Here is a 57,671-nt window from a genome sequence, read left to right as displayed (position 1 = left end):
GGCTGATGTTTGGCCTGGCCAGCTGGTATAATGCGGCTACGACGGCGGGGTTACTCAATGTATTCTTTCTCAACCCCGTGATCTCGGTGCTGCCGCGGCTGATCATCGCCCCGGTCACCTGGGCGGTATACCGGGGGATGTGCAAGCTGTTTAAAAAAGGGCGCCAGGTGCTGCCCATCGCGGTAAGCGCGGTGGTGGGCACGCTGACCAATACGGTAGGCGTGCTGGGGCTGCTTTATGTGGTCTACGCGCAGGATATCGTCACGCGTTTTGCCGCCTTGGCGGGGGAGAATGCGGCCGCAGGCGCGGCAGTGGCCCAGTATGGCATGCTGCAAGACCCCTTTCAGGGCGTGGCGCTGTTTTTGTGGGCCACGGTGGTGACCAACGCCATCCCTGAATGCGCGGTGGCGGTGATCGCAGCCATCCCCGTCATCCTGGCCGTGCGCAAGCTGGATCGGACGCCAACGGCGTTGATGCGCCGCCAGGCCCGATAGAAAAGCCTTACGAAAGAGGAGTATGCGATGTTTTTAGTGGTGGATGTGGGCAATACCAATATCAAATCCGGCCTTTTTGAGGGCAAAAAGCTGGTGGACTCCTGGCGCATTGCCACCCACCGGACCAAGACCTCGGATGAGTACGGCATCGATTTTATGAACCTTTTCCATATGAAGGGGCAGAGCATGAAGGATGTGGACGGGGTGATCTTCTCCTCGGTGGTGCCCTCCATCAACTATACCTTGGAGCATATGCTGCGCTATTTTTTCCATGTGGATCCCCTGATCGTAGGCCCCGGCATTAAAACGGGGCTCAACATCAAGTATGAAAACGCAAAGGAATTGGGGTCGGACCGTATCGTCAACGCCGTGGCGGCGTACGAGATTTACGGCGGCCCCTGCATTACCATCGATTTTGGTACGGCGACCACCTTCGGCGTGGTGTCGGAGGAGGGCGCCTTTGTGGGCGGGGCCATCTGCCCGGGCATCAAGATGTCCATGGAGGCGTTGGTGCAAAACACCTCCCGCCTGCCTAAGATCGAGCTGATCCGTCCGGAGAGCGTGATCAACCGCAACACCATCAGCAACATGCAGGCCGGTATCTTTTACGGCTTTGTAGGCCTGGTGGATTATATTGTAGGCAAGATGAAAGAGGAGATCGGCGCGGAGAAGATCCCGGTAGTGGCTACCGGGGGGATGAGCAACATCATCGCTGCGGAGTCCACCACGATCGATACCATCGATCCGGAACTGACGCTGCAAGGGCTGCGCATCCTCTACGAGCGCAATCAAAATTAATGGCATAAAAATTAGGCGCGGGAGTGATCCCGCGCTTATTTTTTACGCATAAAAGCAGGATTTAAAGCGGCAGCTAAAAGACGGGTTTCGCCGCTCTAAATGTACATTTCAAGCGCTTTTAATACCATTTCACATAGATGTTGTTGTTTGCGCGCACGGGCGCATGCTATAATCAAGCAACGTAGGCAATAGGGGCTACCCCCAAAGCGTTGCATTTTTTTGAAGGAGGCGGCTATGCAGTTTATTATCGAACACCTTTCCAAGCGCTTTGATAAAAAAGAGGTGCTTAAAGACATCTCCTTTACCTTTGACAGCGGCAAAATTTATGGCCTGCTGGGCCGCAATGGCGCGGGCAAGACCACGCTTTTCAACTGCGTCAACCGGGATATCAAGGTGGATGGCGGCAGCTTTCTGCTGGATGAGGCGGGGCAAAAACGCGAGGTAAAGGCCGAGGATATTGGGTACGTACTTTCCACCCCCACGGTACCGGAGTTTTTGACCGGACGCGAATTTCTCAAGTTTTTTATCGAGATCAACGAAAAAAGCATTGGCGAGCGCCGTGAGATCGACGAATATTTTGAAATGATGAATATCGCCCCAGAGGATCGGGACCGGCTGCTGAAGGACTATTCCCACGGCATGAAAAACAAAATGCAGATGCTGATCAATATCATCGCCCAACCCAACCTGCTTTTACTAGACGAACCGCTCACCTCCCTGGATGTGGTGGTGGCCGAGGAGATGAAGCAGCTGCTGCGCAAACTCAAGCAGGGGCGCATCATCATCTTTTCCACCCATATTATGGAGCTGGCGCTGGACCTCTGCGACGAGATCGTGATCCTGAACCACGGCACTTTAGAGGTGGTGGACAAGGCAAACCTGGATAACCAGGATTTTAAGGACAAGATCATTGCGGCCCTGAAGGAGGAGGACCATGTTTAACGCCTTTCGCATATCCTTTTCCCTCAAGAATACCTATCGGGTCAACAGCATTTTATATGCCATCAAACAGCTGCCGCTGATCAAAAGGCTGCTGCCCAATTCGCTCTATGCCAGCCGGGGGCTAAAGACCTTTGCAAACGTGCTTTCGGCTATCTGGGAGGTGATCTCTACCTTTTTGGGGAAGGGGATCTATCTACTGGCGATGGTTTTTGGCCTGGGGCTGCTATATCAAGATGTTCCCCAGGGCGACTTGTTTGGGCATATGCTGCTGTTTTTGACCGCGATCGGCGCGTATATGAACACCTACATGTTCAACCCCACAAACGATAAGTATTACGCCATGGTGCTGATGCGGATGGATGCCCGGGCCTATACGCTGTCCAACTATACGTATGCCATGCTCAAGGTGGTCATAGGCTTTTTGCCGCTGGCGCTTTGGGTGGGGATGATGCAGGGGGCGCCGCTTTGGGTGTGCCTGTTGATCCCGTTTTTTGTAGCCGGCGCCAAGCTGATCGCCGCATGGCTGTTTCTGCTGCGCTATGCGCGTACCGGGGAGGCGGTAAACGAGAACCTGCCGCCCAAAATCGCCTGGCCGTTGGCGGGCGTGCTGCTGCTGGCGGCCTATGGACTGCCGCTTCTAGGCATCGTGATCCCGGCGGCCGTATTTGGCGGGGTCGCCATTGCCATAGTGTTGGCAGGGGTTTATGCGGCTATAAAGATCGCGCGATTTAAAGAGTACCGCGCCATGTATCAGCTGATCCTGGCGGATAAAAAGACGGGGCTGGACTATAAAAAAACAGTGCAGCAGGCTACCCAGGAGGCCAGCCGCAAGTCTATCAGCGCGGATATCCATATCACCAGCCATAAAAAAGGCTTTGAGTACTTTAACGAGCTGTTCGTCAAGCGTCACCGCAAGGTGCTGTGGCGGCCGGCCAAGCGGGTGGCGGCTATCGCGCTGGCCTGCGTGGCCGGGCTGCTGTTGGCCTTTAAATTGAACCCTGAGATCAGTCAAAAGACGAACGAGCTGCTCATGAGCTTTTTACCGTACTTCGCGTTTATCATGTATATGATCAACCGCGGTACCTCCTTTACCCAGGCCCTGTTTATGAATTGCGACCACAGCATGCTTTCCTACGCATTTTATAAAAGGCCGGATTTCATTTTAAAGCTGTTCCGCATCCGGCTGCGAGAGATCATCAAGGTCAACTTGCTGCCGGCCGCCGTCATAGGGTTTGGGCTGGGGCTGCTGCTCTTTGCTTCAGGCGGTACGGCCAACCCCGTTCATTACCTGATCATACCACTTTCCATCCTGGCGATGAGCGTCTTTTTCTCGGTGCATTATCTCACGTGCTATTATCTGTTGCAGCCCTATAACGCCAATACCGAGATCAAGAGCGCCACTTACCCGGTGGTTACCTGGATCACCTATATGGTTTGCTTTGTTTTGATGCAGGTGCGCATGGATACGCTGGTATTCGGCGTCATGGCCAGCGCATTTTGTATCCTTTATTGCGTCGTGGCCTGCATATTGGTATATAAGCTGGCTTATAAAACCTTCAGGCTGCGCAGTTAGACGGGCGTTAAAATTAACAAAACCGCCTATGAAAAAGGGCGGAAAAAGTGTATACTGTTATATAAGTCAATAGATAAACGGCGGCGCTGTTAGCCCGCTGAGAAGTGGGGGTAATTTATGCTGCAGGCAAAGCTTTCGGTATCCAGAGAAGAGGCGATCTCTTCCATCGACGAGCGGCTGTATGGCTCTTTTGTAGAGCATCTGGGCCGGGCCGTCTATGGCGGCATTTATGAGCCGGGGCATCCGCTCTCGGATGAGCACGGCTTTCGAAAAGATGTTTTGGATATGGTGCGGGAGGCTCGCGTGCCCATCGTGCGCTACCCGGGCGGCAACTTTGTATCCGGCTACAACTGGCGCGATGGGATCGGCCCGAAGCAGGACCGGCCCAGACGGTTGGAGTTGGCCTGGGCGGCCATCGAGACCAACCAGTTTGGCATCGACGAGTTTGCGGACTGGTGCCGTGCCGCGGACACCCAGGGAATGATCGCCGTTAACCTAGGCACGGGTACGCCTAAGGAAGCGGCGGAGCTTTTGGAATACTGCAACCACCCGGGCGGCACGGCGCTCAGCGACCTGCGCAGGGCCAACGGCCACGCGCAGCCGCATAATTTTCGCGTCTGGTGCCTGGGCAATGAGATGGACGGGCCCTGGCAGATCTGCGGGCTGACGGCGGATGAATATGGGCGCAAAGCACATGAGACTGCTAAGATGATGCGCTGGGTCGACCCCGATATCCAGCTTGTGGCCTGCGGCAGCTCGGCCATGGAGCTGCCCACCTTCCCGGTTTGGGACCGCAAGGTTTTGGAATATACCTATGAGGATGTGGATTATCTCTCCCTGCACCGCTATTATAAGTACAAGGGAGATGCAAAGGAGCTGATCACCTCCTTTGCGGATATGGACCGGTTTATCGATACCTTGAGCGCCACGATCGATTATGTCAAAGCGCTTAAGCGCACGCGCAAGCAGGTCAAGCTGTCCTTTGACGAGTGGAACGTGTGGGACAGCGAGATGCCCCTGCCCGGCCGCTGGCTGGAAGGGCCGGAATCCCATCAGCAGTATTACACGTTGCTGGACGCGCTGGCGGTGGGCGGCATGCTGTGCACCTTAATCAACCACTCCGACCGGGTGCGGATGGCCTGCCTGGCGCAGCTGGTCAACGCCCTTTCGCCGGTGCTGACGAAAAACGGCGGCGGAATGGTCAAGATGCCAACGTATTATCCCTTCATGCAGGTATCCACCCTGGGGCGCGGGCAGGCGTTGGCCGTGCGGGTGCAGGCCCCGATGGTAGAGACCGAGCACTCGGGCGATGTGCGCACGCTGCAAAGCGCCGCGGTGTACGATGAGCAGGCGCGCGAAGTGCGGGTATTTGCGCTGAACTGTAATGAGGAAGATATGCTATTGAACCTGCGCCTGGAGGCATTTGAGGGCGAACTGCGCATGGTGGAGCATACCGTGCTGGACGGGGAGGACCTGATGGCGGTGAACGATTTTGACGCGCCTGAGCGGGTCAAGCCTCACGCGGCGCCCTGCACCCCTGTTGCGGGAGAACGCGCGCAGATCCGTCTGCCCGCCCAATCCTGGAACGTGATGCGCTTCCAGGTATAAATAGGATAACAAGGGCTTTACGCCCATGGATTGCAACTTTGGAAGGAGGCCGCTATGCGGGTAGTTAAAGTAGGGTTTTTAGGGTTTGGTAACATCGGTTCGGGTGTTTATCAGGTTTTGCGGGATAATGCCGACCTGATCGAGCATCGGGATGGGCTGCGCTTCGAGGTCAAGCGCATGCTGGTACGGGATGTGAATAAGAACCGCAAGTTCATGGTGGGCACCAAGCTGACCACGGATGTGGCCGATATCGCCGGCGACCCGGAGATCGAGTTCGTCTGCGAATTTATGGGGGGCATTCACCCCGCCCGGGAGTATATCCTGGAGGTATTGAAAGCGGGCAAGACCGTGATCACAGCCAACAAGCAGGTGCTAGCCAACTGCTGGCCGGAATTGCAGGCCGCAGCGCAGGAAAGCGGCGCCGGGCTGTATTTTGAGGCCAGTGTGGCCGGCGGCATCCCCATCATCCGCACCATGTGGGATTCTATCCAGGCCAACCATATCGATTCGATCATGGGCATCATCAATGGCACCACCAACTACATCCTCACCCGCATGACGGAGGAGGGCCTAAGCTACGAAGAAGTGCTGGAAAGCGCGCAGAAGCTGGGCCTGGCTGAGCCCGACCCCACCAGCGATGTGGAGGGGTATGACGCGATGTACAAGCTCTCGATCCTGGGATCGATGGGCTTCCATACCCGGCTGCCTATCGATGTGATCTATCACGAGGGCATCACCAAGGTGACCAAAGAGGACATCGCCTACGGCAAGGAGATGGGCTATACCCTCAAGCTGCTGGCCATCGGTAAAAAGCGGGGCAACGAGGTGGAGGCGCGGGTACACCCGGCCTTTATTCCCAATACCCATCCGTTGGCATCGATCCGCGGCGCCTTTAACGCCGTGTTTATGCATGGCGATGCGGTGGGGGATCTGATGCTGTACGGGCGCGGCGCGGGTGACCTGCCTACGGCCAGCGCCATCATTTCGGATCTGGTCTACGCCTGCCATCAGGATAAACACCGGTACATGACCTTTAAGAACCAACCATTCCTGGACCCGGGAACGACCATTTTAGAGGATTGGGAGAGCGAGTACTATCTGCACGTCAAAGTGGTGGATAAGCCCGGCGTGCTGGCCAAGATGACCCAGATCTTTGCCGACCATGAGGTCTCCGTTGCCTCGGTGTTCCAAAAGAATACCTCGGCCAAGGAGGGATCGGCCTCGGTGGTGTTCGTCACGCACAAGACCAGGGAGCTGGCGATGAAGTCCGTTTTGAAGGACCTGGAGGCCGAGGCGGATGTGCTGGAGATTAAAAACTGCATCCGCGTGGAAGAGGGAGAGCAGGACGCTTAAGTTTGCTTAAGGCTTACAAATAGAAAGGATGAGGCAAAATGCTGTTTAAACCGGAACAACTGGACAACGAACTGCGCCATGAGGTGCGCGGCGGCAAGGGCGACGTGCGCTTTATCACCCTGCCCAAGGATCAGCTGCCCAATAAGACCCGCTTGTTTGGCACCATTGTGATCCCGGAGGGCTGCTCGCTGGGCGTGCATGACCATGTAAACGAGACGGAGTTCTATTACATCATCAGCGGTACCGGCATCGGCGACGATAACGGCAAGCAGGTGCAGTTCGCCCCTGGCGACATCATGACCTGCGGCAATGGCGCTACCCACAATATTGAGAACAACGGCAAGGGAGATTTGGTACTGATCGCCTGCGTTGTACTGGATTAAATGTAACGCAAATAAGCCAGAAAAGAGTAAAGTCCGCTGCTTTTACGCGCACTGCGCCGACGAGCCACGGGCTTTTTCTTAAAAAAGTGAGAGGTGTGCGGTGGCGTTTCAGATTTGCCAAATGTAAGGTTTTGCTGTAATCGGCAAAGAAGGTTCGACGCGGGATGGTGAAGGAGTTATTCAGCGTTTGTGGGCGCAAACCAACCGGGATTTTGACCAGATCGAGCCGTTGGCGCTGCGCAAAGGGGAAGAACTGGTTGGATTCTGGGGGTTGATGAGCGATTTTTCCCGCAGCTTTGCGCCCTGGACAGAAGATTTTACGCAAGGGATTTATCTGGCGGGCGTACAGGTGCCGTTGGAGGCGCAGCCGCCGGAGGGATGGGTCAAGTGGACTGTACCGGCTTTTGGCTATGCGTACACGGCAGTAGAGGGGAACTATCAGAAAGTCTTCCGGGCGGGACTGGCGTATTTGCGGGATAATGGGCTGCGACTCGTGGGCGCAGTACAGGAATATAATCGCCCACAGGATGAACAAATGTATTTATATTTCCCCATTGCGCGGCTGTAGCAAGGGTGCGAAAAGGCAGCTTGCGTGAAAACCGCCGGGGAGGCAAGGTTTAGGCGCTGCGAAGGTCGAAGTGATCCATGAGGGCGAAGAAAATACAACAAAGCGGCAGAGAAATTCTCTCTGCCGCTTGAATTATTACGGGCTTATTTCTTTTTCTTATCTTTGTCCCGCAGGTGATTGCGCCGGATCTTACCGGAAATGGTCTTGGGCAGCTCCTCCACAAACTCCACCACGCGGGGGTATTTGTAAGGGGCGGTGTTCTTCTTTACATGGGTCTGCAATTCCTTTGCCAAATCATCGCTGGCCTCATACCCGGCGGCCAGCACGATGGTGGCCTTGACCAGCTGACCGCGCACCGGGTCCGGCACGCCGGTGATGGCGCATTCCAACACCGCCGGGTGCTGCATGAGCACGCTCTCTACCTCAAAGGGCCCAATACGGTAACCGGAGGATTTGATGATGTCATCCGCCCGGCCGACAAACCAGAAATAGCCGTCCTCATCCCGCCAGGCCAGGTCGCCCGTATGGTACACGCCGCCCGACCAGCAGCTTTGCGTCAGCTCCTCGGCCCGGTAATACCCCTGGAAAAGGCCCACGGGCTTGCCGTCGCCGGTGTAGATCACCAGCTCGCCCTCTTCGCCCACATCGCAGGGACGGCCCTGTTCGTCGATCAGGTCCACATGGAAGGCGGGGGAGGGCTTGCCGCCCGAGCCGGGTTTAGCCTCCAGCATGGTAAACGTGCCCAGGATGGGGGTGGACTCGCTCTGCCCAAAGGCCTCTTTAATGGTGATGCCGGTGGCCTCGCGGAACTGATTGAATACCTCGGGGTTCAGGGCCTCACCGGCGGTGGAGGCGTATTTCAGCGCGGAGAAATCGTACTTGGACAGATCCTCCTTGATGATAAAGCGATAGATCGTAGGCGGCGCGCAGAAGGTGGTCACCTTGTATTTGGTGATGACTTCCAGCAGATCCTTTGGCACAAACTTGTCAAAGTCGTAGATGAACTGGGCCGTGCCCGCGATCCACTGTCCGTAGATCTTGCCCCAGCCGGCCTTGGCCCAGCCGGTATCGGCCACGGAAATGTGCAGCCCGTCGTCCACCACGTTGTGCCAGTATTTAGCGGTGATGATATGCCCCAGGGGATAGGTGTAATCGTGCGCCACCATCTTAGGCATGCCGGTGGTGCCGCTGGTAAAGTACATTAGCATGGTATCGCCATTATGGGGCAGATCCTCATCTGCGGGCTTTTGGAAGGTGACCGACTCATCCGCCAGGGCTGCGTCCGCATCCACCCAGCCCTCACGCTGGCCGCCCACCAACAGCTTGTTCTCAAGGCTGGGGCAGATGGCGCTTGCCGCGTCCACCGCGGAAACCAGCGGCTCTTCATCCCAGGCAATGATGGTGGTGATATCCGCCGCGTCGCACCGGTAGACGATATCCTTGGCCGTGAGCAGATGGGTCGCCGGGATGGCGATGGCGCCCAGCTTATGCAGGGCATAGATGTAAAACCAGAACTCATACCGGCGCTTTAACACCAGCATGACCGCATCGCCCTTTTTTACGCCCAAACGGCGCAGCAGGTTGGCGGCCTGGTTGCTCTTTTCCATGATGTCCTTAAAGGTAAATTCCGCTTCGTTCCCCTGCACATCGCACCAGACGATGGCGCGCTTGTCGGGGTACTCCCGGCCGTAGCGATCCACAATGTCGTAGGCAAAATTGAAGCGCTCAGGCACCTTTAGGATGTAGTTGCGCGCAAAGTCCTCGTAGTCGGTAAATTCCGTCTTCACCAAGTAGTCTTTTAAAAAGTTGGCCATGAAAGTTATGCTCCTATTCTAGTGGGAAGCCTCCTGCAGCACGACGATGGCGATGAACTTGACAGGCTTGTCGTCCAGCGCCTGCATGCCGTGGGAATAGCCGGAATCATAAATAATGGAATCGCCCTCGTTTAGGATCAATTCCTTATCGTGCAGCGTCAACTTCATGCGCCCCTCGATGATATAATCGAACTCCTGCCCCGCGTGGTTGTGGGGCACCGGGGGCATATCTGGGTCAATCTCCACGTACAGCGGCTCGACCGCCCGGTTGCTGAAGTTAAAAGCCAGATCCTGAAAACGGTATTCCCGGTGGCGGTTCACCGGCACGCCCTTGCCCTTGCGTACCAGGCAATAGGTATGCAGCTTGGCGTCGTCGCCCGTTAGCAGTACATTTAGCTCCACGTTAAAAATGTTGGATAGTTTGTAAAGCACGCCGATGGGAATATCGGTAGTGCCCTGTTCATACTGCTCATACTGCTCGACCGGAATGGCGAGCAAATTGGCGACCCGCTCGACAGATAAGTCCGACAACTCTCGCATTTCCTTGATCCTGCGGATCATCTCCATAATCTGTTCGGACATCATTTAGACCCCCTTTGGTGAAAGTTCGCATCACTTCTTATTAAAATCATTGTCTTATTATAGACGCCGCTGGAACAAATTGCAAGTGATTTAAAGTGTGATTGCAGCCGATCGCAGGTAGCAATTTTGCGCTGGGGCAATTCGCGTAAAAAACGGCTTTCAAAGGCATTGGCGGATATGATATACTACTGTTAAAAGCCGAAGAAATGGGGCGCAGGGCTGGGCGCGCCATCGCCAAAGATGAAGGAGGGCCTTTTAAAATGATCAAACACGTGGTTTGCTACAAGTTAAAGGATAACAGCGAGGAGAATAAGCAGCGGGTGATCAAACGCATGATGATGGGGATGAAGGACCGCATTCCGGGTCTTTTGTCCATCGAAATGGGGTCAGATTTTATGGGCTCGGAGCGCTCGTATGACCTGGTGCTGATCGAGACCTTTGCTACCCGCAGGGATATGGACGGGTACCTGGCCCACCCGGCACACCAGAACGTGCGCCGTTTTATGAAGGAAGTGCGCACGGATTCCGTGGCGGTGGACTTTTACTTCTAAGATCGATGAGATGCGCCGCGCACCCGGTGGGCTTTAAAGGGTGCGCGGCTTTTACCGTTTAACGCATTTTTTTCGGGTTGATTTTTTGCCTGAGGTGGACTATAATATTCGATAAATAGCGATGATGGAGTTTCGCACAGGTGCGCGAGGGGCAGCGGCAGAGAGGGAGATCCACCGGCTGTAAGGTTTCCCGCCCTGGCATCGTGGCGCGGTTTCGCTCCGGAGCTCGGCGGCTCAAACCGGGTATTTCCCCGGCGGTAGGCCGGCGCGGGAAGGACCGTTATATCCGAAGCTGATGAAGGCCGCGCCTATTAGGGCCAGCGGCGAAGTTGGGTGGTAACGCGGAGCATGCCTTCGCCCCATGTAAGAGGGGCGGAGGCTTTTTTATTGCGTTAAAATGGATGCCGCATACGGTGCGGATAAAAGTGGAAGGAGCAAGGATGATGCAGGAAAAACTGGCGGCAATTGAGGCGGCTGCGCTCAAAGAGCTGGAAAGCGCCGCGGCGAGTGCTGATGTGGAAGCGCTGCGCGTACGCGTGCTGGGCAAAAAGGGAGAGCTGACGGGGCTGATGCGCGGCATGAGGGAATTGAGCCCGGAGGAGCGGCCGGCCTTTGGACAGATGGTAAACGAGACCCGCGCCAAGATTGAAAGCGCAATGGCGTGTAAGGCGCAGGAATTGGCCCAGGCCGAAAAGGAGGCGCGGCTGGCGGCGGAGGCCATCGACGTGACCCTGCCGGGCAAGAGCGCGCCCCGGGGCAAGCTGCACCCGCTCACCCTGGTGCTGCGGGAGCTGGAGGAGATTTTTACCGGTATGGGCTTTACGGTTTCCGAAGGGCCGGAAGTAGAGCTGGATCACTACAATTTTGAATTGCTCAATATCCCCAAGGATCACCCGGCCCGGGATATGCAGGACAGCTTTTATTTTACCGAAAATATGCTGCTGCGTACCCATACCTCGCCCATGCAGGCCCGGTATATGGAGAACCATAAGCCGCCCATCCGCATCATCTGCCCGGGCAAGGTTTACCGGGTGGACGAGGTAGACGCCACCCATTCTCCGGTGTTCCACCAGATGGAAGGCCTGGTGGTGGACAAGAATATCCGCATGAGCGACCTGTACGGCGTGCTGGACGTGTTCGCCAAGAGCCTGTTTGGGCCCGAAACGCGCACCAAATTCCGGCCGTCTTACTTCCCCTTTACCGAGCCCAGCGCAGAGGTAGACGTAAGCTGCGCGGTGTGCGGCGGCAAGGGCTGCAGGCTGTGCAAAGGCACGGGCTGGATCGAGATTTTGGGCTGCGGCATGGTCAACCCCAATGTGCTGGCTGGCTGCGGCATTGACCCAGACGAGTACAGCGGCTTTGCCTTCGGGTTTGGGCTGGACCGGATCGCCATGATCAAATACGGCATCTCGGATATCCGCCTGTTCCTGGAGAGCGACCTGCGGTTCCTGAAACAGTTCTAAGGGAGGGAAGAAAAATATGCTGGTACCCATGAAGTGGTTAAATGAATATGTAAAGATGGCGCTCCCCGTGGCGGACTATGCCGCGCGGATGATCATGTCCGGCTCCGAGGTAGAGGGCTGGACCGAGCAGGGCGAGGGACTGACCGGCGTGGTCGTGGGCCTGGTCGAGCAGATGGAGGATCATCCGGACAGCGACCATCTGCATATCCTGCAGGTGAATACGGGAGATGAAAAGCTGCAGATCGTCTGCGGCGCCCCCAACGTTTTTGCCGGGGCGCGCGTGCCGGTGGCCAAGATCGGCGCGGTGCTGCCCGGGGATTTTAAGATCAAGCGCAGCAAGATCCGGGGTGTAGAGTCCTTTGGCATGTGTTGTTCTGGCCAGGAGCTGGGCATGACCGAGGCCGATATTGCCGGGGCCGAGGTGGACGGGCTGCTGATCTTGCCTGAAGGCACGCCTTTGGGCCAGGATATCCGCAAGGTCGTGGGCTGGGACGATGTGGTGGTGGAGTTTAAGTCCCTGGCCAACCGGCCGGATTGCATGAGCGTGATCGGCATGGCGCGAGAGACCGCCGTGACATTGGGCGAAGAATTGAAACTGCCGGAGATCTCGGTGCAGGAGAATGGCGAGGATATCCACGATTATGTCACGGCCAGCGTGGAGGATGCGGACCTGTGCCCGCGTTACATGCTGCGGATGGTGAAAAACGTCAAAGTCGGCCCTTCGCCGGATTGGATGCAAAAGGCGCTTTCCGCCAGCGGCGTACGGCCCATCAACAATATCGTGGATGTGACCAACTACGTGATGCTGGAGATGGGCCAGCCCCTGCACGCCTATGACATGGCCTATGTGGCCGGCCCCAAGATCATCGTGCGCCGGGCAAAAGCAGGCGAGACGATCCGCACGCTGGACGGCAAGGATCATGCGCTTAAAGAGAACATGCTGATGATCTGTGATGGGGACGGCCCCACGGGCGTAGCGGGCATCATGGGCGGTGAGCACAGCGAGATCGTAGACGGCACGCAAAATGTGCTGCTGGAGGCCGCGTATTTCAGCGGCTTTAACATCCGCCATACAGCGCGGGAGCTGGGCATCCGCACGGAGGCCTCCACCCGCTTTGAAAAGGGATTGGATATTTATAATACCGAAAAGGCGCTGGACCGCGCGGCCCAGCTGATCGCCCAGATGGGCGCGGGCGAGATCGTGGGCGGAAAGATCGACCTGCGCGGCGAGCTGCCCGCCGCCAAGACGGTTTTGGCCCCCTGTGCGCGCATCCGCGCGCTGACGGGGGTGGACATCCCCTCGGGCGAAATGGTGCGCATCTTAAACGAGCTGGAGATCGCAACCACGCTGGATGAGCGCAGCGATACCCTGCACTGCACCGTGCCCACCCACCGCGGGGATATCGACCATATGGCGGATATCGCCGAAGAGGTGCTGCGCATCTACGGCTATGACAAGATACCTGCGACCCTGATGGACGGCGCCCTGATGCGGGGCGGGCTGACCCGGGAGCAGCAGCTGGGCGATAAGGTGCGGGATGTGCTGGTGGGCTTGAACCTTTACGAGGCGATGAGCTATTCCTTCATCAGCCCGGACTGGATCGAAAAGCTGGGCGTACCTCAGGGCCACGCCGCGCGGCACCTGCTGCGCATCTCCAACCCCTTGGGCGAGGACATGAGCGTGATGCGCACCACCATGGCGCCCAGCCTGCTGAACCTGGTCGCTTTGAACCAGCGCCAGCGCGCGGGTGAGATCCGCATGTTTGAGATGGGCAAGGTCTATCTGCCCACGCAGGAAAATCCGCTGGAGGGCCAGCCGGATGAGCGGCCCACGCTGGGCATGGTTCTGCTCTCTGCCCAGGATGACTTTTTCACCCTTAAGGGCATTATCGAGCAGATGGCGCAGGACTTTGGCATTGGAGATTTGAGCTTTAAAGCGCAGGGCGAGTGCTGGTACCATCCTGGCCGCAAGGCGACGGTCAGCGCCGGGGGCAAGGTCTTGGGCCAGCTGGGGCAGGTACATCCGGATGTGTGCGAGGCCTTCGGCGTCAAGGGCGAGGTGCTGCTGGCGGAGATCGACCTGCAAAGCTGGTATGCGGCGGCCTCTGAGGCGCGCAGCTTTGAGGCGCTGCCCCGCTTCCCGGGCGTGAGCCGGGACCTGGCCGTGGTGGTGGATAGCATCCAGCCGGTAGGCCCCATGATGGAGAGCATCCGCAAAGGCGGCAAGCCCTTGCTGGCCGAGCTTCAGTTGTTTGACGTATACCAGGGGGCGCAGCTGCCCGAGGGCAAAAAGAGCGTGGCATTCTCGCTGCTCTTCCGCTCCAGCGAGCGCACGCTGGTGGACGAAGAAGTCAATAAAGCCTTTAAAAAGATCGTCTCCCGTCTGGAGCACGAGTATGGCGCGGAACTGCGCGCTTAATTGGAACGAAGTGAAAAGCAGCCGAGCGGTGTGTCCGCTCGGCTGCTTTTTCGCGGGGTCATGCTCGCCTAGCGGGATGGGGTATGATATAATATAAAGGCTGTCATATATTAGGGGAGACGCCGGGAAGGGGAAGTGAACATTGGGACAGGAACTGTGGATGGTACTGTGTGCGGTATTGGGCATCCTGCTGGTTATTGCGGTGGGGATGCTGCTGTTTACCCGCCGGCCGGATAAGCAGATGGGTCGCGCGCTCAAAGAAGAGGGGGCGCTGCTGCGCAGTGAGACTGGGCGGGCGCTGGCGGAAAACCGCCAGGAGATCGCCGCCGCCATCCGCGGGATGAACGACTCGACCGTTCACGCCCTGTCCGAGATCACCCGCACAAACGACGCGGCCTTTGCCCGCCTGCGCCAGGGGATGGAGGGGCGGATAGCCGCCATGGCGCAGGATAATGCGCGGCAGTTAGAACAGATGCGCCAGGTGGTAGACGAGCGGCTGCAGCAAACGTTGGAGCGGCGGCTGGGCGAGTCTTTCCAAACGGTGAGCCAGCGCTTAGAGCAGGTGCACCGGGGCCTTGGCGAAATGCAGGTGCTGGCCGCGGACGTGGGCGACCTGCGCAAGGTGTTGACAAACGTGAAGGCCCGGGGCACCTGGGGAGAGGTGCAGCTGGGCGCTATTTTGGGGGATATCCTCACGCCGGACCAGTACGCCACCAATGTCAGCGTGGTGCCGGGCAGCGCAGAGCGGGTGGAGTTTGCCGTGAAGCTCCCCGGCGCGGGAGGCGAGGGGACGGTCTACCTGCCCATTGACGCCAAGTTCCCGCAGGAGGATTACCTGCGGCTGCTAGAGGCGCAGGAGAACGGGGCCGCCCAGGCGGCGGCCGAAGCCGCCAAGCAGCTGGAAAGCCGCATCCGCCTGGAGGCCAAGCGCATCGCGCAAAAGTATATCTGCCCGCCCCATACGGTGGATTTTGCGATCATGTACCTGCCGACAGAGGGGCTGTACGCCTATGTATTGCAGTGCCCGGGGCTGGCCGAGCGCCTGCAGCGGGAGCACCGGGTGGTGCTGGGCGGCCCTACGACGCTGGCCGCGCTGCTAAACAGCTTGCAGATGGGCTTTCGTACCCTGGCCATTGAAAAGCGCTCCAGCGAGGTATGGGCGCTGCTGGGGCAGGTGCGCACGGAGTTTGAGCGGTTTGCATCGCTGCTTGAAAAGACGCAGAAAAAGCTGCAGGAGGCCAGTAATGTGATCGACGACGCCTCCCGGCGCACGCGGGTGATCCAGCGCAAGCTGGGCAGCGTGCAGGGCGAGGCGCACGAAACGGAACAGGAATAGGGAGAGAGGGAAAACCATGCGCGTATTGTTTTTATCGGTGACCGCGGGGCAGGGGCATAACTCCACCGCGCGGGCGGTGATGAGCTATCTGCTGGACCAGGGCGTGGAGTGCACCATGCTGGATACCTTCCGGTATATCAACCGGGTGCTCAGCCATTCCATCGACCGGGGTTATGTGAATATGACCCGTTTTACCCCGGAGATGTGGGGCAAAATATACGATGCGATGGACGAGGCGGAGGATTCCAAAAATCTGAACACCATCAATACCCTGATCAGCACCCTGCTCTCCAAAAAGATGATTACCTTCATCCAGCATTATCGCCCGGATGTGGTGGTCTGCAGCCATGTCTTCCCGGCGCTGATCCTAAACGCCTTAAAGCGGCAAAACGCGCTGGACTTTAACTTTAAATCCATCGGGATCGTCACGGATTTTACCATCCACCCCTTTTGGGAAAAGACGGGGCTGGACTACTTTGTTACCGCCTCAGAGATGCTGGAGTATCTGCTGACCAAAAAGGGGATCGGGCGCGAGCAGATTCTGCCCTTTGGGATCCCGGTCCATCCCAAATTCAGCGCCCAGCCTTTGAGCAAGGCAGAGGCGCGCAAGGCGCTGGATATCGCGGATAAGCGCACCTTTTTGATGATGGGCGGCTCCATGGGCTTTGGCAATGCGGTAGATGTGCTCAAAGAGCTGGATGAGCTGGAGGAGGATTTCCAGATTCTGATGGTGTGCGGCAGCAATAAAAGGCTGCTCAGCCGCGTGCTTAAATTGAGCACCACCACCCGGCATACCATATTGCCCTATGGTTTTACCGACCAGGTGGAGGTGATGATGGATGCCTCGGACATCCTGCTGACCAAGCCGGGCGGGCTGACCACCTCCGAGGCGCTATGCAAGGGCATCCCCATGGTGCTGCTGGAGCCCATTCCGGGGCTGGAGGACCGCAACCTCATCTTTTTGACCAACATGGGCCTTGCGGTGCGCATTTCCGAGCGTGCGCCGGCAGACGAGGTGGTGGCACAGCTGCTGTTTAACGAGATGCGCCTGGGGATGATGCGCTATGCCCAGCAGCAGTTCGGCAAGCGGGATGCGGCCCGGCGCCTGGGCGAGTTTATTCTGGGCTTGGAAAAGAGCAGGGAAGAGGCGAAATTCCCCTTTGCCGATTAAGCGCCCCATGCCCGGCTTGACCGGGGTTTGAGGCATGACCTATAATGAAGATGAATGGGCGGACCGCAAAAATGCCCGCGCAGGGCGCGATAGATCCCAGCGCGTTTGCCCGAATGTGAGGGAGGCAACCAACTTTATGCAGATCTATAACACCCAGACCCGTAAAAAAGAGGAATTCGTTCCGCTGGTTCCCGGCAAAGTGGGCATCTATGTCTGCGGCCCTACGGTATATGATTTTATCCATATCGGCAACGCCCGGCCCACCATTGTGTTTGATACCCTGCGGCGTTACCTAGAGTATCGGGGTTATGATGTAAAGTACGTGCAGAACCTGACGGATATCGATGATAAGATGATCGCCCGCGCCAATCAGGAGGGGATCACGGTAAAAGAGTTGGGGGAGCGGTTCATTGCCGAATACTTTAAGGATGCCGATTCGCTAAACGTGCGGCGGGCGGACGTACATCCACGCGCCACCGACCATATCGGCCTGATCATTGGGATGATCAAAAAACTGGAGAAAAACGGGAAGGCCTATGCCGCAAACGGCAGCGTGTATTTCTCCGTGGCTTCGGATGCGGATTATGGCAAGCTCTCGGGCCGGGACATTGAGGAGCTGATGAGCGGCGCCCGCGTGGAGGTGGACGACGAAAAGCGCGATCCGATGGATTTCGCTCTTTGGAAGGCGGCCAAACCCGGCGAACCCAGCTGGGATTCCCCCTGGGGCAAGGGGCGGCCGGGCTGGCATATCGAGTGCTCAGCCATGTCCACCAAATATCTGGGCGAGACCTTTGATATCCACTGCGGCGGACAGGACCTGGTGTTCCCTCACCACGAAAACGAGGTGGCCCAGTCCGAGTGCGCTACCGGCAAGCCCTTTGTGCGCTACTGGATGCACAACGGCTATATCAATATCGATAATCAAAAGATGTCCAAAAGCCTGGGCAACTTTTTTACCGTGCGGGATATCGGCAAGGAGTTCGACCTGGAGGCCCTGCGCATGTTCATGCTCAGCGCCCATTACCGCAGCCCCATTAACTTCAGCCGCGAGCTGATCGAGCAGGCCAAGACCGCGCTGGAGCGGCTGTATAACGCCAAGCGCAATTTAGAATATCTTTTGGGGCATGCTAAGGATGAGGCGGCCGAAAAAGACGAGGCATTTATCAAGGGCCTGGATGGCTGGCGGGATAAATTCTGCGCGGCTATGGATGACGACCTGAATACCGCGGACGCGCTGGGCGTATTGTTTGAGGCCGTGCGCGAGATTAACAGCGTTTGCGATGCGGACAGCGGCAAAGCGGCGGTACAGGCGGCGCTGGCGTTGCTGAATGAACTGAGCGGCGTGCTGGGCCTGCTCTATAAGGAAACGCAGGTGGAGGACCCGGAGATTTTGGCCCTGGTCGAGCAGCGCACCCAGGCCCGTAAGGATAAAAACTGGGCGGAGAGCGACCGGATACGGGATCTGCTCAAGGAAAAGGGCATCGTGGTGGAGGATACGCCGCAGGGGGCCAAGATCCACCGCGTGTAAAACGGCAGCCGCTCTAAACAGCCTTAGCGGTAAGGCGGAAAGAGGGGATGGTATGCAGCACATCCAAAAGTTTACCATTGAGGGGTTCCGCGCGCTGCGCGGGGTGGCGTTTAACGGCTGTGAAACGCTGAACCTGCTGATGGGCGCGAACAATTCGGGTAAAACGTCGGTCCTGGAGGCGCTTTCGCTGCTGGGCAAGCTGCGCGGGGCCAGACGCACCCGGAGCGAGCGGCCCTTTCAGGGGCCGGTGAGTGCAGCCGCGCCACGGGTCGAGATATCTGCCCTGGTTGAAGGGGCGCAGGTAGACCTGGCCATCGAAAATATCGCCCTGGGCGGAGCGGCCCGCATTCAGCTCAGCGTGGACGGGCGGCGTATGCAGGTCGAACGCTTAGAGCAGCTCTACCGCCAGCACCCTTTGGATATGCCGGTAAGCTATATTTCCCCCGCCGTCCATTATGGATGGGAGAACGAGCGGATCCCCATGTTTAAAGAGGCTTGGCAGGCGGATATTCTGGAACTGCTGCAGGATTTTGATGCGCATATCCACTCGGTTTATCTGGAGGAGGCGGGCGTCACCTTTGCGCGCAGCGCGCAGATCGGCGATGCGCCACTGGCCACCGTGGGGGATGGGCTGCGCAAGGCGTTTGCCATCGGCTGCGCGTTGCTCAGCGTACCGGGCGGGCTGCTGCTCATCGATGAGATCGAGGCGGCCATCCACCCCAACGCCCTGCCGGTTTTTTGCGAGTGGCTCTATAAAATGTGCCGCAAACACCGGGTGCAGGCCTTTGTGACGACGCATAGCCTGGACGCCATCGATGCGGTGGTGGACGCCGTGGGCGAGGAGGGCGAAGGCCTGGCGGGCTACCGGCTGGAGGCGGAGGAGTACACCCGGGTACGCCGCTTTTCCGGACGCAGGCTGTATGAAATGCGCGCGCTCCAAGGCCTGGATATGAGGTGAGAGATGCGGTACGTATATTTTGCAGTTGAGGGTGCGCACGATGCGGCCGCTATTGGTAAGATTCTGCGGCTGGAGGGCTTTTGGCACCACCGGCGCGCCAAGGAATTGCCGCCGGCCTTTCGCTCGATGATTCCCACCCGCTTCCCTTTCTGGGGGGACGATCTGGAGGCTGACGCGCCCATCCCTTACTTTTATACCCGGGGCGAACTGGGGGTGGCCGTGCGCATGGCTGGCGGCATCGGGCGGATATGCCAGACCATAGACGATGACTTTTACGCTATGCAGCAGCGCTATGTGCGCCAGTACCGCGGTATCGGCGTGGTGATCGACGCCGACGAGATGACGGCCCAGGAGGCACGGGAACATTTCTATCGCCGCTTAGGCTATGCTGACGCCCGCAAACAGGAGCGCGAGGGCGAAGGTTTATGTTTTTCCCGCCGCTTATTTGACGAGGGAAAAGAAAAGGTGCTGGATGTTTCGATGCGGGGCGGCGTTTACGTGCTGCCGGACGATGCGCAGTCTGGAACCCTGGAGGATTTGCTGATTTCCGGGGGCAATATCGCCTTTCCCGAGATCGTCGGCGCGGCAAGGGACTATATGGATAAGGTGGGCAAGCGCCTGGGCTCTCAGCCACCCAGCCATTTGAACAAGGCTTTGGTGGGCTGCGTTGGCAACGTCTTTAACCCTGGCAAGGCCAACCAGATTTCGATCTACCGGGACGGGTGGATCAGCCCGCAAACGCGGGAGGGCAGCCCGGCGGTGGATGGATTTTACCGCTTTATTACGGAATTTTTGGAGCGGGCACAGTGAATGGAAACCAAAGAAAACGGGGGTCATGTAGATGGATAAGGAAGTTGTATTGCAAAAGATCAGAGACGTGGGCCTGGTGGCCGTGGTGCGGGCGGAAAATGCCGATAGCGCGCGCAGGATCGCCGAGGCCTGTCTGGAGGGCGGCGTAGCGGCGCTGGAAATCACCTTTACGGTGCCCGGTGCAAAAGAGGTGATCGCCGATCTGGCCCGGACCTATCAAAAGGGAGAGATCATTTTGGGCGCGGGTACGGTAATGGACCCGGAAACGGCGCGCATCTCCATCCTGGAGGGGGTGCAGTACGTGGTCAGCCCCTATTTGAACTTAGATACGGTGCGCCTTTGCAACCGCTACCGCATCCCCTGCATGCCGGGCTGCATGTCGGTCAAAGAGGTGGTGGAGGCCATGGAAGCCGGGGCGGATATCATCAAGATCTTCCCGGGCGAGCTGTTCGGCCCCAAGATCATCAAAGCGATCTCCGGCCCGGTTCCTCAGGCGCGCATGATGCCCACCGGCGGGGTGACGGCGGATAACGTGGCGGAGTGGATCCGCGCCGGGGCGGTAGCCGTGGGCGCGGGCAGCTCGTTGACCGGCGGCGCAAAAACGGGGGATTATGGCGAGATCACCCGCGTTGCCCGTACGTTTATTCAAAACATCCAAGCGGCGCGCGCGGCGCTGTAAAGGGCGGGCGTATATCCTTCATCTATCGTAAAAATATCTCGATGGGCCGTGGCGAATGCGCCGCGGCCTTTCTATTTTCTCCGCAGGGCGCATATCTTTAAGTATATCGAGCGGGGGGTATTCCATTGGCCGTAAATCTTTAGCGGGGCTTGTTCTATCCGGGTATATCAGGGCATACCAATGGAGTAAACCCATACAAATAACCCATATAAACGGGTTTTGGAAGGATGCTGGAGAAAATGTATCGAGAGATGGATGACAAAAAACCTATGCGCGTACGGCAGCATACGATTATGATCGACAACCGCGAGCGCGTGGTCATCACCGGTGTGCAGGATGTGGACAGCTTTAACGAGGTAGAAGTCGTACTGATGACCGATGTGGGCATCCTGAGCATATTGGGGCAAGATCTACACATCGCTAAGCTCTCCCTGGACGAGGGGCAGCTGGTGATCGAGGGGATGATCGCCGCGGCGGACTATAACGATGCCCAGCCCGCACAAAAGGGCGGCGGAGGCCTGATGTCCCGCTTCTTTAGATAAAGAGGGGTAGCGCTTATGCTGATGGCGACGGTGAACCAGGGCTACGTTTTTCTGTGCACGGTAGGTGCGGGCGTGGCGATGGGCGTATTGTACGACGGCGTGCGCATTATGCGCCGCACCCTGCACCTGGGCCGGGTTCTGACTTTTCTGCTGGATCTGGTATACTGGGCGGTGGTGCTGGCGGTGGCGCTGTTTGCGGTGCTTTACGCCAACGAGGGGGAAGTGCGCCCCTTTACCATTCTGGGGTTTGCGCTGGGCTGCGCGCTGTACCTGATCGGCTTTAGCCCCATCGTGCTGGGCATATGGCGAGGAGTCATGGCGGTGGCGCGTAAAATCGCCGGGTTTGGGCCGATCGCGGCAATCCGCAAAATTTTTTCCAAGTAAGGAAGGGTTTTCATTTGCCAGCGTCGAATACACAAGCTAACCTGTCTGTAACATAGGTTTGGTTTCCTTTTGTGCAGATATGGGGAAAGACGGCTTGGAGGAAAGACGATGGCAAAGACGAAGCGGAAGATGAGCCGTAAGCTGAAGTGGATAATCTCGTGTGCCGTAATGGTATACGTGGCGGTTATATTGATACAGCAACAGGTGCAGATGCGGGATCAGGCGGCGCAAATGGCCTCGATCCGGGATCAGATGGCCCAAGCGCAAGCGACGAACGAGCAGCTGGAACGGGATATTGCATTTGCCAAGACGGACGAGTATATCGAAAATGCGGCGCGGGATAAGCTGGGCTGGGTGCGCGAAAACGAGATCATCTTCATGGAAGATAACTAAGGCCCTAAGGGGACTTTTTTAAGACTGACGGCTTAAAGGGGGCAAATTCGGGGTTTTTATGGCAATGGAAGTAGGCGCAATTGTCGAGGGCAAGGTGGAAGGCATCACAAATTTTGGGGCCTTTGTCCGCCTGGAGTCTGGCGAAACGGGGATGGTGCACATCTCTGAAGTGGCGGACAGCTATGTAAAAGACATTAACGAGCACTTAAAGATCGGGCAGACCGTAAAGGTGCGCGTGATGAAAAACGACGCTGAAAATGGAAGGCTGAGCCTGTCCATCCGGCGCGCACAGCCTGTAAAGGCGCCGACAGCGCCACCCGTACCGGCCTGGAACAAGCCGGCCCGCCCGGCTTCAAACGCCTCGTTTGACGATTTGATGAGCCGGTTTATGAAGGATAGCGAGGAGCGCCAGCAAGATGTGCGGCGTCACTCCAATAAAAAACGCGGTTCGTCCTTTGGCCGCGGGAAATAGCAGCAACACGCATCCTCGAGATATTCGGGGATGCTTTTTTTGAAAGGGGTATCTAATGCGTAAAATAGTTGCGGTGATCGATATCGGCACCCAGACGGCGCGCCTGCTGGTCGCCAATGCCGATGAACAGAAGGTAAAGCTTGAGCCAGTGGCGCGGGACATCCGGGGCGTAAGATTAGGCGAAGGCGTGGATGCGCTGGGGCACTTGTCGCAGGCCGCCATGGCGCGGGCAGCGGATGCCGTTGCGGACTTTGCCCGCCAGGCCAGGGCTTTGGGCGCGGTAGAGATCTATGCCTTTGCGACCAGCGCAACGCGGGACGCCGCCAACCGGGACGAGCTGATAAGCCTATTACAGCAGCGGGCAGGCGTAGCGCTGGATGTACTGGACGGAGAGCAAGAGGCACAGGTAGCCTTTCGCGGCGCGGTGGGCCTGCGCCCGGGGATACAGGGCGTGATCGACATTGGCGGCGGAAGCACGGAGGTGTTGATAGGGCGTGATGGAAAGCCCTTATTTTCCCGCAGCTTGCAGATGGGCGCGGTGCGGGCGGGGGAGCGCTTTGGCTGCTTTGGCGTGCAGGCTTATGATGCTTTGCGGGCGGGCGTGGAGGAGATGTTCCGAAACCTGGCCCAGGAGATCGCCGCACTTGCGCTGCCCGCCCCCTGTTGGACGGGTGTAGCCGGCACGCTGACGACGCTGGCCATGTGGCAGCTGGGGCTTGGGCAATATCAGCCCGAAAAGGTTCAGAATTTTATGCTGACGGCCCGGGACACAGGCCGCCTGGCGGACAAGCTGTATCGGATGGACCGGGAAGCGCGGCTGGGCATCCCAGGGCTAGCGCCTTACCGCGCGGATATCATCGGGCCGGGCGCGGGCATTGCCAGTAGTCTGATGCAGGCGCTGGTGATCGGCGAGATCCGGATATCGGACAGCGATAATCTGGAAGGGTATCTTTACCAAAAGGTATTACATGCGCTTAAATAATCGTAAGGATAAATAAAAGCCCCTTCGGATTGTTCCGAAGGGGCTTTCTTATAGGGCTTATTCCACCGTTACGCTCTTGGCTAGGTTGCGGGGCTTGTCGATATCGCAGCCCTTTTCCAGCGAGATGTAATAGGCCAGCAACTGCATGGGGATGATCGCCAGCATGGGCGCTAGCATGTTGGATACCGGGGGCAGGTACCAGACGTAATCCACCTCGTTATCGATCTGATGATTGCCGTCGTTGACCAGGGCCAGCACTTTGGCGCCGCGTACCTTAACCTCGGTAATGTTGCTGAGCATCTTTTCAAACAAGGCATCCTGCGTTGCCAGGGCGACGACCAGGGTGCCCTCCTCGATCAGGGCGATGGTGCCGTGCTTCAACTCGCCCGCCGCATAGGCCTCAGAATGGACGTAGGAAATCTCCTTGAGCTTGAGCGAAGCCTCCATGGCCAGGGAATAATCTACGCCGCGCCCCAGGTAAAAGGCATGCTCGCGGTCAAAAAACTGATGGGCGAACTTTTGGACGGCGTCCTTTTGATCCAGGATCAGCTGGGCCTTCTGGGGCAGCTCCAACAGCTCGCCAAGGATGCCGCTGACCTGGGCTGCATCCATTTTGCCCCGTTTGAGGCAGAAGTCCAGCATCAACACATACAGTACCATCAGCTGGGAGATATACGCTTTGGTAGAGGCCACGGCGATCTCGGGCCCGGCCCAGGTGTAGATCACCTTATCGGCCTCGCGGGAGATGGTGCTGCCCACCACGTTGGTAATGGCCAGGACTGTAGCGCCCTTTTGCTGGGCATCCCGCAGGGCGGCAATGGTATCCGCCGTTTCGCCGGACTGACTGATGACGATAAACAGGGTGTTGGGCTGTACGATGGGATCGCGGTAGCGGTATTCCGAGCCGATATCCACATCCACGGGGATGCGCGCATATTTCTCGATCATCGCCTTGCCGATCAGTCCGGCATGGCTGGCCGTGCCGCAGGCCAGAATGGAGATATGCTCGATCTTGCGCACCTCATCCGCGCCCAGAGGCATCATATCCTCGCGCAGGCTGGGGGCCTCGCCCTCCTGATGGTTGATCAGCGGCAGCAGGGTATCCCGCAGCGCCGTGGGCTGCTCGTGGATCTCCTTGAGCATAAAATGCTCGTATCCGCCTTTTTCAGCCGTTTTGATCGTCCAATCGATATGCATGACCTCTTTCTCAATGGGATCCGCAAAAGCGTTGTAGAACTGGATGCCGTCCCGGCGCAGCACCGCCACGTCCAGGTCGTCCATCAGGTACACATCCCGGCTGTACTCCAAAATGGCCGGGATATCCGAGGCCATAAAGCTGCCATGATCGGTAGCGCCCACCACCAGCGGGCTATCCTTACGGGTGCAGTAAAGCGCGTCCGGCTCGTTTTTGCAAAGAATGCCCAGCGCAAAGGAGCCGCGCAGCAGCGGGAGCACCTTGTAGATGGTCTTAAGGATATCCCCTTCGTAATAATGGTTAAGCAGGTGGACGATTACTTCCGTATCGGTCTCAGAAACAAAGCGGCAGCCCTGTTCCAGCAACCACTCTTTCAACTGAAGATAGTTTTCGATAATGCCGTTATGAATGATGGCGATCTCGCCCTTCATATCGGTGTGGGGATGGGAGTTGATGTCGCTGGGCTCGCCATGCGTGGCCCAGCGGGTATGGCCGATGCCCATCGTTCCCTCGCAGGGGTGCCCCTCCAGGCGCTCACGCAGGTTTTGCAGGCGGCCCTTCGCCTTGCAGATCTCGATTTTTTCGCCGTCGTAAACGGCGATGCCGGCTGAGTCATAGCCGCGGTACTCCAAGCGCGCCAAGCCGCTGAGCAATATGGGCGTTGCGGGGCGTGAGCCGATGTATCCGACGATGCCACACATAGTAAAGCCTCCTTAAAATATCAACTAAATAGCATATAATTCATTCCATTTTTACGCGTCATTAACCTAGATTATAACAGGAATCAACATCTTTCGTAAAGGATGAGACCTTTAAATAAATTGTAAAAGCGCTAAACCAGCCGTACCGGTATATGGTTTTGCGCCAAATAAGCCTTTAACTCTGGAATGGGCAGCTCCTGAAAGTGGAAAAGAGAGGCCGCCAGGGCCGCATCCGCCATGCCGGGCTGCAGCACATCCAAAAAGTGCTCCTTGCTGCCCGCGCCGCCCGAGGCGATTACCGGCACGGAAACCAGCTGGCTGACGCGGCGGGTCACCTCCAGGTCAAACCCGGCCTTGGTACCGTCGGCATCCATGCTGGTGAGCAGTACCTCGCCCGCGCCGCGGGAAACCCCGTAGGCGATCCATTCCAGCGCGTCCCGCCCAGTGGGCTTTTTGCCGCCGTAGGCATAGACCTCCCAGCCGCTGCCGTCCTCTTTGCGCTTGACATCGACCGCCAGTACGATGCATTGCCGGCCAAAGCGCAGCGCCGCCTCCTCGATAAAATCCGGGTTGCGCAGCGCCAGCGAATTTAAAGATACCTTATCCGCCCCGCGCAGCAATATTTCCCTTATCTCGCTGATGCTGGAAATACCGCCGCCCACCGTAAAGGGGATAAAGACCTGCTCGGCCGTGCTGGCCACGATGTCCAGCATCGCCAACCGCCCCTCCGTGGAAGCGTCGATATCCAGCAGCACCAACTCGTCCGCGCCCTCCTGGTCATAGCGCTTGGCGGCCTCCACAGGGTCGCCGGCATCCCGGATGCCGACAAAGTTAACGCCCTTGACCACCCGGCCGCCCCGGATGTCCAGACAGGGGATGATCCTTTTAGCCAGCATAAACCGCGCCCTCCTCGTTTTTGGCGTTTTTCAGCTCGCCAAAGTTTTTCAGCATCTGTAAACCGACCTGCCCGCTCTTTTCGGGATGGAACTGCAGGCCGAAAAGGTTGCCCTTTTGCACGGCGCTGATAAAGGGCCCGCCATAATCGGTCGTCGCGGCAATATAGTCCGCGCCCGCCCGGTAGGGCAGGTGATAGGAGTGGACGAAGTAGACGCTATCCCCCTCCTTCAAACCCTTAAACAGGGGACAGGGGTTCAGGTGCAGGCTGTTCCAGCCCATATGGGGCACTTTAAGGCCGGGTTTTTCCTCAAATAAGGTGATCTCGCCCGGCAAAAGGCCCAGCCCCTGCCATTGGCCGTCCTCATAGCTTTTTTCAAACATCATCTGCATCCCCAGGCAGATCCCCAAAAAGGGCGTGCCGCGGTTGACCGCTTGCAGCATGGTTTCGATAAGCCCCGTATCGGTCAAGGCGCGCATGGCGTCGCGAAAGGCGCCCACGCCCGGCAGGATGATGTGGCTGGCCGCCGCAACCTCGCCGGGATCGGCGGTGCGCTTGGCCTCAAAGCCCAGGTATTGCAGCGCCTTTTCCACGCTGCGCAGGTTACCCATGCCATAATCGACGATGGCGATCATTTGTATCCCCGCTTTCTCAAGTTCAAAAGCCCATTACGGGCTAAACGGTAAAAACCTGCGGCAACGGGGCCGCAGGTTTGGGGTTTTAGTTTTTGCTCAGGTAATGGTCGATCTCCCAGGGATGGATCTGCACCCGGTAATCGTCCCACTCGGCCACCTTTGCATCCAGATAGCGGTAAAAAACGTGATGGCCCAGGCACTGGCGCAGCAGGGGGTCCTGCTTATAGGCTGCGATGGCCTCGTCCAGCCCGGCGGGCAGGTTCTCGATACCGGCGGCTTTGCGCTCATCCTCGGACATATCGTAGATATTGCTGTCCGTACTGGCGGGGGGCATCAGCTCCCGCTCGATCCCATCCAGGCCCGCGTTGATCAAAACTGCCAGGGCAAGATAGGGGTTAGCGCTGGGGTCGGGGTTTCGCACCTCCACGCGGGTGCCCGCCTTACGGGCCGAAGGGATGCGGATCAGCGGGCTGCGGTTGTGGGCAGACCAGGCGATATACACCGGCGCCTCATAGCCCGGCACCAGGCGCTTGTAGGAGTTGACCAGGGGATTGGTGATCAGCGCCGTTCCCCGCGCGTGCTCCAGCAGGCCCGCGATAAAGTGATAGGCCTCCTTGGAGAGCTGCATCGGGTCGTTCTCATCATAAAAGGCGTTTTTCCCATCTTTGGTCAGGGAAATATTGACGTGCATGCCGCTGCCCGCGATGCCGAAGATCGGCTTGGGCATAAAGGTGGCGTGCAACCCGTGGCGCATGGCCACGGATTTGACCACCAGCTTAAAGGTCATAATATCATCGGCAATGCGCAGGGCGGAGCCGTATTTAAAATCGATCTCATGCTGCCCGTGGGCCGCTTCGTGATGGGAGGCTTCGATCTCAAAGCCCAACTCTTCCAGCGCCAGGCACATATCGCACCGGGCGCTTTCGCCCAGGTCGACCGGGCCCAGGTCGAAATACCCCGCGTCATCCTGCGTCTGGACCAGGGGCTTACCATCCTTATCCGTTAAAAAGAGGAAAAACTCCAGCTCTGGCCCCACCTGGCAGGCGTAGCCCAGCTTTTCAGCCCGGGCCAGGGCGCGTTTTAGAACATTGCGCGGGTCGCCCTCAAAGGGCACCCCCTCGGTGGTATATACATCGCAGATCAGCCGGGCGACCTTAGCCCGCTCCGACTGGAGCGGCAGCACCGCAAAGGTGCTAAGATCCGGCCGCAGATACATATCGGACTCCTCAATACGCACGAACCCTTCGATGGAGGAGCCGTCAAACATGATCTGGTTGTTGAGCGCCTTTTCCAATTGCTTGGCGGGGATGGCGATATTTTTGAGCGAGCCTAAAATATCCGTGAATTGCAGACGGATAAAACCGATCTCGTTCTCCTGTACCAGTTTTAGCAGCTTTTCCTTGTCAAATGTAGGCATGGATGGCCTCCCTCGTGATAAATTTAGGATAGAGCGGCGTTCTACACCGCCATATTCGCATTTTAATTCAATATATTATAAGCGAAAAATTGGGTAAAATGCAACTATTAAGCCCTGCGCCAGGCAGGGCTTTTCTTTAATTGCGCAATTCTTGCCGGGCCAGCAGGCGGCAAAGCAGCGCCTCGCCGCCGAAGCCGCCGGCCTTGGTAATGATCCGCTGCCCGTCCCAACGGCCGCCCATCACCCGGGAGAGGGGGATTTGGCTTTCAGCCTCCCCCGTCAGTTCGACGCCGGAAGCGCCGGCCTCCAGCGCGGCGCGCGTGGTATCCCCGCCAAAGAGGATCAGGGTGGAGGCGCCGAAAAGGGCGGGGGCGATTAGCCGAACGGCAGTGAGGATCAGGCTGCTGCGCCGGGCGATCTCTGCCGCGGGCAGCCCTAAAGCGGTGATCTCCGTTTTGCTGGGGCCGGTAAGATCCACCGCCACATCGCCTGCCTTCAGCGCGTCTGCGGCAGCGGCGGCGAGGCGCTGGGCCTCGCACTGCGTCTGCCCTCCACTCAAAAGCGCCTCCTGGTCGGCCTGGAGCAGCTGCAGCGAACGACCCGGCGCGCGCAGCTGCGCCTGGGAGAGCGCGGAAGGGCTGGCCGACAGGATGGCGATATGTCCGTTACCACCCCGGTAGGCGCCGCAGGGGGTAGGGGGATTTTGTGGTTGTACGCACTGGGCCATCAGCCCGGCGGATCCCACCGGCAGCCATCCCTTTTCAAATGCCACCTTTGCTAAGCTGGCAAGCGCCTCGTCGCTTTGCGCGTCGCCAGTGTAGACCTGTGCCTGCACATCCCCGGCGGATAGGGCGGAAACGGTGATGGGTGCGTCCTGGGTCAAGATATCGGCGACCGAACTGGTATGCAGGGTAAAGAGCGGGTCCTGCCCAAACTCGGTTTGATGAAGGGGCAAGCCCTTTACCAGCAAGCGCCCATTTTCTACCGTGCGGCCTTGAGCAGGCAGCGCGGGGCACAGCAGCGCGCCGGGGTAAGCTGCCGCCTCTATTGCGGCGAGCAGCTCGCTGCCCACGTGGCCGCGCAGGGTCGAATCCACCTTTTTATAGCCAAGGGGAAAACCGGCAGCCTTCAGCGCCGCAACGGCTGTGCGTACACGCTGGGCAGCCCGCGCTTTTTCAATGTTCCGGCTCTCGGTATCAAAGACCAGGGCCGCATCCCGCGGGGCGGCGGAGAGTCCCTGTTCATCCCAGAAGACCAGGGTGCGCACGCCGCTTTTGCGCAGCGCCGCCCCCGCGTCCAGCGCGCCGGAAAGATCGTCGGCCAGGATGCCGCAGCCCGGGCCGATCATGCCCGCCCTCCGGCAAAGCGTGCGGCCAGATAGAGGGCCTCGCGCAGGCTTTCGTCGCTGGCGGTGCCCTTGCCGGCCTGGTCAAAGGCCGTGCCGTGATCGACTGAAACGCGGATGATAGGCAGCCCCAGCGTCATATTGATCCCGCGCACGCTGGTAAAAGCGCCGGTCTTTTTATCCATTTGAAAGCCTTTGACCTTAACGGGGATATGCCCCTGATCGTGGTACATGGCCACGACCATATCATAAGCCCCGCCAATGGCCTTGGCAAAGACCGTATCCGGCGGCACGGGCCCGACCGCATGGATGCCCAGGGCATTGGCATCCTGGATGGCGGGGATGATCTCGTCCAGCTCCTCGCGGCCGAAAAGCCCGTTTTCCCCGGCGTGGGGGTTCAATCCCGCGACGCCGATCACCGGGTCTTCGATGCCCATCTGCTTTAGCGCTTCATAGGCCAGTTGGATGGTGCGCAGCACCCGTGCACGGGTCGCCCGGTCGCAGGCTTCGCGCAGGGAAACGTGGGTGGATACGTGGATCACCCGCAGGTCCCCATCGGCCAGCATCATGGCAAAGTCGCGCGTACCGGTCAAATGCGCGTAGATTTCGGTATGGCCGGGGAAGGGGATGCCCGCCAGGTGCAGCGCCTCCTTATTCAGCGGGGCAGTGACCGTAGCCTGTACCTGGCCGCTTTGCGCCAGGCGTACGGCCTTTTCCACGGCCGTGTAGGCTGCCAATCCGGCTTTTTTCTGCACCTGCCCCCAGGCGATATCCCCGCAGTTAATACCGATATCGTAAACGGCGATCTGCCGCGGGTTGTCGGTCATCTCTTCCGGTCGGGCCACCTGCAGGATCGGCACATCCAGCCCCAGCACCTCAGCCGCCTGCGCCAGGCGCGCGGGGCAGCCGATTACAAGCGGGCGACATACCGCCTGGACGCTGGCATCCAGACAGGCCTTGATGCAGATCTCCGGGCCGATACCAGCAGGATCTCCCATGGTAATGGCGATGATCGGTCTATCCATCCTTATTTCCTCCCCTTAGCCGCGGTAGCGGCCGGTCGCCTCGTCCAGCAGGGGCTGGGCGGGGCCGGTCTGTTCAAGGTTACCGCCCGCCAGCGCGTGCCACAGCGCCTCGCTCACCCAAAACTCACTTAGATGCAGCGTATCCCGGATGCGGATGATCCGCGCGTCGTGGGCCTGCGTGGTGCCAATGGTGCGCAGCGCCCAGGCAAAGGCCTGCGCCTCGTCCTTGGCCACCAGGGGCAGGTTGCCGCGGGAGAGGAAGGTGCTGGTCACCGTATTTTCATAGGTGGCCGCCCAGTCGATGCCGTCCATCAGCTCCTGCGTACAGAAATCCGCCAGGCCCATGCCGATGGCGTTGCCGTGGGCGCCGGGCGTCAGGCGGGAAACGGTGATGCGCTTGATGCGGGGGGCGGCGGGCTCCGGCTGGCCGGGAATGCCCATGCGGCCGATGATATTGGTATCGATCCCCACGCCCGAGATATCCTTGCCCATTTGGTCGATCAGCAAAATATCCAGCGCGTCCACCGGCAGGCGGGGCATGTTGGCCTTGGCGATCTCCAAAAGTTCCGGTTCTCGTGTGGGGATCTCCTCGGGGGTCAGCGCTTCAAGCAGCATAGTCTGGTCATAAGCGTTTTCCACCAGACCGATGCCGAGGCGCACATTGGCCTTTTTCAGGACCTCCCGGGCGATCTGGGGGATATAGTCCCGCAGGCCGTCTGCCCCATAGCGGTGCACGGCCAGCGCCTGGGCGTGCTTCCCGGTACCGATCACGCACATCTTCATCAATCCACTTTCATAATCGCCGTGAAAATCCGTATGGGGCTTGATACGGTTGATGACGACCGTGCCATCCGCCGCCAAAGCATGGGCGTCCATGTAAACCGGCATGGGCAGCTCGGAGGGGATGCGCTCGACCTTCAGGCTGGAAACGATGGGCGCGCCCATGGCTTCCTCCGTTACGCCATAGCCGGCCAGTACCTCGCGCTGCCCCTCCGAGGTGGCGTTGCCATGGCTGCCCATCGCCGGGAAGATAAAGGGCTGGGCGCCCTTGGCGCGCACGAAATCGCAGACCGCGCGGGTTACTTTGGCGATATTGGCCACCCCGCGGCTGCCCACGGCGATGGCGATCTTCTCGCCGGGATGAACCCAATCTCCTTTGGCGGACAGGGCCTTTGCGGCGGCTTCGGAGATGTTATCGATATGCTGGGCGTTGAACTGCTGGCGTACCGGCACCATATTGGGGTTGAACATGTGCATAAGCCTCCTTATACGGTATTGATTTTATCTGAGCCAATATAGACGCGCGTAGAAACGAAAGGACGTTTTTAAATAGCCACAAGCTCATTCTAGCGCAGGCCCTGCGGGAATTCAATAAAGAAAACGCCCGGAGGCCTTAGGCCCGGGCGTTTGGCTATTGGGTCAGGTGAGCATCGCGGCCAGGCTGCCCAGCAGCGTGGGCATAAGGGTAAAGACCATGACCACGCGGATGGTGTGCAGCATGGCCACCCGCGGCAGGTCGCATTCCAGGTCCTCGGCAAAGACGATCATCTCCGTCAACCCGCCCGGCGCGCAGGACATGATGGAGGAGATAAAGTTCATCCCGCAAAAGCGATACATGATCAGCCCGATGGCCAGCGAACAGAGGATCATCCCGACCACCATCACAAGCGTGGGGAGCAGGAGCTGCCCCAGCGTTGCCACCATATCCGGCCCCATGCGGGCCCCGACAAAGGCGCCGGCGCAGATCTGTACGATCACCCGGGCGGGGTTTGGGAAGCGCAGCCGCCCGGTAAAGGTGTTGAAAGCCGCCGTGGCGAACATCGCGCCGATCAGCGCACCGGCCGAGATCCCGCTCCACAGCCCCAGCAGCGCGCCGGCGATCGCGATGGAAAAGGTCAGGATATAGCCGGCGTACCGCGTTTTAGCGGGTTCCTCCGGCGCGGGGGCGGCAGGTTCTTCCTCCTTAAATACCTCCTGCTCCTGCTGCGCGGCCTTACCGGCCTTTTTAGCCTTGAGCTGACGGTAGGGGAGGTTTAGCCCCTTTTTGCCGATGATGCTAAAGAGCACCGGGTATACCGCCAGCAGCGAAAGTAGCCGCACCGCCTGCATAAAGCCGACCTTGGCCGTATCGGCCCCCAGTTCGTCAGCGATCAGGGCAATGTCCGTAACGCCGCCCGGGCAGCTGGCAAAAAGCGCTGTCGCAAAATCGATACCGCCGATATAGTGAACGATGATGCCGATGACGATGTTAAGCGCGATCATCCCAGCCACCAGGATCAGCGCAGGCAACAGCAGCGTCTTCATCCCGATCACATCGCTTTTGGTGATGCGGTACCCTACCAGCGCGCCGGACAGGGTCTGCAAAACCGGGCGGAACTCGGTGGGGACCACGCCGTACCCTGTCGTCAGGTTAAAGATGATGACCGCGACCATAGAGCCCAATATGGCGCCCGCCGGCAATTTGAATTTGCGGGCCAGCAGCCCGCCCACCGTGGCTACGGCCAGCGTACAGATAAAAGATAGTGTTGGGGACATGGATCATGCGCCTCGCTTTTAATGAACATCTGGATGCAAAAACAAAAATGTGAACAATTGGTAGAGTAACATGCTTTCGCCCTGGATGCAACCTTACAAAAGCCTAAATGGGGTGAAGAATGAATTTGTGCTGCTCACTACTTGCAGAATTGGCAAAAACGTTATAATATAAATAGCGGATAGCCTTTATAAACATCATTTTAAAAGGCTGTTCAGGGGAAAGCTCAAGCGTTTGTAGGACAGTAGGAAAATTTGAGGAGGATATCATGCGTTACAAAAAGATCCCGAATACTGACATGAACATTTCGTCGATTACGGTGGGCACCTGGGCCATCGGCGCCGATGGCTGGGGCGACGTGAATACCAAGGATTCCATCGAAGCCATCCACGCCATGGTGGATAACGGCGTTAACTTTATCGATACTGCCCCGATCTATGGCTTTGGCCACTCTGAAGAGGTGGTCGGTCAGGCGATCAAGGGCCTGCGCGACAAGGTGATGATCGCGACGAAGTTTGGCTCTACCTGGCCCAACGGCGTGAATGCCCCTTCCGTGCGCAACAACGGCCGTGAGAGCATTATGAAAGAGGTGGACGATTCCCTGCGCCGCTTGGGGATCGACTGCATCGATCTGTATATCGCCCACTGGCCGGATTTTGAGCACTCCATCGAGGAGATGATGGGCGCGTTGACCGATCTGCAAAAAGCCGGCAAGATCCGCTACATCGGCCTTTCCAACCATGACGAGGCCATGATGGAAGAAGCCAACAAGTATGGCCAGGTGGCCATGGCGCAGCTGCCCTATTCCATGGTCAACCGCACGGCGGAAGAGACCATGCAGTGGGTGGTGGACCATGGCATGGCGACCATGACCTATGGGTCTCTTGGCGCTGGCATCCTGACCGGTACCATCCGTGAGATCCCCAAGTTTGACGAGAAGGACCGCCGCGCGACCTTCTATCACGATTACTTCTCCGAGCCCATGTTCTCCAGGACCATGAAGCTGCTGGAGACGCTGGATGATATCGCCGCGGCCCACGGCAACGTGCCGGTAGCGCAGGTGGCGGTCAACTGGTCTACCCAGCATCCGCTGGTATCTACCGCGATCATGGGCGTGCGCAACGTGGCCGAGGCCAACGAGAACTGTGCGGCCATGAGCTGGTCGCTCAGTGACGAGGAGTTTGCGCGCATCAATAAGGCCATCGAGGAGACGGTGGGCCAGGGGGCGCACGTCAAGCGTCAGTCTAAAAAATAAGATCGATTGGTAAGGATGAGAGCGCCGGATGACCGGCGCTCTTTTCTTTACCTTTTAAAGATTCATCCTAAATCCCCGCTTCGCTGTTTTCATATTCCCTCCCGGCCCTGCATAACCCTGAATCAGGGCATTATGTATGGAGAGGGGACGGATTTGAGTATGAAAGATTACATAGAGGAAAGGGTCATCAAAACTGCGGAGTATATCGTGGAGAACGGCGCTACCGTGCGCGCGGCTGCTAAAGTGTTTGGTACCAGCAAGAGCACCACGCATAAAGACCTGATCGAACGGCTGCCCCACATCAACCGGGAACTCTCTGCGCAGGTCAACCATATCCTGGCCGTGAACAAGGCCGAGCGGCATATCCGCGGCGGGCAGGCTACCTGCCTTAAATACCAGCAGCAGAGATTGTTACATAAAGTTTAAAACCCCTCTCTTGCATTGTAGGGGTGAAGTTGGTAAAATGATAAAGAAATTGAGAAACAGGAGCTTTTTCCTGTTTCTTTATTTGAGATTTATGGGACAGGCCCCCGTGAAGGCAGGCGGGCCGGTTTTGTAATGTGTAAGATATTTGAAATGTGCGCATGATAAAAGGGCCCGGCGCGGCCGGGCGTGCAGAATTTGTCGATGGAATAAAGGGTTGAGGTGCTTTATGGCGAAAAAAGTAATCAAGTCCAAGCGGCGAAAATGGATCCGTGCGCTTTGGACCGTGGTGTGCGTTGAACTGATAGCGGTCGTCTGCCTGGGCGTTTATGGTTTTGATACCTTCGCCAAGGCGTGGAAGGATCCCAGCAGCCAGTTCCAGGCCAATGCGGATGCAACGCCGCCGCCGCTGGTAGTAACGGATGATGCGGGCGAAGTGACTAACGAGTATAAATATGATGAAGACGTGGTCGGCATCGTGCTGATCGGCGTAGATATCATAGAGGGTCGCTCCATTAACGAGGTCGGCTATAATACCGATACGATGATGGTTGCGGCGATCAATACAAAGACGAATGAGGTGACGCTGATCTCGCTGCCGCGCGATACGAAGGCCACCTTCCCGGTACTTAACAAGAGCGGGGAGCAGACCCGCACCAAGACCGGCAAGCTCAATGCGGCCTTTGCCTATGGCGGCGGGCCGGATGGACACGGATATGAAAATACCGTTTCGGCCGTCAATAATTTGCTGGGGACCAGCCTGACGTATTATATGGCGATTGATATGAACGGCGTACCGCCCATCGTCAATGCCGTGGGCGGCGTGCCGATCACCCTGGATGCGGATTTCAGTGCGATCGATCCGACGATGACCAAGGGCAAGACCATGACCTTAAACGGCGACCAGGCGTTGACCTACTGCCGCGAGCGCAAGCTCAAAGGCATGGACGGCAGCGATATCTCCCGTACGGGCCGGCAGCGCAATTTCGTAAAGGCCTTTGCCGAGGTGTTGATGACCAAGAACCCGGTCAGCTACATCCCCCAGCTTTACGGCGAGGTACAAAAATATACCCATACAAATCTGACGTTGCCCCAGATCACCGCGCTGGCGAAGATCTTCAGCAACTTGGATGTTGACAACATGCGCCTGGAGATCGCCGAAGGCAGCACGTCCAACGGATACTGGGTCGTAGATAAGAACAAGATGCACGATTTGGTGGCGGAAGTCTTCTATGTAGAATAAAGCAAAAAGCATAAATAAATCCCTCTGCCTTTCGCGACAGAGGGATTTTGCAATATAAGCTAACTTTGGTTAGGCTTCGTCCATGCCGGGGATGCGCCCTTCGCGGATCCCATCCCACAGGTTATACTGCGGGGTATTGGCAATGGCTCCGGCTACGAATTTGCGCGCGTCAGGAAAAGTACCTTCGAGGTTTAGCAGATAATCCTTTACCGTCTGGCGCTGGGTATTGCCGTTGGCCGGGCAGGGGTTGTGGATCACCGGCAGGTCCAGCTTACGGCATACGCTTTGAATATGCCGCTCGGGCAGGTAGACCATGGGGCGGATCAGCGTAAGCCCTGAGCGGGAAAGATAGGTCACGGGCGTAAAGGTGTTCAGGCGCCCTTCGTGAAATAGGCTGAGAAAAAAGGTCTCGATCACGTCGTCCTGATGGTGCCCCAGGGCGACCTTGTTGCAGCCCAGTGCAACCGCCTTTTCGTATAAAATGCCCCGGCGCATGGTTGCGCACAGCGAACAGGGGTTTTTCTCCTGCCGCTCTTCAAAAATAATGGGGCCGATGCGCGTGGGGATGACGGTATAGGGGATGGATAACGCGGCGCAAAGCGCAGCCACACCGGCGGTGTCAAAGGGCTCAAGCCCCATGGTCAGGGTGATGGCGTGCAGCTCATAGGGCGTTTTTGAAAAGCGCTTATACAGCGAGAGCGCCTGCAATAGCAGCAGCGAATCTTTACCGCCGGATACGCCTACGGCGATTTTATCGCCGGGGGCGATGAGGTGGAAATCCTGATCTGCACGGCGTATGCAGCCTAAAACTTTTTTCATACGGGCCTCCTTGGTGCAAAATACGCTTGCAACAGTATAGCGCATGCGCCAAAGCGTGGCAAGCACGGCCCGAATAAATTCTATAGGAGATCGCTATGACTGAAGCCATTACACTCTGGTTTGAAAATTTATTTGTAGGCTTTCCACCCTGGATCGCGGTATTTGTGCTGAGTATGGTACCGGTCATCGAGCTTAAAGGCGCGATCCCCATCGGCGTAGCTGCGGGCATGCCCTTATGGGAGGCATTTTCATTTGCGGTGATCGGCTCTACGCTGCCAGCGTTTCTGATCATTCTTCTGATCCGCCCGGTGCTCAAATGGATGAAGACGACGAAATATTTCCGCAAATTTGCCCACTGGCTGGAGCGTCGCTCGCAAAAAAAGAGCAAGAACATCCAAAAGTATAAGCTCTGGGGACTATTTCTGTTTGTTGCTATACCGCTGCCCACCACTGGGGTGTGGATGGGCTCGCTGATCGCCGCATTGATGGATATCCGCCTGCGCAGCGCCGTGCCCATCATCTTTTTGGGCAATTTGGTAGCCGGTGGGCTGATCCTGCTGCTCAGCCACGGCATCTTTGGATGAGCGGCGCAAACGTTGACGGATGATGTTATATATGGTAGAATACATACGAAAAATTAATATTCGTCCTTATCCAGAGCGGTGGAGGGAATGGGCCCGATGAAACCCGGCAACCGGTTTATAACAAACAAGGTGCTAAATCCCACAGCATGGCGATGCTGAAAGATGAGGATGTCGTTCATAAACAAACGGCCTCCCCAAAGCGGGAGGTTTTTTGATGGAATGGACTCCATAAGGGCGAATGCTTTTAAGAAGGAGTGGCGAATATGGCAAAACGTTTTTTTACCAGTGAATCTGTAACGGAGGGGCATCCCGATAAGCTGTGCGACCAGGTATCCGATGCGATTTTGGACGCGATATTGGAGCAGGACCCCGTCGCACGGGTCGCCTGTGAAACGGCGGCGACCACGGGCATGGTGCTGGTGATGGGCGAGATTACGACTAGCGCCCAGGTCAATATTCCGGACATCGTGCGCCAGGTGGTGTGCGATATCGGCTATGACCGGGCCAAGTACGGCTTTGACGGCAATACCTGCTCGGTAATGGTCGCGCTGGACCGCCAGAGCGGCGATATCGCCATGGGCGTAAACAACGCGCTGGAGACCCGGGAGGGCGATGGTTGCGATATCGGCGCGGGGGACCAGGGGATGATGTTCGGCTATGCCTGTGACGAAACGCCGGAGCTGATGCCGCTGCCTATCGCTTTGGCCCATAGGCTCAGCCGGCGGTTGACCCAGGTGCGCCGGGAGGACATCGTGCCACACCTGCGGCCGGATGGCAAAAGCCAGGTAACAGTGGAGTACGAAGGGGACAAGCCCGTGCGGGTAGATACGGTTGTGGTTTCCACCCAGCATGGCGAACAGATCACCCAGGCCGAACTGCGGGAGATGATCATCGAGCGGGTGATCAAGCCCGTCATCCCGGCGGATATGCTGGATGAGAATACCAAGTTCCTGGTCAACCCCACGGGGCAGTTCATCATCGGCGGACCGCAGGGAGATTCGGGACTGACGGGGAGAAAGATCATCGTGGATACCTACGGCGGTTACGCCCCTCATGGCGGCGGCGCCTTTTCGGGCAAGGACCCCACCAAGGTGGATCGCTCTGCAGCTTACGCGGCCCGCTATGTGGCCAAAAACGTGGTGGCGGCGGGGCTTGCCAGGCGCTGCGAACTGGAGCTGGCCTACGCCATCGGCGTGGCCCGGCCGGTATCGGTCATGGTGGATACGGATGGCACCGGCGCTTTGCCGGATGAACTGCTGGCCAAGATCATCGGCGAGGTGTTTGATTTAAGGCCGGCTGCGATCATCGAAAAGCTGGATCTCCGCAAGCCTATCTACCGCCAGGTTGCGGCCTACGGCCATATGGGCAGGACGGACCTGGATCTGAGCTGGGAGCGGACGGACCGGGTGGAAGCCCTTAAGGCCGCCGCGCAGAAGTATCTGGATTAAACGAAATAGGGCGATAGCCCGCCGCCGCTTTGCGCAGTTGCGCAAAAACGGGGCGGGCTATTATAATATGAGCATGGAAGTTAAAGAGATAAGGTGGCGCGTGCATGGCTGAACTTGAGGGCATGGTAGCGGAGATCGTCTACCGGAATGAAGATAACGGCTTTACCGTAATGGAGGTGGCCTGCGGGCAGGAGTCCGTCACGGCGGTGGGAAGCATCGCCTTTCTCCAGCAGGGGGAGCAGGTGCACCTCTGGGGCGACTGGGTGGAGCACCCGGAGTATGGCCGACAGATGAAGGTGACGCGCTATGAGGCGGTGCTGCCCAGCACGGAGGAGGGCATCAAGCGCTATCTGGCCTCGGGACAGATCGATGGGATCGGCCCGGCAACGGCGGAGGCCATCGTACAAAAGTTCGGGATGGATACCCTGCAGATCATGCAATTTGCCCCCCAGCGGCTGATGGAAGTCAGCGGTATCGGCAAGGTCAAGTGCGCGCAGATCGCCGAGAGTTTTGCCCAAAGCCAGGAGGCCAGGGGCGTTTTGGTGTTTTTGCAGAGCTATGGCGTCAGCGCGCTGTTTGCCCAGCGGATCTATAAGACCTATGGCGTGGGCGCGGTGGAGATGATCCGCCAGAACCCTTACCGGCTGGTACAGGATATCGAGGGCATTGGCTTTAAGTCGGCCGATCGCATCGCCCTGTCGATGGGGATCGAGGCGGACAATCCTTTCCGCCTGCAGGCGGGTATAACCTATATCCTAAGCGCGGAAGCGGGGGAGAATGGGCATGTGTACCTGCCCGCGGAGTGGGCGCAGCAGCGCGCCGCGGCGCTGCTGCAGGTGGACTTGGCGCTGGTGGAGAACGCCTTTATGCAGCTGGTCATCTCCGGCAGCATCATCTTGGAAGATGTCGCGGGTGAGCAGGCCGCCTACCTGCCGGCGCTCTACACCGCGGAGAGTGAAACGGCACAGCGCCTCTGGGATTTGGCGCAGGGGGATGGACAGGCGCCCTTGATGGAGATGGACAGACTGGAGGAGGAATTGCAGCGTCTGGAGCGCGAGCAGGGCTTTGCCTTTGCTCCGGCGCAAAAAGAGGCGGTAGCCCTGTGCCTGCGGCATCGGGTAGCGGTGATCACCGGTGGCCCGGGCACGGGCAAGACGACGATCATCCGCAGCATCGTGACCCTGTTGGAAGGGCTGTCCTTCGAAGTGGCGCTGGCGGCGCCTACGGGCCGGGCGGCCAAACGGATGAGCGAGGCCACCGGGCACGACGCCAGTACCCTGCACCGGCTGCTGGAGTATGGCCAGGGCGGCGGGGAGGAAGGGTTCCAGCGCAACGAGGAAATGCCGCTGGAGCAGGATGTGCTGATCGTAGACGAGGTATCCATGATGGATATCTCCCTGGCGTACCGGCTGATGCGGGCTCTGCCCCAGGGCAGCCGCCTGATCCTGGTGGGAGATGTCGACCAGCTGCCTTCCGTTGGCCCGGGCAATTTTCTGCGGGATGTGCTGCAGTGCGGCAGAATTCCCAGCATCCGGCTGCACGATATCTACCGCCAGAACGACAGCAGCATGATCGTTATCAATGCCCACCGCATCAATGAGGGCGAGATGCCCCAGTTTAATGCGCCGGAGGGCGGGTTTTTTATCGAGCGGCGCGGCGATATGGCCGAGGCTGTGGCCTCGGTGGTGGCGCTGAATACCACGCGCATCCCCAAACACTTTGGCTTTGACCCGCTGCGCCAGGTGCAGGTGCTCACGCCCATGCGCAAAGGCGTGGCGGGTACGATCAACCTAAACGCCCGCCTGCAGGAGGCGCTCAATCCCCCCGCCCCCGGCAAGGCCGAGCGCAGGGCTGGCGGGCAGATCTTGCGCGTGGGGGATAAGATCATGCAGATCAAAAACAATTATCAGCTCGAATGGGTGCGCGCAGGCGCAGGCGGCCAGGGCATTGAGCATGGCGAGGGCGTGTTCAACGGCGACATGGGGGAGCTGGTGGCGCTGGACGACGATGAACTGCTGGCCACTGTCCGCTTTGACGACGAGCGCGTGGCGCTTTACGAATATAACCAGCTGGACGAGCTGGAACTGGCCTATGCCATCTCCGTGCATAAATCCCAGGGCAGCGAGTTTCCCGCGGTGATACTGCCCCTGGTGGCCACGACCCCGCTGCTGATGACCCGCAACCTACTTTATACCGCGGTGACCCGCGCGCGGGAGTTGGTGGTGATCGTCGGCCGGGAATGGGTGGTGGGCAATATGATCGGGAACAACCGCATTGTACAGCGCTACTCCGGCCTGCTGCCCCGGTTGAACCGGCTGTATGAGGAACTGCCATGAGCATGAACGATATACGCATGGCTCTGCGCCAGGGCGGAGAGGCATTTTTGGACCTGCTCTTTCCTGAGGATGGGCTGTGCGTGCACTGCCATGGAGAAAGCGCCACGGAGCAGGGATTATGCCCGGCGTGCGCGCAACATCTTTTTCCTTCCGCGCCGCCGAAGTGTGAGAGGTGCGGCAGGCCTTTGAAAAATGAGGGACCCCTATGCGGCGCCTGCCAAAAGAGCTTACCGCCCTTTGCGGGCGCAGCAGCTCCCTTTTTATATCGGGGGCTGGCGGGCGAGATGGTGCGGGAGATGAAGTATCACGAGAAAAAGCGTTACGCCAATTTTTTGGGCGATGCCATGGCCCGTTGCCTGCAGGCGTTGGAGGGACCCAGGCCGGATGTGCTGGTTCCGGTACCGCTGCACCGCAGCCGCATGCGGGAGCGGGGGTATAATCAAGCCCAATGGCTGGCGGCCAGGGTAAGCTTGCACTGCGGCGCGCCGGTGCTGCCCAATGCGCTGACCCGCGTGCGAGAGACCGATAAGCAGACCCGTCTGGAAACCCGGGCAAGGGAGAAAAACGTACACGATGCTTTTGCCGTGCGCAAGTCCCGCGCTGTTCGGGGGAAATGCGTGTGGCTGATCGACGATGTGCTGACCACGGGAGCGACGGCGCGCAACTGCGCCAGGGCTTTGCTGGCGGGCGGGGCTGCACAGGTTTGGGTTTTGACGGCCACTACGGTGGCCTGGCGCCCGGAAACGGGCAGGCTGGAGGACTGGGAGGAAGCCTAAAAAAGATTTTTATTGCTTTTTGCAAACTTTGAGTGTATACTAAGTCCAATGGTTACAATTTAACGTGTCTGTGGTTGAAAGTCGATGCCAGTCGCAGGCGAAACGATCCACGTAAGTCGGGCAAAGTCCCGGTGAGCATGGTGCGGCTTAGAAGTAAGTCCGTCCAGAAGTCATTCTGAGAAAAGTAGTAGTGGGGGGGCCGATGCCCTAGTAGCGAACCTTTCAGGCGGCGAGTGTGGGGTCAAAGACCAGGTCAGGCGAAGAATTGTACCTAAATTATTTTCATTTTGCGGGGGGATTACTTCCATGTTTCAGGACAAAACGTTAATTTGCAAGGACTGTGGCGCTGAATTTGTTTTCACCGCCGGTGAACAAGAGTTCTACGCGGAGAAGGGTTTCCAGAATGAGCCCGTTCGTTGCAAGAGCTGCCGTGATGCTCGCAAGAATGCGCGCAACTCCCGGCCGCGGGAAATGTACGAGACCGTGTGTGCCGCCTGTGGCGCGCCCACCCAGGTTCCCTTCATTCCCAAGAATGACAAGCCGATCTATTGTGACGCCTGCTTCCAGGCTCGCCGCTAATCCCCAACGCAAAGTAAGACTTTTCGTTTCAGGATAATGTATTGGCAAATCCCCAGGGCATACGCCCTGGGGATTTTTCTATTTGTCCAGCGCCGCAGATGGAGAAAAGGGAAAGTGATGGAGGATATATCCTGCATGAAAATCCTGCAAAACGGGGATACAAAGAAAGAGTGTATTTCTTTTGCAAAACACAAAATATTTCCTTCAATTTGCATCAGCATTGCATTAATTCGCAGGCTGGATATGGAAAAATTATACACAGATAGAAAACCCTAAAATAGGATTATGCACAGATTTATCCACATTATCCACAGGGCCTGAAGGATGTTTAGGGGACCTTCTCCTGCCGAAGGAGTTGTAAAATATTTGCAAGTAAGGGGCACTATCCCTTTCATACCCTATATGTTTTAAAAGAAAGTTAACACCTTGTTCTTAAAATCAGGCAGGGTTTAGGCTAAAACAATCGAATATATTAAATAACAACGCTAAGTTCTGAGAGGAGGAACTCAAGATGCGTACAATGTTAACAGGGAAAAACATGACGGTGTCCGATGCGCTGAAAGGGCGCCTGGACAAAAAGCTCCACAAGCTTGACCGCTATTTTGATCAGGATGACGTGATCGCCCACGCGGTCATGTCGGTGGAAAAGAACCGCCACATTCTTGAGATAACCATCCCCTATGAAGGGATCGTATTGCGGGCCCAAGCCGCTAACGAGGATATGTACAGCTCCATCGATGAGGCGGCCGATAAACTGGACCGGCAGATCCGCCGTCAGCGCACCCGTATTGAAAAACGTATGCGCTCGGGCGCCTTCCGTTTCGACGCGCAGGAAGAGGCGCCGGAAGCAGCGCCGATGCTGGTTCGAACCAAGCGCTTTGCCGTCAAACCCATGGATGTGGAAGAGGCCATGATGCAGATGGATCTGCTGGGGCACGACTTTTTCGTCTTCTCCAACGCCGATTCGGGCGAGGTAAATGTGCTTTACAAACGCCGCGATGGGAACTTCGGGTTGATCGAACCGGATTATGCGGCGGATGATGAGGCGGAATAACGCGAAAAAAGGTGAATATCGTATGTTTTGGCGCCCCCGGTGATAGCCGGGGGCGCCCTTTTGGGTTGATCATGCCGCATGCTTGCAGGGCGGAGATAATAATGATAAAATAAGCCCAGGCTATTGCCATAGAAGAAAGGAATTACCAGATATGGATTGGTTTAGAAAGCTGCTGGGCGGCAGCAATGACAAAGAAATCAAAAAGCTGAACCGGATCGTAGAGCAGGTCGACGCTTTTGAGCCGCAGATAAAGGCCAAGACGGACAGCGAACTGCGGGATATGACCCGCTCTTTCAAAGCGCGCCTGGGCGCGGGAGAGGGGCTGGACGACCTGCTGCCCGAGGCCTTCGCTGTGGTTCGGGAGGCGGCCGTACGCACGGTGGGCATGCGGCATTTCGGCGTGCAGCTGATCGGCGGTATCGTATTGCATCAGGGCCGCATCGCTGAGATGCGTACCGGTGAGGGTAAGACGCTGGTGGCCACCCTGCCGGCCTATTTAAACGCTCTGGAGGGCAAAGGCGTGCATATCGTCACGGTCAACGATTACCTGGCGCGCTATCACAGCGAGTGGATGGGCAAGATCTTCCGCTTTTTGGGGATGAGCGTGGGGCTGATCACCCACGATATGGAGCCGGCCCAGCGCCAGCAGGCTTACGCGGCGGACATCACCTACGGTACCAATAATGAGTTTGGTTTTGACTACCTGCGGGATAACATGGTCATCCGCAAGGAAAACATGGTGCAGCGGGAACTGCATTTCGCCATCGTCGACGAGGTGGACTCCATCCTCATTGATGAAGCGCGCACGCCGCTGATCATCTCCGGCCAGGGAGATAAGTCTACCGAGATGTACACGCTGGTGGACCGGTTCGTGGCCCGGCTGAAAAACGAGCAGGACTATACCGTGGATGAGAAGCTGCGTACCGTCAACCTGACCGATGAGGGCGTGTCCAAAGCGGAGCAGCAATTCAATGTAGAAAACCTTTCGGATATCGCCAATACGGAGCTGAACCACCATATCAACCAGGCTTTAAAGGCCCATGCCATCATGAAGCGGGATAAGGATTATGTGGTGCAAAACGGCGAGGTCATCATCGTGGATGAGTTTACCGGCCGTTTGATGACCGGGCGGCGCTACAGCGAGGGGCTGCACCAGGCCATTGAGGCCAAGGAGCACGTAACGGTGGCGCGCGAGAGCAAGACGCTGGCCACTATCACCTTCCAGAATTACTTTAGAATGTACCAGAAACTCTCCGGTATGACGGGTACCGCCAAGACCGAGGAGGAGGAGTTCCAGGGTATTTACGGGCTGGATGTCGTGACCATTCCCACCAATAAGCCCATGATCCGCGAGGATCTGAACGACGTGATCTATACCACGAAAAAAGGCAAGTACAACGCCGTGATCGCGGCCATCCAGGAGAAGCATGCGACCGGCCAGCCGGTGCTGGTGGGTACGGTTTCGGTGGAGGTCTCCGAGCTGCTCAGCGAAATGCTTAAGCGCAAGGGCGTGCCCCATACGGTACTCAACGCCAAATACCACGCCAAAGAGGCCGAGATCGTAGCCCAGGCTGGACAGGTGGGCGCGGTGACCATCGCCACCAACATGGCCGGCCGTGGTACCGATATTCTTCTGGGCGGCAACCCGGAGTTTTTGACCCGGCAGGAAATGCGCCAGATGGAGTTGGACGATCACCTGATCGAAGAGGCCATGGGCCATAACGATACGGATGATGAGGAAGTGCTGCGCGCGCGCAAAATCTATAACGACTTGATGGCCAAACATAAAAAGGTCACCGATGAGGAGCATAAAAAGGTCGTCGCCTGCGGCGGGTTGCATATCATCGGCACTGAGCGGCATGAGAGCCGGCGTATCGACAATCAGCTACGCGGCCGCGCCGGCCGGCAGGGCGACCCGGGCTCTTCCCGCTTTTATATCGCGCTGGAAGACGACATCATGCGCCTGTTCGGCTCGGAGAAGATCATGCCCATGGTGGATAAGCTGGGCGTGGAGGAGGATCAGCCCATCGAATATGGGCTGCTGAGCAAGCAGATCGAATCAGCCCAGAAACGGGTGGAGGCCAATAACTTTGATACCCGTAAGCACGTGCTGCAATATGACGATGTGATGAACCAGCAGCGCGAGGTGATCTATGGCCAGCGGCGCAAGGTGCTGATGGGTGAGAATATCAAAGATTCCATGCTGGAGATGCTGGATCAGCTGATCTCGGATGTGGTGGATGTTTACTGCACCGACGCGGAGTGGGAGCTGGAGCCCATGCGCGCACACTTTGAACGGGTGTTCCTGCCCCGAGGGGCCAACCTGGAGCTGCCCGAGGACGCGCAGGACCGCATGGCCAAAGAAGAACTGGTGGAGAAGATACAAAAACTGTCCCGGCATTACTATGAGCTGAAAGAGGCGGATATCACCGAGCATGGCGTGGACATGCGCGAGCTCGAGCGCGTGGTGCTGCTGCGCGTGGTGGATCAAAAGTGGATGGATCACATCGACGCGATGGATCAGCTGCGCCAGGGCATCGGCCTGCGCGCCATCGGCCAGCGCGACCCGGTGGTGGAGTACAAGTTCGAGGGTTACGATATGTTCGAGCAGATGATCGCCTCCATACGGGAGGATGCGATCTCCATGCTCTTTAGGGTCAACGTGGAGCGGGTGCCCCAGCGCGAGCAGGTGGCAAAGCCCACGGTGGCCTCCCACGGGGATGATGAACCCGCGGCCAAGCAGCCCGCCAAGACTGACAAAAAAGTGGGCCGCAACGATCCGTGCCCCTGCGGCAGCGGTAAAAAATACAAGCATTGCCACGGCCGTAACCTTTAAAAGCGCCGGGTACTTTGCATTTGGGAGTTGAGAAAATATGATTCTGGAATTGGATAATGACCGGCAGGAGCTAGCCAAGATCAGGCAGATGATTAAAGAGGCAGGTGACTCACTTTGACCTGGCCCAGATAGAGGCGCAGCTGGAGAAACTGGAAGGGCAGATGACCGCGGACGGCTTTTGGGACGACGTGGAGCATGCCAATAAGGTCTCTCAGCAGGTCAAAGGCTTAAAGGATGATGTGGCCGCCTACAGGTCCCTGGTGGCGGCGGCGGACGATATCGAAACCATGATCGAGCTTTCGGATGAGGAGCAGGATGCCTCCATGCTGGAGGAGATCACCTCTGAGATGCAGACCCTGCGCGAGCGGGTGGAAAAGATGCAGCTGCAGGCGCTGCTCTCCGGCAGCTATGACGCCAATGACGCGATTTTGTCTCTTCACGCGGGTGCGGGCGGGACGGAAGCGCAGGACTGGTGCAGCATGCTGTTTCGTATGTACACCCGCTATTGCGAGCGCAAGGGTTACACGGTCAAGGTGTTGGATATGCTGGACGGGGATGAGGCCGGCATCAAGAGCGTGACGATGGAGATACAGGGCCGTTACGCTTACGGCTATCTAAAGGCGGAAAAGGGGGTGCACCGTCTGGTGCGCATCTCGCCTTTTGATTCTTCTGCCCGGCGGCATACCTCCTTCGCCTCGTTGGATGTTTCTCCGGTGATCGAGGCTAATGAGGGGGATATCGAGATCAACCCCGAGGATCTGAAGGTGGATACCTATCGCTCGTCCGGCGCGGGCGGCCAGCACGTCAATAAGACCGAGTCGGCCATCCGCATCACCCATATCCCCACGGGTATCGTGGTGGCTTGCCAGAACGAGCGCAGCCAGATCCAGAACCGGGAGACGGCCATGCGCATGCTGCGCTCCAAACTGATGGAGCTGCGCGAGCGCGAGCGGATGGAGCAGATGGCCGAGATCAAGGGCGAGATGAAGAAGATCGAATGGGGCAGCCAGATCCGCTCTTACGTCTTCCAGCCCTATACCATGGTGAAAGATCACCGCACGGGCGCCGAGGTGGGCAATGTGGACGCGGTGATGGATGGGGAGCTGGATATATTTATCCAAAGTTACCTCAAGATGCTGTAATGCGGCAAGGATTGACGGGGGAACCGTAAAAAAGTATAATGTAGCAAGTGTTTGCTATATGCCTATCGCTCTTTTGGGCGGGCTATTTTGCGGCGGGGCTTTTTTCCGCCGCCTCGAAAGAGGATGCCTCATGACGGTTGAAAATGCTGAAGAACGGCGCAGGCTGTTGCAGGAAAGGCGGCAGTTCGCGCTGGAATATAGCAAAGAGCGCAAACGGCCATATGATAAGGTCAAGCGGGTATGCGATATTATCGGGTCTTTTGTGTTGCTGATTTTCTTTGTTATCGTTCTGCCCATCTTCGCGCTGTGCATTAAACTGGATTCGCGCGGCCCGGTCTTTTTCGTGCAGGAACGGGTGGGCAAGGATATGCGCCTGTTCCGCATGTACAAGTTCCGCACCATGGTGTATGACGCCGAGCAGCGTGCGGCGGAAGTAAAGCAGAGCAAGGATTGCAAAAACGAATTTATCCAGCATGAGAACGACCCGCGGGTCACCCGGGTAGGCGCGGTGCTGCGCCGGTTCAGCCTGGATGAGTTGCCGCAGCTGTTCAATATCATTAAAGGCGAGATGAGCCTGGTGGGGCCGCGCCCGTTCATCATCGAAGAAACGCTGATGTGCAGGCCGGAGCACCTGCGCCGCCATACCGTGCGCCCCGGGATGAGCGGCTATGCACAGGTAAACGGACGCAATGATTTGACCCTGGAAGAAAGAATGGAAAAGGACCTTTATTATGTGGACCATATGGGCTTTTGGATGGATGTGGGCATCATGATAAAGACTTTCTTTGCGATCTTCTCCAAAAAAGGAGCCTATTAGGCCCGCGTAAAAGAGGCGCATTTGATCATGCACAAGTTAAAAACTATCTTGGCGGGGCTGCTTTGCGCCCTGCTGATCACAGCTGGCTGCCAGACCGTGCAGCCGGAACCTTCGGCTTCTCCTACTCCGGAGGCGACTCCGGAAATCGTGCTGGAGCCTAAAGTGACCCAGACGCCGGAGCCGACGGCGGAACCGCTCAACCTTTCTACCACGACGGGGTTGCCGACCACGCTTGATTACCGCCCGGTGGAGGTAATGGTGGAGAATTCGCCGGAAGCGCGTCCGCAGTCCGGCTTTAATCAGGCGGATGTGATCTACGAAGCCTATGTAGAGGGGCAGATCACCCGGTTCATGCTGGTGTATGCGACCCAGCTTCCGCCCGAAAAGGTGGGGCCGGTGCGCAGCGCGCGCATCTACTACCTGGACTTGGCCCAGGAATGGGACGGTATCTACACCCATTTCGGCGGAGCTAACGACCCCAATGCCTCCAACGTCTATAAGAAGTTTAAGCAGATCACCCTGCGCGGGCATTTAGATGGCATGACGGAGAAAAATTATTTCTGGCGGGATTCCTCGCGAAAGAGCCCACATAACGCCTATGTCAATATCAGCGAGGTGACGAACCTGTACGGAAATGGCGTAAAGATGCCGCAGACGCCGCGGCAGTTTGCCAATTTCCGCGGGGGGAGCGATGCGCCTTTGGCGGGCGAGAGCGTACAGACCTTGACGCTGCCCTACAGCTCGTTTAACAAGGTCATCTACACTTATAATGCGGATACCGGGCTTTACAGCCGCGCAATCGGCAATAAGCCCTTTACCGATAAGGAAACCGGCAAGCAGTGCACTGCGGCCAATATCATCGTGCAGTATGCCAAGCATGGCAGCTATAACGATAAGGCCGGGCACATCAGCATCGGCCTTGTGGGTTCGGGCAATGCGGAATATTATTGCGATGGCGTAATGCGCAAGGGTACCTGGGAAAAGACCAGCGAAACGGCCCAGACGGTGTTTAAGGACGAAGATGGCAAGGTCATCACCCTGGCGCCGGGCAATACCTATGTGCAGATCGTGCCCACCAATTTTAAGGTGACCCGCGGCTAACGCGGAGAACATAAAAAAGCCCCAAGGGGCTTTTTTTGTAAACGGGGAGGAAGGGCCGGATGTGGATAGACGCCACTGTGCCGATGGAAAACGGCATGCCGGTTTGGCCGGGCGATGAGCCGTTTTGTATGGCGATTGAACAAACCGCGCAGGTAGCCGGTGCGGTATCCACTCAAAGCCGTTTTGGGCAGGGCACGCATTGCGGTACGCATATCGACGCGCCCTTTCACTACGATCCTGCCGGCGCGCGGGTAGATGCGTTTGACGCGCAGGTGCTGGTGGGCCCGGCTTACGTTCTGGATCTCACCGGTCAGCTTACAGGCCATATACGCACGCAGGATGTGCAGGGCCGGTTCCCGGAAGGCTGCAAACGGTTGCTGATCAAAACGGATAATTCTAAATGGCTGGGGTCTGGTGGCTTTCGCAGCGACTTTATCGCGCTGGAGCCCGAAGCGGCCGCCTACCTTGCGCGTCAAGGCATCCAGCTTTTGGGGATAGACGCTTTTTCCATCGGGCCGATGGGGCGGATAGGGGATCAGACCCACCGCGCATTTTTAAAAGGCCGCCTGGCTGTGGCGCTGGAAACCGTGCCGCTGCGGGAGGTGCGTTCTGGGGCGATACAACTGATCTGTGCGCCACTAAAGCTGGCGGGGGCTGAGGCCGCGCCTGCGCGCGTGTGGATCTGGCAGGAGGAGGGATAAGCTTGGAGACCTTGAAGAAGATAGGACCGGCCCTGTTGGGCTGCGTGTTTGCGCTCTCCTGGTTGTTGATCGTACTGCTTACTTCCGTGGAGTGGACGGCCTTTGACCGGAACTTTTATGCGGATCAATATCAAAAGGGCGGGCAGGCCGCGTCCATCGGCATCAGCGAAGAGGCGCTGATGGAGGTGACCGACGGGTTGCTGGAATACCTGCGTGGGGAGCGGGAGGCGCTGGACATGCAGGCGGAGATCATGGGCGAGGTGCGCCCGGTCTTTAACGAGCGGGAGCGCGCCCATATGGTCGATGTGCAGGTGCTCTTTGTCAATGGCTTCCGCTTAAGAGGGATCGCCCTGGCGGTGGCGGCAGGTAGCCTGGCGGCGCTCATTGCGTTGCGGCGGAAAAAGGCGATACCCATTCTGGGCCGGTGCTGCTTTTGGGCTACCGTGGCGCTGGGGGCGCTGCTGGCCGCTTTGGGAATTGCGCTGGCCATCGACTTTAACGGTGTGTTTACCCAGTTCCATCTGTTGTTTTTCAATAATGATCTGTGGATACTGGACCCGCGCACGGATATTCTGATTCAAATGGTGCCCCAAGCCTTTTTTGTGGCGACGGCTACCCGCATTGTGATCACGCTGGCCATCGGTCTTGTGGTGACTGCGGCGCTGGGCTTTTGGGCCATGCGCGCTAAAGTATTTCGTAAAGAGGTTAAATAAAGTATGAGTTATATGGAGCGGGCGCGCAGAAAGCTGCCGGCCATTATGCAAAAAGAAAACGTGAACATCTTAGCGCTGGAGTCCTCCTGTGATGAGACGGCGGCAGCTGTCATTCAAAATGGGCGCACGATCCTGAGCAATGTGATCGACAGCCAGATCGCGCTGCACCAGCCCTATGGCGGCGTGGTGCCGGAGATCGCCTCCCGCCAGCACGTGCTCGCCATGGAGCGGGTGATCGCGGCGGCGCTGCAGGAAGCGGGGTTGGATTTTGATGGGCTGGACGCGGTTTCGGTTGCCTATGGGCCGGGACTGGTGGGGGCCTTGCTGGTATCCGTTTCGGCGGCAAAGGCCATCGCCTTTGCGCACGACCTGCCGCTGATCGGCGTGCACCACATCGAAGGGCATATCAGCGCCAACTATCTGGCCCATCCCGATCTGAGCGCGCCCTTTGTCTGCCTGGTGGCCTCGGGCGGACACAGTCACTTGGTGAAGGTAACTAAGGGCGGTATCCTTACGCTGGGCGCCACGCGGGACGACGCCGTGGGCGAGGCTTTTGATAAGGTCGCCCGGGCGTTGGGATTAGGTTATCCCGGTGGGCCGCTGATCGATAAGATCGCCAAAGAAGGCAATCCGGATGCCTTTCACTTTCCCCGGGTTATGATGGAAGAGGATAACGACGACTTCAGCTTTAGCGGGCTGAAAACAGCGGTCATCAATTTTTTGCATAACCTGAGCCAAAAAGGCGAGCAGCCGGATGTGGCCGACCTGGCGGCCTCCTTCCAAAAGGCTGCGGTAGAGGTGCTGGTCGCCAAGACCATCCGCGCGGCAAAACGCGAGGGGATCGGGATCGTGGCGCTGGCAGGCGGCGTGGCCAGTAACTCCCTTTTGCGCGAAACGCTGCAACATGCGGCGCTGGCAAATGGACTGCGCGCGGTTTATCCGCCGCCGGTGCTGTGCACCGATAACGCGGCCATGGGGGGCTGCGCTGCATACCCGCACCTGATGCGGGGGGAACTAATGGATATGACGCTCAACGCCGTACCGGATCTGCAATTAGCCGAACGGCTCGGCAATGACTAACGCGCACACAAGGCAGTGTGCCATGAGGCAGACACTGTGCAGATGGCTATAGGGGCTGATAAAAGGGCGGGTTTGATTCGCAACAAGGGCTACATCGGCTTAATTGTTAGATTTGCGCTAAATGACAAAGTCTGGGGTTGAAAAACTTAAGTTGGCGTAATAAACGATTTGCCTTCTTTAACTACTAACAATTATAGATAAAAAGCCGGAGCATTTTGCTCAGGCTTTTTTCAATACGGTTGTTTGGAGAGGGACATCTACGTACTTACCAGTAACAATAACTAAGCGATCCCATTTCCAACTGTTGTTTCTAATGCGGCGGCCGATCGAACAACCCTTTTAAATATAGTGCTGCTTAGAGAACATTCCACAGAGCCCAATCCTTAACCCTTTTTTACTACTTTATTGTGCAATCAGTAGCCATTTTTTAGGAAGCCACACGATGCGCGCAGGGCCAAGCAATGGCCGCCGGAACAAAGCCCCAATTATGCGAATAGGGACACGTGTAATGAAAAAGATTTTAAAAAGTAGCAAAACATAACCATAATCATGTATAATAGAACGAGCGCATAAAAGCACACTTTATTTGGTATACGCAAAAAATAGTATGCCATCGTGTCAAACCCTGGGTTAAATGTGAATAGGGTAGAAAGAGCCTATTTGCATTGGAGGGGGATTGGCATGGGAAAGCGGTTAACAAAAAAAGCCTTTATCGCGCTGGGCCTCAGCGTTTTTCTACTGGCGGTAACGGCGGTATCCATCGCCTTATCCGATAGCGCACGCAGCGCTATCGGCTTAAATTTGGGCAAGACCATCGTACTGGATGCGGGTCATGGCGGTTTTGACGGTGGAGCCGTGGGGATCGACGGTGTGGTGGAAGCGCAGCTCAATCTCCAGATCGCCCTGAAGGTGCAGGCTAAATTTGAAAGCGCGGGCTGGAAAGTCGTACAGACCCGGACGGCGGACGAAGGCCTGGGCGGGGACGGCAAGGGAACCGATAAGCAAAAGGATATGCGCGCCCGAGCGCAGATCATTAAGGATACGAAGCCGGACATCATGGTTTCCATCCATATGAATAAGTACACCTCGGCCTCGGTACGCGGGCCGCAGGTGTTTTACCAAAGCGGCGCTGCAGAGGGCGGCGCTGCGCTGGCCCAGTGCATACAGGACCGGTTGAACGCTTTGATCCCGGACGGGTGGAAAAAGCGCGAAGTCAAATCGGGTGATTTTTACGTGTTAAAGGCGGGCGAGCAACCTTCGGTCATTGTTGAATGCGGCTTTATATCCAACCCGGATGAAAAGGCCATGCTTCAAGATGAACAGTACCAGGATCGGGTCGCCGAGGCGATTTTTAAGGGCGTGCTGGACTCCTTTACAGTGGAAACGGCAAAGGAGATCGGCCGGTAGATCAAACGGAAAGAAGGACCAATAGATTGTACGAGGGAATGGAGGCGCTTTGGCGCGCTGACGGAAAAGAGGGGCTGGCTGAAAGCGAAGTGCGCCAAATGAATGCGCTGGTGTTGGCCTATGTGGGCGATACGGTATATGACTTGATGGTACGCACTTACCTGGCAGAGCATTATGCCGGCTCTGCCCATAAACTGCATCAAATGGCCATTGGCTATGTCAGTGCCCATGCGCAGAGCGATACGCTGCACCGGCTGTTGCCGGAGCTTTCTGAAGAAGAAGCGGCGGTCTACCGCCGGGGGCGCAATACCAAAAGCCCTACCGTGCCTAAAAATGCCGATGTGACGGAGTACCGTGCGGCGACAGGATTGGAGGCGCTGATCGGCTTTTTATATCTTGCGGGGCGGTTTGAGCGGCTTTCGCAGATTGGACAGATGATTTTACAGCCTGGGCAGGAGGACAAGCCTGCAGCGAAGGAGGAATAAGGGATGGCACAGGTCAAACTACATGTGGAGCTGCTGCGCTATACAAAGGATGCGGACGAGATCGTGGCTATGGGGGGGAAGATGTGCTATTCCGCCTCGGATATCGATACCATCGCCCAAGGGGTAGCCACCAAAGACCAGAGCAGGTATATCGAGCGGCTGATGGGGATGGGGCATACCTCGGTGATCGAGCACGCCAGCTTTACTTTCGGCATAGAGGGGGTATCCCGGGCGCTGCTGGCGCAGATCACCCGGCACCGTATCGCCAGCTTTTCCGTCCAGTCCCAGCGGTATGTGGGGCAGCGGCGGGATGAGGGAACCTTTAACTATATCATGCCCCCGCGGATCGCGGCTTTGGGGCCGGAGGCACAGCAGCGGTTTAACGACCAGATGGCTCAGATCCAGAGCTGGTACAACGAATGGGTGGACGCCCTGGGCAATGCGGGCGAACAGAGCAACGAGGACGCGCGCTTTGTGATGCCCAACGCGGCGGAAACCAAGATCATGATGACCATGAATGCGCGGGAGCTGATGCACTTTTTCTCCCTGCGCTGTTGCAATCGCGCGCAGTGGGAGATCCGAGAGCTGGCGTGGCAGATGCTGGAAAAGTGTATGGAGGTTGCACCGCGGTTATTTGCAAACGCCGGGCCGGGGTGTGTGCGCGGCGCCTGCCCGGAGGGTAAAAAGTCTTGCGGACAAGCGGGGCAGGTTTGCCTTCGTCAGGCGGCGCTTCGAGATAAAAACAACGCGTAAAGCGATTGAGAAAGTGGGATTAGCAGATGGCTGATTATAAGAACAGGGCGGGCGGCCGCCGGGAATATGGGGCTGCGCCTGGCAGGCGTACAGAGCGGCGCGGGGCGCCGGCCGGCTTTAGGGAGGAGCGCAGGGGCGCCCGGCGCGGTCCGGCAGTCCAAGGAGATGCCCGAAGGCCCCAGACACCACAACATAGGCCTGCACCGGCGCGGCAGACGGAGGCGGAAGTGGAAGAGCGCAGCTTGCCGGAGAATCTGCTGATGGGCCGCAATCCGGTGCGCGAGGCGATTCGTGCGGGCCGCTCCATTGATAAGCTGTTGGTTGCCGATGGGGAGATGGAGGGTTCCGCTCGGGAGCTGCTGCGCATGGCCAAGGAGGTGGGCATCGTCATCCAGCAGGTGGGGCGTGCCCATCTGGATGAACTCTGTATGGGCGGCCGCCATCAGGGCTTTGCAGCCTTTGTAGCGGTGCGGGACTATGTTACTTTGGCCGAGATGTTAGCCGCAGCCCGAGAAAAGGGGGAAGACCCCTTTATCGTAGTGCTGGACGGCGTTGAGGATCCCCATAATTTGGGCTCGATCATGCGCACGGCGGAATGCTGCGGCGCCCATGGCATCGTCATCCCGAAGCGCCGTGCGGTGGGTATGACCCCTATCGTGGCCAAAGCCTCCGCGGGGGCGGTGGAGTATCTGCCGGTGGCCCGTGTGACCAACCTGAATACAGCGCTTGAAGAGCTGAAATCCGCCGGGGTGTGGATCACCGGGGCGGATATGTCGGGCCAGCCTTATTATCAGTGCGATTTCAAAGGCCCCATCGCCCTGGTGGTGGGGGGAGAAGGGCAGGGCATCTCTCAGCTGCTGAAAAAGAACTGCGACTTTGTCGCTTCGATACCGATGAAAGGGAAGATCGAATCCCTCAATGCGTCGGTAGCTGCGGCCGTGCTGATGTGCGAGGCGGCCAGGCAAAGGAGTTTATAATGGCGGGGCGCGGACAGACAATAGAAGAGCTGCTGTTCGTGGATGGATATAATATCCTGGGCGCCTGGCCTGAAACGCCCAGGCTGCAGGGCGTTGGGCTGGATGCCGCTCGGGAGGTATTGATCGAGCGGATCGCGGATCATTGTGGATACCTGGGGCACCCGGTGATCCTGGTGTTTGACGCCCACTTAACGCGGGACCCCGAGCACAGCGAACAATTTGGGGAGCTGGAGGTGGTGTTTACCGCCCCCGGCTGTACGGCGGACCAGTATATCGAACGGCGGGTCGCCCTGCTGCGAGGGAAGGCGAAGGTGCGCGTGGCCTCCAGCGACGCGCTGGTACAGGGCACGATCATGACCTATGGCGGACTGCGGGTGTCCGCACGGGAGTTTTTAGAGGAAATGGAGCACTGCCGGAAGGATAACCTAAAGCGCCAGCACAGCGCGCAGCCAATCAAGGCCCACCTGCTGGACGAGCGGCTTGACCCTGAGCTGCGTTGCCGGCTGGAGCGCCTGCGCCGCCAGGGCCGCGGTTGACGAGGCGGGGATAAAGGCGCTATAATGCTGAATTAGAGCAATATCGCAAGGGAAGGGGCATACATATCCTGAGCCGGTATAACGACATGAAAAGTATATATGAGCAGACGCCGGATGAGCAGTTGGTGCATTATGCCCGCTTGGGCGATAATGATGCGCTGGAATACCTGTTGGAAAAATACAAGAATCTGGTGCGCTCCAAGGTCCGCTCCTACTTTTTGATCGGTGCTGACCGGGACGATATCATGCAAGAGGGCATGATCGGCCTATATAAGGCGATACGGGACTTTAAGCCGGACAAGCAGTCGGGGTTCCGCGCCTTTGCGGAGCTGTGCGTGACCCGGCAGATCATTACCGCTATCAAAACCGCGACCCGGCAAAAGCATATACCCCTGAATTCCTATGTTTCTCTCAACAAACCCATCTATGATGAAGAATCCGACCGGACGCTGATGGATGTCATCTCCGGGGCCAAAGTGACCAATCCGGAGGACATGATCATCAACCAGGAGGATTTTAACCACATCGAAGAGAAGATCGGGGAGCTGCTCAGCGATTTTGAATGGGAGGTGCTTACCGCCTATCTTCAGGGGCGTTCTTATCAGGAGATCGCCGAGAAACTGGACCGGCGGGTCAAGAGCATCGACAATGCGCTGCAGCGGGTGAAAAAGAAGCTGGAGAAATACCTGGAGGAAGAGTAACTTTGTCGCTATTTTCTGCGGGGTTCAAGCGTAAATCGATATTGACAAACAGGGGCTATTTTAGTACAATTAATCTCAGCTTCAGGTTTGTCCATGCGGGTGTAACTCAATGGTAGAGTTCCAGCTTCCCAAGCTGGCTACGTGGGTTCGATTCCCATCACCCGCTCCATTTTTTACCCTGTTGATCTTGCAAATATAATTTGCTGTAAAAAAGATGAATAATTGGGGCTTATAAACATTAAGGAGGAAAAGATCAAATGGCTAAGGCTAAATTTGAGCGGAACAAACCGCACGTAAACATTGGCACGATCGGCCACGTAGACCACGGCAAGACCACGCTGACGGCGGCGATCACA

At 57.7% G+C, this 57,671-nt stretch carries 56 protein-coding genes, 1 tRNA gene and 1 riboswitch (1 of these 58 running past the window's edge); of the genes, 46 read left to right on the top strand and 11 right to left on the bottom strand.

What is annotated here, in order from left to right; genetic code table 11:
* The 8 genes from H8699_RS00285 to H8699_RS00250 all read left to right on the top strand — a co-directional run.
* Window positions 1-494: the 3' portion of an ECF transporter S component gene (locus tag H8699_RS00285; protein WP_138295573.1), read on the top strand. 202 nt of this gene lie to the left of the window's left edge; 494 of the gene's 696 nt are visible here — the last part of the coding sequence; its start codon lies off the left edge, out of view; its stop codon occupies window positions 492-494.
* 27 nt (window positions 495-521) lie between these two features.
* Window positions 522-1,292, top strand: coding sequence for a type III pantothenate kinase (locus H8699_RS00280; protein ID WP_147518117.1), 771 nt, complete (start codon window positions 522-524; stop codon window positions 1,290-1,292).
* Window positions 1,293-1,526: 234 nt separating this feature from the next.
* Entirely contained in the window at window positions 1,527-2,234 is a 708-nt protein-coding gene (locus H8699_RS00275; protein ID WP_249283958.1) for an ABC transporter ATP-binding protein, read from the top strand.
* Window positions 2,227-3,807, top strand: coding sequence for a hypothetical protein (locus tag H8699_RS00270; protein ID WP_249283957.1), 1,581 nt, complete (start codon window positions 2,227-2,229; stop codon window positions 3,805-3,807). The genes H8699_RS00275 and H8699_RS00270 overlap by 8 nt, the downstream gene beginning before the upstream one ends.
* Window positions 3,808-3,924: 117 nt before the next feature.
* Entirely contained in the window at window positions 3,925-5,415 is a 1,491-nt protein-coding gene (gene arfA / locus H8699_RS00265; RefSeq protein ID WP_249283956.1) for an arabinosylfuranosidase ArfA, read from the top strand.
* 54 nt (window positions 5,416-5,469) lie between these two features.
* On the top strand, window positions 5,470-6,768 hold the full coding sequence (locus H8699_RS00260; protein WP_249283955.1) for a homoserine dehydrogenase: 1,299 nt from the start codon (window positions 5,470-5,472) through the stop codon (window positions 6,766-6,768).
* 38 nt (window positions 6,769-6,806) lie between these two features.
* A complete protein-coding gene (locus H8699_RS00255; protein WP_138295579.1) occupies window positions 6,807-7,151 on the top strand; it encodes a cupin domain-containing protein in 345 nt (114 codons plus the stop codon).
* A gap of 187 nt (window positions 7,152-7,338) precedes the next feature.
* Window positions 7,339-7,719 (top strand): GyrI-like domain-containing protein, encoded by a 381-nt coding sequence (locus tag H8699_RS00250; RefSeq protein WP_249283954.1) that lies wholly within the window; start codon window positions 7,339-7,341, stop codon window positions 7,717-7,719.
* 143 nt (window positions 7,720-7,862) lie between these two features.
* Here H8699_RS00250 and H8699_RS00245 read toward each other — a convergent pair whose 3' ends face one another.
* Window positions 7,863-9,533: an AMP-binding protein gene (locus H8699_RS00245; RefSeq protein ID WP_249283953.1), complete on the bottom strand. Its 1,671-nt coding sequence runs from the start codon at window positions 9,531-9,533 to the stop codon at window positions 7,863-7,865.
* An 18-nt stretch (window positions 9,534-9,551) separates the two neighbouring features.
* On the bottom strand, window positions 9,552-10,115 hold the full coding sequence (locus H8699_RS00240) for a helix-turn-helix domain-containing protein (RefSeq protein WP_138295582.1): 564 nt from the start codon (window positions 10,113-10,115) through the stop codon (window positions 9,552-9,554).
* Between the two features lie 260 nt (window positions 10,116-10,375).
* Here H8699_RS00240 and H8699_RS00235 point away from each other — a divergent pair, with 260 nt between their 5' ends.
* The 14 genes from H8699_RS00235 (at window position 10,376) to H8699_RS00170 (ending at window position 23,803) form a co-directional block, all read left to right on the top strand.
* Window positions 10,376-10,666 (top strand): Dabb family protein, encoded by a 291-nt coding sequence (locus H8699_RS00235; protein WP_138295583.1) that lies wholly within the window; start codon window positions 10,376-10,378, stop codon window positions 10,664-10,666.
* 443 nt (window positions 10,667-11,109) lie between these two features.
* Window positions 11,110-12,129: a phenylalanine--tRNA ligase subunit alpha gene (gene pheS, locus H8699_RS00230; RefSeq protein ID WP_249284705.1), complete on the top strand. Its 1,020-nt coding sequence runs from the start codon at window positions 11,110-11,112 to the stop codon at window positions 12,127-12,129.
* A gap of 16 nt (window positions 12,130-12,145) precedes the next feature.
* A complete protein-coding gene (gene pheT / locus H8699_RS00225) occupies window positions 12,146-14,548 on the top strand; it encodes a phenylalanine--tRNA ligase subunit beta (protein ID WP_249283952.1) in 2,403 nt (800 codons plus the stop codon).
* Window positions 14,549-14,690: 142 nt separating this feature from the next.
* Window positions 14,691-15,884 carry a DNA recombination protein RmuC gene (locus H8699_RS00220; protein ID WP_249283951.1) on the top strand — a complete coding sequence of 398 codons (1,194 nt, stop codon included), beginning with the start codon at window positions 14,691-14,693 and terminating at the stop codon, window positions 15,882-15,884.
* 16 nt (window positions 15,885-15,900) lie between these two features.
* Window positions 15,901-17,055 (top strand): MGDG synthase family glycosyltransferase, encoded by a 1,155-nt coding sequence (locus tag H8699_RS00215; RefSeq protein WP_249283950.1) that lies wholly within the window; start codon window positions 15,901-15,903, stop codon window positions 17,053-17,055.
* 136 nt (window positions 17,056-17,191) lie between these two features.
* The gene (gene cysS, locus H8699_RS00210; protein WP_249283949.1) at window positions 17,192-18,583 is read left to right on the top strand and encodes a cysteine--tRNA ligase; all 1,392 of its coding nucleotides are present in this window, start codon (window positions 17,192-17,194) and stop codon (window positions 18,581-18,583) included.
* A gap of 52 nt (window positions 18,584-18,635) precedes the next feature.
* Window positions 18,636-19,541, top strand: a complete 906-nt coding sequence (locus H8699_RS00205; RefSeq protein ID WP_249283948.1) for an AAA family ATPase — start codon at window positions 18,636-18,638, stop codon at window positions 19,539-19,541.
* 3 nt (window positions 19,542-19,544) lie between these two features.
* Window positions 19,545-20,351, top strand: a complete 807-nt coding sequence (locus tag H8699_RS00200) for a DUF3226 domain-containing protein (protein WP_249283947.1) — start codon at window positions 19,545-19,547, stop codon at window positions 20,349-20,351.
* A gap of 31 nt (window positions 20,352-20,382) precedes the next feature.
* Complete coding sequence (locus H8699_RS00195; RefSeq protein ID WP_249283946.1) at window positions 20,383-21,030, top strand: bifunctional 2-keto-4-hydroxyglutarate aldolase/2-keto-3-deoxy-6-phosphogluconate aldolase; 648 nt, start codon at window positions 20,383-20,385, stop codon at window positions 21,028-21,030.
* Between the two features lie 239 nt (window positions 21,031-21,269).
* Window positions 21,270-21,572, top strand: coding sequence for a sporulation protein YabP (gene yabP, locus H8699_RS00190; protein ID WP_207670685.1), 303 nt, complete (start codon window positions 21,270-21,272; stop codon window positions 21,570-21,572).
* A gap of 15 nt (window positions 21,573-21,587) precedes the next feature.
* Window positions 21,588-21,956 (top strand): spore cortex biosynthesis protein YabQ, encoded by a 369-nt coding sequence (gene yabQ, locus H8699_RS00185; RefSeq protein ID WP_249283945.1) that lies wholly within the window; start codon window positions 21,588-21,590, stop codon window positions 21,954-21,956.
* 108 nt (window positions 21,957-22,064) lie between these two features.
* A complete protein-coding gene (locus H8699_RS00180) occupies window positions 22,065-22,349 on the top strand; it encodes an FtsB family cell division protein (protein ID WP_147518103.1) in 285 nt (94 codons plus the stop codon).
* A gap of 58 nt (window positions 22,350-22,407) precedes the next feature.
* The gene (locus H8699_RS00175) at window positions 22,408-22,821 is read left to right on the top strand and encodes a S1 RNA-binding domain-containing protein (RefSeq protein ID WP_138295593.1); all 414 of its coding nucleotides are present in this window, start codon (window positions 22,408-22,410) and stop codon (window positions 22,819-22,821) included.
* Between the two features lie 55 nt (window positions 22,822-22,876).
* Window positions 22,877-23,803 (top strand): Ppx/GppA phosphatase family protein, encoded by a 927-nt coding sequence (locus H8699_RS00170; protein ID WP_249283944.1) that lies wholly within the window; start codon window positions 22,877-22,879, stop codon window positions 23,801-23,803.
* A gap of 57 nt (window positions 23,804-23,860) precedes the next feature.
* Here the strand turns inward: H8699_RS00170 and glmS are convergent, their stop codons facing one another.
* From glmS to H8699_RS00130, 8 genes are all read right to left on the bottom strand, one after another.
* Window positions 23,861-25,699 (bottom strand): glutamine--fructose-6-phosphate transaminase (isomerizing), encoded by a 1,839-nt coding sequence (gene glmS / locus H8699_RS00165; RefSeq protein WP_249283943.1) that lies wholly within the window; start codon window positions 25,697-25,699, stop codon window positions 23,861-23,863.
* Between the two features lie 131 nt (window positions 25,700-25,830).
* Window positions 25,831-26,595 carry an imidazole glycerol phosphate synthase subunit HisF gene (gene hisF / locus H8699_RS00160; protein ID WP_249283942.1) on the bottom strand — a complete coding sequence of 255 codons (765 nt, stop codon included), beginning with the start codon at window positions 26,593-26,595 and terminating at the stop codon, window positions 25,831-25,833.
* Window positions 26,585-27,229 carry an imidazole glycerol phosphate synthase subunit HisH gene (hisH, locus tag H8699_RS00155; RefSeq protein ID WP_249283941.1) on the bottom strand — a complete coding sequence of 215 codons (645 nt, stop codon included), beginning with the start codon at window positions 27,227-27,229 and terminating at the stop codon, window positions 26,585-26,587. Before hisH ends, hisF begins: the two co-directional genes overlap by 11 nt.
* Window positions 27,230-27,314: 85 nt before the next feature.
* On the bottom strand, window positions 27,315-28,646 hold the full coding sequence (gene glnA / locus H8699_RS00150) for a type I glutamate--ammonia ligase (RefSeq protein WP_249283940.1): 1,332 nt from the start codon (window positions 28,644-28,646) through the stop codon (window positions 27,315-27,317).
* A 136-nt stretch (window positions 28,647-28,782) separates the two neighbouring features.
* Window positions 28,783-29,994, bottom strand: coding sequence for a four-carbon acid sugar kinase family protein (locus H8699_RS00145; RefSeq protein ID WP_249283939.1), 1,212 nt, complete (start codon window positions 29,992-29,994; stop codon window positions 28,783-28,785).
* The gene (pdxA, locus tag H8699_RS00140) at window positions 29,991-31,016 is read right to left on the bottom strand and encodes a 4-hydroxythreonine-4-phosphate dehydrogenase PdxA (protein ID WP_249283938.1); all 1,026 of its coding nucleotides are present in this window, start codon (window positions 31,014-31,016) and stop codon (window positions 29,991-29,993) included. Before pdxA ends, H8699_RS00145 begins: the two co-directional genes overlap by 4 nt.
* A 15-nt stretch (window positions 31,017-31,031) precedes the next feature.
* Complete coding sequence (locus tag H8699_RS00135; RefSeq protein WP_249283937.1) at window positions 31,032-32,267, bottom strand: nickel pincer cofactor-dependent isomerase, group 22; 1,236 nt, start codon at window positions 32,265-32,267, stop codon at window positions 31,032-31,034.
* A 168-nt stretch (window positions 32,268-32,435) separates the two neighbouring features.
* Window positions 32,436-33,551, bottom strand: coding sequence for an AbrB family transcriptional regulator (locus tag H8699_RS00130; protein WP_138295602.1), 1,116 nt, complete (start codon window positions 33,549-33,551; stop codon window positions 32,436-32,438).
* A gap of 266 nt (window positions 33,552-33,817) precedes the next feature.
* Here H8699_RS00130 and H8699_RS00125 point away from each other — a divergent pair, with 266 nt between their 5' ends.
* From H8699_RS00125 to H8699_RS00115, 3 genes are all read left to right on the top strand, one after another.
* The gene (locus H8699_RS00125; RefSeq protein ID WP_249283936.1) at window positions 33,818-34,804 is read left to right on the top strand and encodes an aldo/keto reductase; all 987 of its coding nucleotides are present in this window, start codon (window positions 33,818-33,820) and stop codon (window positions 34,802-34,804) included.
* Between the two features lie 159 nt (window positions 34,805-34,963).
* On the top strand, window positions 34,964-35,230 hold the full coding sequence (spoIIID, locus tag H8699_RS00120; protein ID WP_138295604.1) for a sporulation transcriptional regulator SpoIIID: 267 nt from the start codon (window positions 34,964-34,966) through the stop codon (window positions 35,228-35,230).
* 226 nt (window positions 35,231-35,456) lie between these two features.
* Entirely contained in the window at window positions 35,457-36,470 is a 1,014-nt protein-coding gene (locus H8699_RS00115; protein ID WP_249283935.1) for an LCP family protein, read from the top strand.
* Window positions 36,471-36,539: 69 nt separating this feature from the next.
* Here the strand turns inward: H8699_RS00115 and H8699_RS00110 are convergent, their stop codons facing one another.
* Entirely contained in the window at window positions 36,540-37,289 is a 750-nt protein-coding gene (locus H8699_RS00110) for a tRNA 2-thiocytidine biosynthesis TtcA family protein (protein WP_147518091.1), read from the bottom strand.
* A 95-nt stretch (window positions 37,290-37,384) separates the two neighbouring features.
* Between H8699_RS00110 and H8699_RS00105 the strand changes: the two genes are divergently transcribed.
* The 21 genes from H8699_RS00105 to H8699_RS00005 form a co-directional block, all read left to right on the top strand.
* A complete protein-coding gene (locus H8699_RS00105) occupies window positions 37,385-37,873 on the top strand; it encodes a COG2426 family protein (RefSeq protein ID WP_138295607.1) in 489 nt (162 codons plus the stop codon).
* 63 nt (window positions 37,874-37,936) lie between these two features.
* Window positions 37,937-38,042: riboswitch (SAM riboswitch) on the top strand.
* A 94-nt stretch (window positions 38,043-38,136) separates the two neighbouring features.
* Window positions 38,137-39,321 (top strand): methionine adenosyltransferase, encoded by a 1,185-nt coding sequence (gene metK, locus H8699_RS00100; RefSeq protein ID WP_249283934.1) that lies wholly within the window; start codon window positions 38,137-38,139, stop codon window positions 39,319-39,321.
* Between the two features lie 104 nt (window positions 39,322-39,425).
* A complete protein-coding gene (gene recD2 / locus H8699_RS00095; protein WP_249283933.1) occupies window positions 39,426-41,657 on the top strand; it encodes an SF1B family DNA helicase RecD2 in 2,232 nt (743 codons plus the stop codon).
* Window positions 41,654-42,433, top strand: coding sequence for a ComF family protein (locus H8699_RS00090; RefSeq protein WP_249283932.1), 780 nt, complete (start codon window positions 41,654-41,656; stop codon window positions 42,431-42,433). Before recD2 ends, H8699_RS00090 begins: the two co-directional genes overlap by 4 nt.
* Before the next feature lie 306 nt (window positions 42,434-42,739).
* Window positions 42,740-43,012 (top strand): zinc-ribbon domain containing protein, encoded by a 273-nt coding sequence (locus H8699_RS00085; protein ID WP_138295611.1) that lies wholly within the window; start codon window positions 42,740-42,742, stop codon window positions 43,010-43,012.
* Between the two features lie 511 nt (window positions 43,013-43,523).
* Window positions 43,524-44,066, top strand: coding sequence for a ribosome hibernation-promoting factor, HPF/YfiA family (hpf, locus tag H8699_RS00080; RefSeq protein ID WP_249283931.1), 543 nt, complete (start codon window positions 43,524-43,526; stop codon window positions 44,064-44,066).
* A 151-nt stretch (window positions 44,067-44,217) separates the two neighbouring features.
* Entirely contained in the window at window positions 44,218-46,902 is a 2,685-nt protein-coding gene (gene secA, locus H8699_RS00075) for a preprotein translocase subunit SecA (RefSeq protein ID WP_249283930.1), read from the top strand.
* Window positions 46,903-46,939: 37 nt separating this feature from the next.
* Window positions 46,940-48,044, top strand: a protein-coding gene (gene prfB, locus H8699_RS00070) for a peptide chain release factor 2 (RefSeq protein WP_249283929.1) whose coding sequence is annotated in 2 segments (ribosomal slippage) — window positions 46,940-47,017 and window positions 47,019-48,044 — 1,104 coding nt in all. Because the reading frame shifts where the segments join, the coding sequence is not laid out codon by codon here.
* A gap of 130 nt (window positions 48,045-48,174) precedes the next feature.
* Entirely contained in the window at window positions 48,175-48,861 is a 687-nt protein-coding gene (locus H8699_RS00065) for a sugar transferase (protein ID WP_249283928.1), read from the top strand.
* Between the two features lie 27 nt (window positions 48,862-48,888).
* Window positions 48,889-49,962 (top strand): DUF3048 domain-containing protein, encoded by a 1,074-nt coding sequence (locus tag H8699_RS00060; protein WP_249283927.1) that lies wholly within the window; start codon window positions 48,889-48,891, stop codon window positions 49,960-49,962.
* A 59-nt stretch (window positions 49,963-50,021) separates the two neighbouring features.
* Window positions 50,022-50,663 carry a cyclase family protein gene (locus H8699_RS00055; RefSeq protein ID WP_249283926.1) on the top strand — a complete coding sequence of 214 codons (642 nt, stop codon included), beginning with the start codon at window positions 50,022-50,024 and terminating at the stop codon, window positions 50,661-50,663.
* Between the two features lie 2 nt (window positions 50,664-50,665).
* Window positions 50,666-51,376, top strand: a complete 711-nt coding sequence (locus tag H8699_RS00050) for a TIGR01906 family membrane protein (protein WP_249283925.1) — start codon at window positions 50,666-50,668, stop codon at window positions 51,374-51,376.
* Window positions 51,377-51,388: 12 nt separating this feature from the next.
* Entirely contained in the window at window positions 51,389-52,456 is a 1,068-nt protein-coding gene (gene tsaD / locus H8699_RS00045) for a tRNA (adenosine(37)-N6)-threonylcarbamoyltransferase complex transferase subunit TsaD (RefSeq protein WP_249284704.1), read from the top strand.
* Window positions 52,457-53,137: 681 nt separating this feature from the next.
* Entirely contained in the window at window positions 53,138-53,863 is a 726-nt protein-coding gene (locus tag H8699_RS00040) for an N-acetylmuramoyl-L-alanine amidase family protein (protein ID WP_249283924.1), read from the top strand.
* 38 nt (window positions 53,864-53,901) lie between these two features.
* Entirely contained in the window at window positions 53,902-54,348 is a 447-nt protein-coding gene (locus H8699_RS00035) for a Mini-ribonuclease 3 (RefSeq protein ID WP_138295641.1), read from the top strand.
* A gap of 3 nt (window positions 54,349-54,351) precedes the next feature.
* Window positions 54,352-55,101 (top strand): FAD-dependent thymidylate synthase, encoded by a 750-nt coding sequence (gene thyX, locus H8699_RS00030; protein ID WP_138295622.1) that lies wholly within the window; start codon window positions 54,352-54,354, stop codon window positions 55,099-55,101.
* Window positions 55,102-55,328: 227 nt separating this feature from the next.
* A complete protein-coding gene (gene rlmB / locus H8699_RS00025; protein WP_249283923.1) occupies window positions 55,329-56,078 on the top strand; it encodes a 23S rRNA (guanosine(2251)-2'-O)-methyltransferase RlmB in 750 nt (249 codons plus the stop codon).
* Window positions 56,078-56,614, top strand: coding sequence for an NYN domain-containing protein (locus H8699_RS00020; RefSeq protein WP_249283922.1), 537 nt, complete (start codon window positions 56,078-56,080; stop codon window positions 56,612-56,614). The genes rlmB and H8699_RS00020 overlap by 1 nt, the downstream gene beginning before the upstream one ends.
* Window positions 56,615-56,700: 86 nt before the next feature.
* Window positions 56,701-57,315, top strand: a complete 615-nt coding sequence (sigH, locus tag H8699_RS00015; protein WP_138295624.1) for an RNA polymerase sporulation sigma factor SigH — start codon at window positions 56,701-56,703, stop codon at window positions 57,313-57,315.
* A 95-nt stretch (window positions 57,316-57,410) separates the two neighbouring features.
* Window positions 57,411-57,484: transfer RNA gene (locus H8699_RS00010), tRNA-Gly, on the top strand.
* A gap of 88 nt (window positions 57,485-57,572) precedes the next feature.
* On the top strand, window positions 57,573-57,671 hold a 99-nt coding region (locus H8699_RS00005), incomplete at its 3' end, for a GTP-binding protein (protein ID WP_139283883.1).

The organism is Luoshenia tenuis, assembly GCF_014384745.1.
In the GTDB taxonomy this organism is placed as follows: domain Bacteria; phylum Bacillota; class Clostridia; order Christensenellales.
This window is presented reverse-complemented; position numbering and strand designations above follow the sequence as displayed.

Bases quoted from the DNA above. Each gene is read 5' to 3' on its own strand.
- H8699_RS00280 (WP_147518117.1), top strand. From the start codon at position 522: ATGTTTTTAGTGGTGGATGTGGGCAATACCAATATCAAATCCGGCCTT.
- H8699_RS00275 (WP_249283958.1), top strand. From the start codon at position 1,527: ATGCAGTTTATTATCGAACACCTTTCCAAGCGCTTTGATAAAAAAGAG.
- H8699_RS00270 (WP_249283957.1), top strand. From the start codon at position 2,227: ATGTTTAACGCCTTTCGCATATCCTTTTCCCTCAAGAATACCTATCGG.
- arfA (WP_249283956.1), top strand. From the start codon at position 3,925: ATGCTGCAGGCAAAGCTTTCGGTATCCAGAGAAGAGGCGATCTCTTCC.
- H8699_RS00260 (WP_249283955.1), top strand. From the start codon at position 5,470: ATGCGGGTAGTTAAAGTAGGGTTTTTAGGGTTTGGTAACATCGGTTCG.
- H8699_RS00255 (WP_138295579.1), top strand. From the start codon at position 6,807: ATGCTGTTTAAACCGGAACAACTGGACAACGAACTGCGCCATGAGGTG.
- H8699_RS00245 (WP_249283953.1), bottom strand. From the start codon at position 9,533: ATGGCCAACTTTTTAAAAGACTACTTGGTGAAGACGGAATTTACCGAC.
- H8699_RS00240 (WP_138295582.1), bottom strand. From the start codon at position 10,115: ATGTCCGAACAGATTATGGAGATGATCCGCAGGATCAAGGAAATGCGA.
- H8699_RS00235 (WP_138295583.1), top strand. From the start codon at position 10,376: ATGATCAAACACGTGGTTTGCTACAAGTTAAAGGATAACAGCGAGGAG.
- pheS (WP_249284705.1), top strand. From the start codon at position 11,110: ATGCAGGAAAAACTGGCGGCAATTGAGGCGGCTGCGCTCAAAGAGCTG.
- pheT (WP_249283952.1), top strand. From the start codon at position 12,146: ATGCTGGTACCCATGAAGTGGTTAAATGAATATGTAAAGATGGCGCTC.
- H8699_RS00215 (WP_249283950.1), top strand. From the start codon at position 15,901: ATGCGCGTATTGTTTTTATCGGTGACCGCGGGGCAGGGGCATAACTCC.
- cysS (WP_249283949.1), top strand. From the start codon at position 17,192: ATGCAGATCTATAACACCCAGACCCGTAAAAAAGAGGAATTCGTTCCG.
- H8699_RS00205 (WP_249283948.1), top strand. From the start codon at position 18,636: ATGCAGCACATCCAAAAGTTTACCATTGAGGGGTTCCGCGCGCTGCGC.
- H8699_RS00200 (WP_249283947.1), top strand. From the start codon at position 19,545: ATGCGGTACGTATATTTTGCAGTTGAGGGTGCGCACGATGCGGCCGCT.
- H8699_RS00195 (WP_249283946.1), top strand. From the start codon at position 20,383: ATGGATAAGGAAGTTGTATTGCAAAAGATCAGAGACGTGGGCCTGGTG.
- yabP (WP_207670685.1), top strand. From the start codon at position 21,270: ATGTATCGAGAGATGGATGACAAAAAACCTATGCGCGTACGGCAGCAT.
- yabQ (WP_249283945.1), top strand. From the start codon at position 21,588: ATGCTGATGGCGACGGTGAACCAGGGCTACGTTTTTCTGTGCACGGTA.
- H8699_RS00180 (WP_147518103.1), top strand. From the start codon at position 22,065: ATGGCAAAGACGAAGCGGAAGATGAGCCGTAAGCTGAAGTGGATAATC.
- H8699_RS00175 (WP_138295593.1), top strand. From the start codon at position 22,408: ATGGCAATGGAAGTAGGCGCAATTGTCGAGGGCAAGGTGGAAGGCATC.
- H8699_RS00170 (WP_249283944.1), top strand. From the start codon at position 22,877: ATGCGTAAAATAGTTGCGGTGATCGATATCGGCACCCAGACGGCGCGC.
- glmS (WP_249283943.1), bottom strand. From the start codon at position 25,699: ATGTGTGGCATCGTCGGATACATCGGCTCACGCCCCGCAACGCCCATA.
- hisF (WP_249283942.1), bottom strand. From the start codon at position 26,595: ATGCTGGCTAAAAGGATCATCCCCTGTCTGGACATCCGGGGCGGCCGG.
- hisH (WP_249283941.1), bottom strand. From the start codon at position 27,229: ATGATCGCCATCGTCGATTATGGCATGGGTAACCTGCGCAGCGTGGAA.
- glnA (WP_249283940.1), bottom strand. From the start codon at position 28,646: ATGCCTACATTTGACAAGGAAAAGCTGCTAAAACTGGTACAGGAGAAC.
- H8699_RS00145 (WP_249283939.1), bottom strand. From the start codon at position 29,994: ATGATCGGCCCGGGCTGCGGCATCCTGGCCGACGATCTTTCCGGCGCG.
- pdxA (WP_249283938.1), bottom strand. From the start codon at position 31,016: ATGGATAGACCGATCATCGCCATTACCATGGGAGATCCTGCTGGTATC.
- H8699_RS00135 (WP_249283937.1), bottom strand. From the start codon at position 32,267: ATGTTCAACCCCAATATGGTGCCGGTACGCCAGCAGTTCAACGCCCAG.
- H8699_RS00130 (WP_138295602.1), bottom strand. From the start codon at position 33,551: ATGTCCCCAACACTATCTTTTATCTGTACGCTGGCCGTAGCCACGGTG.
- H8699_RS00125 (WP_249283936.1), top strand. From the start codon at position 33,818: ATGCGTTACAAAAAGATCCCGAATACTGACATGAACATTTCGTCGATT.
- spoIIID (WP_138295604.1), top strand. From the start codon at position 34,964: ATGAAAGATTACATAGAGGAAAGGGTCATCAAAACTGCGGAGTATATC.
- H8699_RS00115 (WP_249283935.1), top strand. From the start codon at position 35,457: ATGGCGAAAAAAGTAATCAAGTCCAAGCGGCGAAAATGGATCCGTGCG.
- H8699_RS00110 (WP_147518091.1), bottom strand. From the start codon at position 37,289: ATGAAAAAAGTTTTAGGCTGCATACGCCGTGCAGATCAGGATTTCCAC.
- H8699_RS00105 (WP_138295607.1), top strand. From the start codon at position 37,385: ATGACTGAAGCCATTACACTCTGGTTTGAAAATTTATTTGTAGGCTTT.
- metK (WP_249283934.1), top strand. From the start codon at position 38,137: ATGGCAAAACGTTTTTTTACCAGTGAATCTGTAACGGAGGGGCATCCC.
- recD2 (WP_249283933.1), top strand. From the start codon at position 39,426: ATGGCTGAACTTGAGGGCATGGTAGCGGAGATCGTCTACCGGAATGAA.
- H8699_RS00090 (WP_249283932.1), top strand. From the start codon at position 41,654: ATGAGCATGAACGATATACGCATGGCTCTGCGCCAGGGCGGAGAGGCA.
- H8699_RS00085 (WP_138295611.1), top strand. From the start codon at position 42,740: ATGTTTCAGGACAAAACGTTAATTTGCAAGGACTGTGGCGCTGAATTT.
- hpf (WP_249283931.1), top strand. From the start codon at position 43,524: ATGCGTACAATGTTAACAGGGAAAAACATGACGGTGTCCGATGCGCTG.
- secA (WP_249283930.1), top strand. From the start codon at position 44,218: ATGGATTGGTTTAGAAAGCTGCTGGGCGGCAGCAATGACAAAGAAATC.
- H8699_RS00065 (WP_249283928.1), top strand. From the start codon at position 48,175: ATGACGGTTGAAAATGCTGAAGAACGGCGCAGGCTGTTGCAGGAAAGG.
- H8699_RS00060 (WP_249283927.1), top strand. From the start codon at position 48,889: ATGCACAAGTTAAAAACTATCTTGGCGGGGCTGCTTTGCGCCCTGCTG.
- H8699_RS00055 (WP_249283926.1), top strand. From the start codon at position 50,022: ATGTGGATAGACGCCACTGTGCCGATGGAAAACGGCATGCCGGTTTGG.
- tsaD (WP_249284704.1), top strand. From the start codon at position 51,389: ATGGAGCGGGCGCGCAGAAAGCTGCCGGCCATTATGCAAAAAGAAAAC.
- H8699_RS00040 (WP_249283924.1), top strand. From the start codon at position 53,138: ATGGGAAAGCGGTTAACAAAAAAAGCCTTTATCGCGCTGGGCCTCAGC.
- H8699_RS00035 (WP_138295641.1), top strand. From the start codon at position 53,902: ATGGAGGCGCTTTGGCGCGCTGACGGAAAAGAGGGGCTGGCTGAAAGC.
- thyX (WP_138295622.1), top strand. From the start codon at position 54,352: ATGGCACAGGTCAAACTACATGTGGAGCTGCTGCGCTATACAAAGGAT.
- H8699_RS00020 (WP_249283922.1), top strand. From the start codon at position 56,078: ATGGCGGGGCGCGGACAGACAATAGAAGAGCTGCTGTTCGTGGATGGA.
- sigH (WP_138295624.1), top strand. From the start codon at position 56,701: ATGAAAAGTATATATGAGCAGACGCCGGATGAGCAGTTGGTGCATTAT.